Annotated in this window: 40 protein-coding genes and 2 pseudogenes (2 of these 42 only partly in view); 16 read left to right on the plus strand and 26 right to left on the minus strand. The window is 58.6% G+C overall.

The features are described from left to right. The 3 genes in view from AB4N44_RS00970 to AB4N44_RS00980 are tightly spaced (at most 28 nt apart) and all read right to left on the minus strand, a layout consistent with a single transcriptional unit that may run on beyond the window. A protein-coding gene (locus AB4N44_RS00970; protein ID WP_460110675.1) for a LysM peptidoglycan-binding domain-containing protein crosses the window boundary here: on the minus strand, positions 1 to 2,444 show its 5' portion. Its footprint begins 1,111 nt before the window's first position; only the first 2,444 of its 3,555 coding nucleotides appear in the window; it begins with the start codon at positions 2,442 to 2,444; its stop codon lies off the left edge, out of view. A 28-nt stretch (positions 2,445 to 2,472) separates the two neighbouring features. After that, on the minus strand, positions 2,473 to 3,330 hold the full coding sequence (locus AB4N44_RS00975) for a DUF4123 domain-containing protein (protein WP_316918260.1): 858 nt from the start codon (positions 3,328 to 3,330) through the stop codon (positions 2,473 to 2,475). After that, a complete protein-coding gene (locus tag AB4N44_RS00980; RefSeq protein WP_460110673.1) occupies positions 3,321 to 5,369 on the minus strand; it encodes a type VI secretion system Vgr family protein in 2,049 nt (682 codons plus the stop codon). Before AB4N44_RS00980 ends, AB4N44_RS00975 begins: the two co-directional genes overlap by 10 nt. A gap of 374 nt (positions 5,370 to 5,743) precedes the next feature. Here AB4N44_RS00980 and AB4N44_RS00985 point away from each other — a divergent pair, with 374 nt between their 5' ends. After that, the gene (locus tag AB4N44_RS00985; RefSeq protein WP_460110672.1) at positions 5,744 to 7,045 is read left to right on the plus strand and encodes an OprD family porin; all 1,302 of its coding nucleotides are present in this window, start codon (positions 5,744 to 5,746) and stop codon (positions 7,043 to 7,045) included. Between the two features lie 131 nt (positions 7,046 to 7,176). Here AB4N44_RS00985 and AB4N44_RS00990 read toward each other — a convergent pair whose 3' ends face one another. The 13 genes from AB4N44_RS00990 to AB4N44_RS01050 form a co-directional block, all read right to left on the minus strand. Next, positions 7,177 to 7,797: a transglycosylase SLT domain-containing protein gene (locus AB4N44_RS00990; RefSeq protein ID WP_007912129.1), complete on the minus strand. Its 621-nt coding sequence runs from the start codon at positions 7,795 to 7,797 to the stop codon at positions 7,177 to 7,179. A 45-nt stretch (positions 7,798 to 7,842) separates the two neighbouring features. Further along, positions 7,843 to 8,781, minus strand: coding sequence for a carbohydrate kinase family protein (locus AB4N44_RS00995; protein ID WP_316918263.1), 939 nt, complete (start codon positions 8,779 to 8,781; stop codon positions 7,843 to 7,845). Positions 8,782 to 8,794: 13 nt separating this feature from the next. Beyond that, the gene (gene xylB, locus AB4N44_RS01000) at positions 8,795 to 10,291 is read right to left on the minus strand and encodes a xylulokinase (protein WP_460110670.1); all 1,497 of its coding nucleotides are present in this window, start codon (positions 10,289 to 10,291) and stop codon (positions 8,795 to 8,797) included. A gap of 292 nt (positions 10,292 to 10,583) precedes the next feature. Next, positions 10,584 to 12,056, minus strand: coding sequence for a mannitol dehydrogenase family protein (locus AB4N44_RS01005; protein WP_160039810.1), 1,473 nt, complete (start codon positions 12,054 to 12,056; stop codon positions 10,584 to 10,586). Positions 12,057 to 12,071: 15 nt separating this feature from the next. After that, a complete protein-coding gene (locus AB4N44_RS01010) occupies positions 12,072 to 13,175 on the minus strand; it encodes an ABC transporter ATP-binding protein (protein WP_460110668.1) in 1,104 nt (367 codons plus the stop codon). Between the two features lie 126 nt (positions 13,176 to 13,301). Then, on the minus strand, positions 13,302 to 14,132 hold the full coding sequence (locus AB4N44_RS01015) for a carbohydrate ABC transporter permease (protein ID WP_460110666.1): 831 nt from the start codon (positions 14,130 to 14,132) through the stop codon (positions 13,302 to 13,304). An 8-nt stretch (positions 14,133 to 14,140) separates the two neighbouring features. Continuing rightward, positions 14,141 to 15,067, minus strand: a complete 927-nt coding sequence (locus AB4N44_RS01020) for a carbohydrate ABC transporter permease (protein WP_038367588.1) — start codon at positions 15,065 to 15,067, stop codon at positions 14,141 to 14,143. A gap of 154 nt (positions 15,068 to 15,221) precedes the next feature. Beyond that, a complete protein-coding gene (locus tag AB4N44_RS01025; protein WP_460110664.1) occupies positions 15,222 to 16,532 on the minus strand; it encodes an ABC transporter substrate-binding protein in 1,311 nt (436 codons plus the stop codon). A gap of 346 nt (positions 16,533 to 16,878) precedes the next feature. Next, on the minus strand, positions 16,879 to 17,784 hold the full coding sequence (locus AB4N44_RS01030; RefSeq protein ID WP_127927280.1) for an AraC family transcriptional regulator: 906 nt from the start codon (positions 17,782 to 17,784) through the stop codon (positions 16,879 to 16,881). Between the two features lie 67 nt (positions 17,785 to 17,851). Next, the gene (locus AB4N44_RS01035) at positions 17,852 to 18,742 is read right to left on the minus strand and encodes a phospholipase (protein WP_460110662.1); all 891 of its coding nucleotides are present in this window, start codon (positions 18,740 to 18,742) and stop codon (positions 17,852 to 17,854) included. 119 nt (positions 18,743 to 18,861) lie between these two features. Continuing rightward, the gene (locus tag AB4N44_RS01040) at positions 18,862 to 20,172 is read right to left on the minus strand and encodes a glycosyltransferase (protein WP_460110660.1); all 1,311 of its coding nucleotides are present in this window, start codon (positions 20,170 to 20,172) and stop codon (positions 18,862 to 18,864) included. Positions 20,173 to 20,299: 127 nt separating this feature from the next. Beyond that, complete coding sequence (locus tag AB4N44_RS01045) at positions 20,300 to 24,124, minus strand: hypothetical protein (protein ID WP_460158156.1); 3,825 nt, start codon at positions 24,122 to 24,124, stop codon at positions 20,300 to 20,302. Positions 24,125 to 24,299: 175 nt separating this feature from the next. Beyond that, on the minus strand, positions 24,300 to 24,662 hold the full coding sequence (locus tag AB4N44_RS01050; RefSeq protein WP_460110657.1) for a response regulator: 363 nt from the start codon (positions 24,660 to 24,662) through the stop codon (positions 24,300 to 24,302). Between the two features lie 263 nt (positions 24,663 to 24,925). Here AB4N44_RS01050 and AB4N44_RS01055 point away from each other — a divergent pair, with 263 nt between their 5' ends. Genes AB4N44_RS01055 through AB4N44_RS01075 form a run of 5 tightly spaced genes read left to right on the plus strand, consistent with a single transcriptional unit; the run spans position 24,926 to position 31,470 of the window. After that, on the plus strand, positions 24,926 to 28,417 hold the full coding sequence (locus tag AB4N44_RS01055) for a response regulator (protein WP_316918271.1): 3,492 nt from the start codon (positions 24,926 to 24,928) through the stop codon (positions 28,415 to 28,417). Beyond that, the gene (locus AB4N44_RS01060) at positions 28,417 to 29,250 is read left to right on the plus strand and encodes a CheR family methyltransferase (protein ID WP_127927288.1); all 834 of its coding nucleotides are present in this window, start codon (positions 28,417 to 28,419) and stop codon (positions 29,248 to 29,250) included. The genes AB4N44_RS01055 and AB4N44_RS01060 overlap by 1 nt, the downstream gene beginning before the upstream one ends. Further along, complete coding sequence (locus AB4N44_RS01065; RefSeq protein ID WP_127927289.1) at positions 29,247 to 29,840, plus strand: chemotaxis protein CheB; 594 nt, start codon at positions 29,247 to 29,249, stop codon at positions 29,838 to 29,840. The genes AB4N44_RS01060 and AB4N44_RS01065 overlap by 4 nt, the downstream gene beginning before the upstream one ends. Next, positions 29,834 to 31,048 (plus strand): hybrid sensor histidine kinase/response regulator, encoded by a 1,215-nt coding sequence (locus tag AB4N44_RS01070; protein ID WP_127927291.1) that lies wholly within the window; start codon positions 29,834 to 29,836, stop codon positions 31,046 to 31,048. Before AB4N44_RS01065 ends, AB4N44_RS01070 begins: the two co-directional genes overlap by 7 nt. Before the next feature lie 44 nt (positions 31,049 to 31,092). Beyond that, on the plus strand, positions 31,093 to 31,470 hold the full coding sequence (locus AB4N44_RS01075) for a response regulator (protein ID WP_003225116.1): 378 nt from the start codon (positions 31,093 to 31,095) through the stop codon (positions 31,468 to 31,470). 102 nt (positions 31,471 to 31,572) lie between these two features. Here the strand turns inward: AB4N44_RS01075 and AB4N44_RS01080 are convergent, their stop codons facing one another. The 3 genes from AB4N44_RS01080 to AB4N44_RS01090 form a co-directional block, all read right to left on the minus strand. Continuing rightward, positions 31,573 to 33,243 (minus strand): ATP-binding protein, encoded by a 1,671-nt coding sequence (locus AB4N44_RS01080; RefSeq protein ID WP_127927293.1) that lies wholly within the window; start codon positions 33,241 to 33,243, stop codon positions 31,573 to 31,575. After that, a complete protein-coding gene (locus tag AB4N44_RS01085; RefSeq protein WP_038367629.1) occupies positions 33,240 to 34,742 on the minus strand; it encodes an ATPase domain-containing protein in 1,503 nt (500 codons plus the stop codon). The genes AB4N44_RS01080 and AB4N44_RS01085 overlap by 4 nt, the downstream gene beginning before the upstream one ends. Positions 34,743 to 34,874: 132 nt before the next feature. Further along, positions 34,875 to 35,930 (minus strand): tetratricopeptide repeat protein, encoded by a 1,056-nt coding sequence (locus AB4N44_RS01090; protein ID WP_127927298.1) that lies wholly within the window; start codon positions 35,928 to 35,930, stop codon positions 34,875 to 34,877. Between the two features lie 171 nt (positions 35,931 to 36,101). Between AB4N44_RS01090 and AB4N44_RS01095 the strand changes: the two genes are divergently transcribed. The 3 genes from AB4N44_RS01095 to AB4N44_RS01105 are packed head-to-tail and all read left to right on the plus strand — an operon-like array spanning position 36,102 to position 39,414. Continuing rightward, entirely contained in the window at positions 36,102 to 38,237 is a 2,136-nt protein-coding gene (locus AB4N44_RS01095) for an FUSC family protein (RefSeq protein ID WP_460110654.1), read from the plus strand. Next, complete coding sequence (locus AB4N44_RS01100) at positions 38,227 to 38,427, plus strand: DUF1656 domain-containing protein (protein WP_016987298.1); 201 nt, start codon at positions 38,227 to 38,229, stop codon at positions 38,425 to 38,427. Before AB4N44_RS01095 ends, AB4N44_RS01100 begins: the two co-directional genes overlap by 11 nt. 3 nt (positions 38,428 to 38,430) lie before the next feature. Further along, positions 38,431 to 39,414 (plus strand): HlyD family efflux transporter periplasmic adaptor subunit, encoded by a 984-nt coding sequence (locus AB4N44_RS01105; RefSeq protein WP_460110653.1) that lies wholly within the window; start codon positions 38,431 to 38,433, stop codon positions 39,412 to 39,414. A gap of 59 nt (positions 39,415 to 39,473) precedes the next feature. On the opposite strand, the gene AB4N44_RS01110 is transcribed toward AB4N44_RS01105, so the two are convergent. From AB4N44_RS01110 to AB4N44_RS01130, 5 genes are all read right to left on the minus strand, one after another. Next, the gene (locus AB4N44_RS01110; protein WP_150751519.1) at positions 39,474 to 40,895 is read right to left on the minus strand and encodes an efflux transporter outer membrane subunit; all 1,422 of its coding nucleotides are present in this window, start codon (positions 40,893 to 40,895) and stop codon (positions 39,474 to 39,476) included. Beyond that, entirely contained in the window at positions 40,892 to 44,071 is a 3,180-nt protein-coding gene (locus AB4N44_RS01115) for an efflux RND transporter permease subunit (RefSeq protein ID WP_150652736.1), read from the minus strand. The genes AB4N44_RS01110 and AB4N44_RS01115 overlap by 4 nt, the downstream gene beginning before the upstream one ends. Before the next feature lie 15 nt (positions 44,072 to 44,086). Then, complete coding sequence (gene mexE, locus AB4N44_RS01120) at positions 44,087 to 45,340, minus strand: multidrug efflux RND transporter periplasmic adaptor subunit MexE (protein ID WP_127927306.1); 1,254 nt, start codon at positions 45,338 to 45,340, stop codon at positions 44,087 to 44,089. Between the two features lie 272 nt (positions 45,341 to 45,612). Further along, positions 45,613 to 47,352, minus strand: coding sequence for a dipeptidase (locus AB4N44_RS01125; protein WP_460110651.1), 1,740 nt, complete (start codon positions 47,350 to 47,352; stop codon positions 45,613 to 45,615). A gap of 244 nt (positions 47,353 to 47,596) precedes the next feature. Beyond that, the gene (locus AB4N44_RS01130) at positions 47,597 to 48,112 is read right to left on the minus strand and encodes a hypothetical protein (protein WP_460110649.1); all 516 of its coding nucleotides are present in this window, start codon (positions 48,110 to 48,112) and stop codon (positions 47,597 to 47,599) included. Positions 48,113 to 48,339: 227 nt separating this feature from the next. Between AB4N44_RS01130 and gcvA the strand changes: the two genes are divergently transcribed. The 3 genes from gcvA to AB4N44_RS01145 all read left to right on the plus strand — a co-directional run bounded on the left by gcvA (position 48,340) and on the right by AB4N44_RS01145 (position 50,938). After that, complete coding sequence (gcvA, locus tag AB4N44_RS01135; protein WP_460158221.1) at positions 48,340 to 49,251, plus strand: transcriptional regulator GcvA; 912 nt, start codon at positions 48,340 to 48,342, stop codon at positions 49,249 to 49,251. A gap of 67 nt (positions 49,252 to 49,318) precedes the next feature. Next, complete coding sequence (locus AB4N44_RS01140) at positions 49,319 to 50,146, plus strand: EamA family transporter (protein WP_460110648.1); 828 nt, start codon at positions 49,319 to 49,321, stop codon at positions 50,144 to 50,146. 30 nt (positions 50,147 to 50,176) lie between these two features. Then, the gene (locus tag AB4N44_RS01145; RefSeq protein WP_127927320.1) at positions 50,177 to 50,938 is read left to right on the plus strand and encodes an SDR family oxidoreductase; all 762 of its coding nucleotides are present in this window, start codon (positions 50,177 to 50,179) and stop codon (positions 50,936 to 50,938) included. A gap of 21 nt (positions 50,939 to 50,959) precedes the next feature. On the opposite strand, the gene AB4N44_RS01150 is transcribed toward AB4N44_RS01145, so the two are convergent. Further along, entirely contained in the window at positions 50,960 to 51,928 is a 969-nt protein-coding gene (locus AB4N44_RS01150; RefSeq protein ID WP_127927322.1) for an AraC family transcriptional regulator, read from the minus strand. Between the two features lie 103 nt (positions 51,929 to 52,031). Between AB4N44_RS01150 and AB4N44_RS01155 the strand changes: the two genes are divergently transcribed. The 3 genes and pseudogenes from AB4N44_RS01155 to AB4N44_RS01165 all read left to right on the plus strand — a co-directional run. Further along, the gene (locus tag AB4N44_RS01155; protein WP_127927324.1) at positions 52,032 to 53,282 is read left to right on the plus strand and encodes an MFS transporter; all 1,251 of its coding nucleotides are present in this window, start codon (positions 52,032 to 52,034) and stop codon (positions 53,280 to 53,282) included. A gap of 573 nt (positions 53,283 to 53,855) precedes the next feature. Then, positions 53,856 to 54,731: pseudogene (locus AB4N44_RS01160) on the plus strand (cache domain-containing protein); the annotation flags it as partial. A 375-nt stretch (positions 54,732 to 55,106) separates the two neighbouring features. Further along, positions 55,107 to 55,643, plus strand: a pseudogene (locus AB4N44_RS01165) (methyl-accepting chemotaxis protein); the annotation flags it as partial. 126 nt (positions 55,644 to 55,769) lie between these two features. On the opposite strand, the gene AB4N44_RS01170 reads toward AB4N44_RS01165, so the two are convergent. Then, positions 55,770 to 56,684 carry a LysR family transcriptional regulator gene (locus AB4N44_RS01170; protein ID WP_007914920.1) on the minus strand — a complete coding sequence of 305 codons (915 nt, stop codon included), beginning with the start codon at positions 56,682 to 56,684 and terminating at the stop codon, positions 55,770 to 55,772. A gap of 269 nt (positions 56,685 to 56,953) precedes the next feature. Here AB4N44_RS01170 and AB4N44_RS01175 point away from each other — a divergent pair, with 269 nt between their 5' ends. Continuing rightward, on the plus strand, positions 56,954 to 57,671 hold the 5' portion of the coding sequence (locus AB4N44_RS01175; RefSeq protein WP_127927357.1) for a zinc-dependent alcohol dehydrogenase family protein. It continues 305 nt past the right edge of the window; the window shows 718 of its 1,023 coding nt (coding positions 1–718); its start codon is at positions 56,954 to 56,956; the stop codon falls past the right edge of the window.

Consider the following 57,671-nt stretch of genomic DNA (forward strand, 5'->3'; position numbering starts at 1 on the left):
ACTTTGGCGAAGCGGCCGCCTCGCAGTTGGTCTGTGCTCTTGGAATCGGCGTAGGTGCCGGATTTCGATTTGTGTTCAAGATCGGGAGTAGGGCTGTCGTCACCGCTGTCGGCCTTGGCTTGCTTGGCGGCGGCGTGATCGGAGCGTTCTTCTTTTGCCGAAGCATCTTCACGCTGTGCGCGTTTTACCGGGCTCAGTGACGCCCCATACTTGACGTTGCCGAAGATCGGGCTCAACTCGACGCTGCCGGCTAGCAGCAACGATGCTCCGGCGTAGCCCCATGCCTTCACACCAAAGTGGAAGGAGAAGCGGCCGAAATTCATTTTTTGCGGGCTGCCGTCCAGGAGGTAATCAAGCGTGATTTCTTGAGCACTGGCTTTGGCAGGCATGTCGACTTTCATCAACTGAACTTCGCCACGGGCCAGGTCCAGGCTCAAGCCCATCTCGCCAGATATCTGGAAACCCTCGGCGGCGGACATTTTCGGGCCTTCGAGCTTTACTTCACCGTGAATGTTTGGCTGTGGAGGTGTCAGGCAACGGACCAATTGCGCCTGAGGGCTAGCATCAAAAAGTCTTACTTTGCCGCGCACACTTTTCTTGAACACCAGTTGCTGAAGGTGTTCGCCCCAGTTGGTCAGGGTCGCGTCGTCTTCCAGTTCAGTGACCTCATAGCCTTGCTTTTTCAAGTAAGCATAAAAGTCTTTGGCTTTGAACCAGCCTTTTTCATCGAAACAGTCGCCGACCTGATCGCTGAACTTGATGGCGCCCTGATCTAGAAGCCATTGGCGGAACGAATTGATTTCACTATTTTTATCGGAGCCTTCGGTTGCGTCCGCGGGCAAACTTTGAGCGACCTTTTTTATTGAACCGGCTGCTTTTTTTGAATCCTCTTTCAGGATCTTTTTTGCGTCTTTCAGGTTCGCCATGCTGAACCAGCCCAGGGGCGTACCCTTGGCATCTGAAAGACTGACTTCACGCAGCGGAAAGCCCGGTTTCACCATGCGGTCGACCGGTTTTGGCTGGAACTCTTCCGGGTCCCAAATTAGATAACGCGCAGGCTTGCTGTTGCTGACATTGCTTTGGGCTTTTGCTTGAAGGTCGTCTTTGGTCTTTTGCAGGCTATCCCATTTGGTCCGTTCCACATCAACCAGGCCCGCCGGCGCTTGGGCGTTCTGGCCTGTTGCCTCGATCCAGCGTTTGTATTTCTCTTGAAGCTGCGCTGTAACTTCCGCCTGCTCTTTCTCGGTATCCAGATACAGTTTGAACTGCTCGATGCCGGAAGGAAGGCCGTCACTGATCAAAGCGAATTCTGGAAGTGCGATGCCGTACTCAGACGCTTTGATAATGGATTCAGTGTAAGCATGATAATCAAGCGCATCGGCGTTTTTGTAGAGCGTCAAGACATACCCGACCAGATCGGCGGTGCAGTCATTCATGCCGCTGCAGATGTTTTCGTAGCTTTTTTTCTTTTCCGCCAGGGCTTTCGCAACGTCTTCCAGCGGGACCTGCTTGAAGTCTTTGTTGCCGAGAAGTTTCTTGCGAGCCTCCAGATAAGCCTGCACCCGTGCGCGCGCCTCAATCGCCTCTTTGGAATAGAGCGAGCCACTTTCGTAGGTGTAGCCTTCCAGCTTCGCGGCCGCTACCGCTTCTTTTTTCAGCGCATGCCACTCAGCCCTCCGCTTGTAAAAATCGGCATAGGCTTTGTGGACGTCCTGGTCAGTAGCCAGGTCTGCCGTTAGACGGTCCATGCGCGATTGCGCGGTGTCCTCTTGAGGAGATTGTGCAGGAGCCGCTGCCGGTTTGTTTCCGTTAACTTCGTTTTGCCTCTTTTTGGCGGTGGCGGGATCGATTTCGATCTCATCCCCCATCGCTTCAAACTCTTCCATCCGCGTACGCTTCTCGCCCGTGAGGAAGTTGCTCAATTTGGGCTCAAGGAAGTATTCCAGCAAACCAGATTCCTGCAGCCCGTTCAGGCGTGCATCACGTGGTTTGCTGGGGGCAATCATTTTATCCAGCGCGAACATCGATTCTTTGATGGCAGACTTTGCCCGCTCAGGGAGCAGCCAGAACTCTTGCTCCTCAGTGGCATAAATCGCGCTGGCAAACTTTTTAGAACACGGAGGTGCGTGGGGTTTGAAGGTCTTTGAACTCTGATCAGGAGCGTCCTTGACCGGATCCAGTTCAACCAGATCCTCAGCGGAGCACTGAGTGGGCGCTTCCGGGGCTGCCTGCGCAGGCGCTTGCGACGCGGCGGGCGGCTGAGCGGTAGGCGTGGCGGCCGCTTGAGCGCTTTTGGGGACGCTCAGGTTCCAGCCGACTTTGACGTTGTCCGGATTGGTGATGAAGGGGTTGAGCTGGCGAAGTTGCGCCACGGTGCTGTTGTAGCGCGAAGCGATCTGGCCCAGGGTTTCGCCGGGCATGACGGCGTGATTCGTGATTTCCATGGTGATTCCGTTCTGTTGTCGCGTCGCCCTAACGTTGGGCGACGGCGGCTGATTCCAGGAGCCGATCTACTTTGATAAACGACTCGTCCTTAGATTGCAGGATCGCCATGATCTCAGGCTGTGTTTCGAATAGCGGGCCGTTCACGGCGTGGCCAAGCTTGAGCAGGTGATCACCGTCATAAATATTGCTTTTGAGCAGCAGGTCGAGGTTGTCAGCGATATCGTTCAGGCGCTCATCGTCTGGTTCTTCAAACGCTGCGTATTCCTCATCAATCCAATAAACCCATCCCAGGCGCGCTTGAACTTGCGCGGCTGCCTCGGGAAGGTTGAACGCCGCTTTGTCACCAAGCCACGTCGATTCCTCGTTGGCTTTCCAGGCCAACCATGGACCGCGCTGCTGACCGAAATGTATCGGCGCAGGGCAGTAGATGGCGTTCCAGCAACCCAGCAACTGATCGAAGGTTTTCCCAGCTGTATAAGTCAGCGCTGCCCACAGACTCGGTTTGTGAAAGCTCAACAAGCTCTGCCCACCGGAACCGTCATTGGCTCTGAGCAACCAGCGCGCATGAGCCAATGCTTGTTCAGGATCAGGTGTTGAGATCGCTATTCCCGAAAAGCGTTCCTCACAAAGTTTTGCCGCTACGTTTGCCACTTTGCTGCCCCGAGGAGCCACCAGCCACAACGGGCCATCAGGAATCTCTGCGAAGTCAGTGCCGAAAAACAGCCCTTGGGAAACCACCGGTTCGCCTACTCGGTAGAGTTGACTCAATGCTTCTGGCTGGAGTCCCTGGTCGATGATGAAACAGAGCGACTCGCTCGCGGCCGGCAGGTCAGAAAAGTTGTAGCGAGGCTCTGCGAGCAGAGCGCTCAGCGCTTTTACATGCATGTGCAATCCTTACGGCTGCAAGCGCCGTTACTCTGTTTTCCGCACAACGGTGTGATGCCAGACTCATTCAGACGGGCGGGGAGTGGTGCTTTACCAGCCTTGTCCGCATCCGCTACTTTCATCGGTCCCGGCAGCAATGGTGCCGCAGGCGTCCCAACCCCAGGCGAGCCGCCGGTATTGATCTTTACCTCCGCGCCGCTGATGGTCACACCACCTGCATCCACCTTCACAAAACTCCCACCAGCCTTGGCCGTGAGCTCCATTGCGCCTTCGACCACAACCTTCTGGCCGGCGTAGTAATGGATTTCTGACCCGGCCTCAACAAACTGCGCAGTCCCCACCTTCAGATGCTGCGTCACACCCACCGTCAAGTGATCATCCGCACGCATCTCGCTGATGCGATCCAGATGCGTAATCCGGTGCTCTTCAACCTTGAACTCACTGAGCGTGTTGGCTTCAACGGTGTCATGCCGCTCATTGCCGACGCGAATCTTCTGGTCGTGCTCGATGTTTTCGTCCCAGTCGCGTTGGGCGTGGATGTAGATCTGCTCGGCGCCTTTCTTGTCTTCGATGCGGAACTCGTTGTAGCCCTTGCCGCCCGGTGAGCTCAGGGTTTTGAAGGTGCTGCGGGTTTTGTTTGCCGGCAGGTCGTAGGGGACGACGTTTTCCTTGTGGTACAGGCAACCGGTGACCAGCGGCTGGTCGGGATCGCCTTCGAGGAAGGTGACGAGGACTTCCATGCCGATGCGCGGGATGGCGATGCCGCCGTACGCTGCGCCGGCCCAGCCGCTGGCGACGCGCATCCAGCAGGTGGTTTTGTCGTTGGATTGCCCGTCGCGGTCCCAGTGGAATTGCACTTTGATGCGGCCGTACTGGTCGCAGTGGATTTCTTCGCCTGCGGGGCCGGTGACGACGGCGGTCTGGCTGCCGAGGACTTGCGGTTTCGGGTGTTCAAGGGCAGGGCGGTAGTGTGCGTCCCACGGGGTGGCGAGGAAGCTGTTGCGGTAGCCCTGGTGGAAATCGCTTTTGTTGTCGGTGACGTCGCTTGTGACGTTTTCGCCGAGCACTTGCGGCTGTTTGCCTTCGTGGAAGACTTCCAGCAGCAGCCACAGGTCGTTCCACTCGGCGCGCGGGTGTTCGGCGAGTGTGAGGAAATGGCCGCTGGTGAGGGTTGGTTCGTCACCTTTGCCTTCGGCGAGTTTGTAGTCGCTGCGATGGCGTTCGAGGGCGCGGGTGGAGAGGAACTTGCCGCGCTCTCGAGTGGTGAAGCGGCCGGGGTAGTCGTAGTCCTCGAGGTCCGGGGCGAACTCGGTTTTGACCGCGCCTTCGGGGAGGATCTTCGGTTTTTCGAAGTCGTAGTCGCGGCGGCTGACGCGGGTGGTGCGGGTTTCCAGGCGCAGGTTGAAGCGCTTGATCACCGGTTTGTCGGCGGCCATGCCGGAGTCTTGCTGGTAGCTCACCGGTTTCAGCTTGCGGAACACGGTCTGGTCGTCGCCAAACACCAGTTTGTGGCCGCTGCTGCTGTGCTGGAAGTGGAAGTGAATGCCTTCTTCTTCGCACAGGCGCTGGATGAAATGCAGATCGGATTCGTCGTACTGCACGCAGTATTCGCGTTCCGGGTACTCGGCGCCGAGCTGGAAGCTGTAGGCGTCGGCGAGGATGCCGCGATCCTCCAGCACCTGGGCGATGATCTTCGGCACGGTCAGTTGCTGGAAAATCTGCTGATCGTGGTTGTGCCGCAGGTAGGCCAGTTGTGGCACCAGGCTGAGGCTGTAACGGGTCAGGGTTTTGCCGGAGTCGCCTTGCTCGATGCGATAGACCAGACCGTGGATCTTGCCTTCGCCGGTCGGGCCGAAAGTCAGGACGCCGGGCTTGTGCAGCAGCTCTTCGAGTTTGAGGTCGGGGCGGGCGCTGACGAGTTCGAGGTCGAAACGGAACGGTTCGTTGAGGGCTTCGCGACCAGTGAAGCTGAGGACTTGCAGGTCGGCGTTGGCGCCTTCAAGCGTGAGGGTGATGTGGGTTGCGTTGGCGTCCAGCATGCCTTGAATTCCGTCCGTTGAATAAGCAGGTGACGGATGATGGAGGATTAAGCGGCCTCGTTCAAGGCACAAAAGCCGTAGGTCTGGCAGGTTTGCGGTATAGGGAAAACCCTTAGATGGGGTGTTTGGCCTAATGAAACCGGGTGTTTAGTGCGAATTGGCGTTGATCGCCGGCAACTTTTCCCACGATCCAGGGTTGAAGAATCCTCAGTCAGATTCAGACTAAAGTCGCCTGTAGCACGTCAAAGCCATCTGCCATCATTGCCGCTCACCCCTGCGTGTTCACTTTCTCCTGGTTCAATCTGACCCGGGACGGGAGCTATTTTTCTGGCTTGTTGCGCGCTTGCGCAAACGCTGCATTGTTGGAGTTTTTCATGCGTCCCCCATTTTCCCTCATCACCCCGCGCCAGTTGTTTGGCTTCGGAGCCGTTGTGCTGTGCGCAGGTTTTACCGCACAGGTTCAGGCCAGCGGATTTTTTGAAGACACCACGGCGAGAATCGAGTCGCGCACGGTGTACTTCAACCGCGATTTCCGTGATGGGAGCACCTCGAACGCTCAGGGCGCCTCCAAGCGTGAAGAGTCGGCGCAGGGCTTTATTCTCAATCTGCAATCGGGCTACACCGAAGGTACGGTGGGTTTTGGTATCGATGCGCTGGGCATGCTTGGTTTTCAACTCGATTCCAGCCCGGACCGCAGCAACAGCGGCTTGCTGCCTTCCAGCGGCAACGATCCGCGCGGCTCGAAAGGCCAGTACGCGAAAATGGGCCTGACCGCCAAAGTGAAGGTTTCGGACACCGTGCTGAAGTACGGTGCGCTGCTGCCGGATCTGCCGCTGCTGAAATACAACGACGGTCGTTTGCTGCCGACCATGTTCAACGGCGCGATGCTCACTTCTAAAGAGCTGAAAGACCTGACCTTCATGGCCGCGCGCCTGGACAAGTACACCGCGCGCGATTCCACTGATTCGCAAGACATCCGCGTGCACTGCAAGAACAAGCGCTACGCCTGCAACACCACCGCCGACCATTTCGACATGTACGGCTTAGATTACAAGATCAATGATCGCCTGACTGCGCAGTATCACTACGCCGAACTGGAAGACATTTATCGTCAGCACTTTGTCGGGCTGCTGGGTAATCAACCGTTAGCTGGCGGCGTGCTCAAAGCGGATCTGCGCGTGCTGAAAAGTGCCGACAGTGGTGATGCCAAGGCCGGTTCCATCGATAACCGTGCGTTGAGCGGCATGTTGTCGTATGCGCACAGCGGCCACACGTTCAGTGCCGGTTGGCAGCGTATGAACGGCGACAACTCGATGCCGTACCTCGATGGCAGCAATCCGTATCTGGTCAACTATGTGCAAGTCAATGATTTCGCCGCTGCGCAGGAACGCTCGTGGCAGTTGCGTTATGACTATGACTTCAAGGCCATTGGCATTAATGGTTTGAGCTTCCTGACCCGTTATGTGAACGGTGATCACATCAAGGTGTTGGGCAGTGATCAGGAAGGCAAGGAATGGGAACGCGACAGCGAGTTGAAGTATGTGATTCAGACGGGCACGTTCAAGGATGTGAGTCTGCGATTGAGGAATGCTACGTATCGCACCAATTATGAGAAGTTTGCCCGGGATGTGGATGAGACCCGGTTGATTGTGAGTTATAGCTTTTCGGTGTTGTAAGGCGTGGAGTTGTAGCGTCTGATCGACTGCTTTCGCGAGCAGGCTCGCTCCCACATGGGTTCAATGCCGGACACAACATCTGTGTTCACTGAAGATCTATTGTGGGAGCGAGCCTGCTCGCGAAGGCGTCCTTACAACCAATGCCAGAACCGGCTCCAGAACCCCCGATTCAAATCCTCTTTGCACCCGGCATATTGCCGCGCATATACATCCGAACGGTTCTGCACTTTGCGCGCCGTTGGCATCAGCCAGGCTTTGCTCGCGTAAGTCTTGTTGCGGAACCCGCCCCAGCCTTCGTGGTAGTTGAGGTACTGGTTATAGGCGTCGTACTTGTAGACGCCGTTGATGGAATAGGTCTTGTCCATGTACCAGCCGACAAAGTCGATGGCGTCGTCGAAGTCTTCGCGATCGGCGCCGCTGCGGCCGGTGCTTTTCTGGTAATCGGCCCAGACTTCATCCTTGGCTTGCGCATAACCCGAGGCGGTCGAGACGCGGCCCCACGGGATCACCCACAGCAGGTATTTGCGCGGGGTCTTGGCGTCGTAGCGGTAGCCGGATTCCTGATACATGATCGCGAAGGGCACCTGAATCGGTACGCCCCAGCGTTTTTGCGTGACTTGCGCAGCGTCGTACCAGTCGCTTTTTTCGCGGAAGATTTCGCAGATGTCTTCCGGCGAACGGGGCGGCGAGGTGCCGCACCCGCTCAGTAGCGTTGCCAGTGTCAGTAGTCCAAGCGTCTGCCTGTAATTCAAAAGCCGTTATCCCGTCGTGCGCAAAAAGGCCAACAGTCTACGCGCTCAGCTCAATTGATGACGATAGGGCAGATCCGGACCGGTCTTGCTGCAGGTCAGCGCGGCGGCTTGCACAGCGAACTTGAGCATGGCGTCGATCTGCTCGCGAGCGAGTTGCTGCACGCCTTCGACCGAATCCAGACCGTGCTCGGTCAGCCAGGTGATCAGCGCGGCCTGGAAGGTGTCACCGGCGCCAACGGTATCGGCGATCTTCACTGAGGCCGCCGGCACCGACCAGTTGCCATGCTGGCGGCTGAACACACTGGCGCCGTCGCCGCCACGGGTGAGGAAGACGATCTGGCAGCGATGTTCGAGCCAGCCTTCGATCACGCGTTGCGGGTCCTGTTCGGGGTAGAGCAGGCTCAGGTCTTCGTCGCTGACCTTGATCAGATCGGCCAGTGGCACCAGCGTCGCGATGCGTTCGCGCCACAGGTCGATGTTCGGCTCGGGATTAAGGCGCACGTTCGGGTCGAGGGTGATCAGGCGTTTGCCGCTTTCGCGCTGTACCAATGTCAGCAAGGTGTCGCCGATCGGCTGCACCACCAGCGAGAAGGAGCCGATGTGCAAGCCGCGCACCTCAGGGCCCAACACCGGCAGATGCGCAAGACTCAGTTGCCGATCGGCACAGCCTTCACCACGAAAGCTGTAGTGCGGCGAGCCATTGGCACCGACGGCGACCATGGCCAGCGTGGTCGGCGCGGCGAAATCCACCAGATAGTCCGGGCGCACACCTTCATCCTGCAGCACTTGCTGCAAGCGGCGGCCAAGGTAGTCGGTGGACAGTCCGCCAAACAAGGCCGAGTCCACGCCCAAACGGCGCAAACCGACGGCGACGTTGAACGGCGAGCCGCCGGCAATCGCCTTGAAATTCACTTTCGAGGCCAGTCCGCTGGCGTCGTCTTCGCTGAAGAAATCAAACAGGGCTTCGCCACACACCAAATACATAATTGTTTGCTCTTTATAGGGTTGCGACATGCTGTTGATAGCGTTCATAGGCCTGCTGAAACGCCGCGACGTTGGCGGCAATCGGCAGGGTTTCACTGCTGGAATCGAGTTTCACGCAGCGCTGGCACAGGTCGGCGAGGCTGTCTTCGTGGCCGTTCGACCAGGATTTGCACCACGCCGCTTGAATCGCTGCGCCAAGGGCGGCGGCTTCACTTTGTTCGGTGCAGATCACCGGGGTGTTCATGATGTCGGCGACGATCTGCCGCCACACCGCGCTTTTCGAACCGCCGCCGATCAGGCAAATGCTGCGGCTTTGTAAACCATTCTGGCGGAGCAAATCCAGTCCGTAGCGCAAACCGAAGGTGGTGCCTTCGACGGCGGCGCGGCACAGATTGGCCTGAGTCAGGTTGTCCAGCGTCAAGCCGTGCAGGCTGCCGGTGGCGTGGGGCAGGGCGGGCACCCGTTCACCGTTGAGGAATGGCAGCATGCTCACGCCGTCGGCGCCGATGGGTGATTGCGCGACGAGGCGGTTGAATTGCTCCAGGTCCAGATTGAACAACTCGCGAATCGCGCCAGTAGCATTGGTCAGGTTCATGGTGCAGATCAGCGGCAACCAACCGCCGCTGGACGAACAGAACGTCGCGACCGAGGCGTCCGGGCTGACTTTCGGCACCTCGGAATAGGCGTACACCGTGCCGGAGGAGCCGAGGCTCATGGTGATCGCGCCGGGCTGAATATTGCCGGTGCCGATGGCGCCCATCATGTTGTCGCCGCCACCGCTGGAGACCTGCGCATTGGGGTTGATGCCGAGGTGTTCGGCAATCGCCGGGAGGATGGTGCCGACAGATTGATGTGCATCGATCAGCTCAGGCAGGGCGGCTTGCAGGCGCCCGCTGGCGTCGATGTCGCGCAGCAGTTGCAAGTCCCACTGGCGGGTGCGCACGTTGAAATAGCCGGTGCCGGAAGCGTCGCCGTACTCACTGCACGCGCGGCCGGTGAGCCAGAAGTTCAGGTAGTCGTGGGGTAGCAGAATGCGTGCGATGCGTGAGAACACCACGGGGTGCTGTTCTTTGGTCCAGAGCAGTTTCGACACCGTGTAGCCCGGTGCGATGACCACGCCGAGGCGTTCCAGTGAGCCTTTTTCACCGCCCAGATGAGTGAGCAGACGGTCGTTCTCGGCGCTGGTTTCGGTGTCGCACCAGAGCTTGGCCGGACGCAGCACTTCACCTTGGTCGTCGAGCAGGACCAGACCGTGTTGCTGGCCCGAGACGCCGATGCCGAGGATCGACTGGCCATCGACATCCGCCGCCTGCAGTGCGCGGCGGGTGGCGAGGGTGAAGGCTTCGAGCCATTGCTGAGTGTCTTGCTCGCGACGGCCGTTGGCGCCGCTGATCATCGTGTGCGCGGCGGCGCCCTGGCCGAGCACTTGGCCGCTGGCGGCGTCGAGGATGATGGCTTTGGTGCCTTGGGTGCCGCAGTCGATGCCTAGGAACAGTTGTTGTGTTGTCATGTGTGAACCCGTTGGGTTGCGGTGAAGATCAAGAGCTTACCCCCTCACCCCAGCCCTCTCCCCCAAGGGGGCGAGGGGGAAAGGGAGCCGATCGGGGGGCTGTTCAAAAGCTGAGTTCGACTCCGGGTCTCTCAAACCGGGGTTGTTCAAAACCTGAGTTCGGCTCCGGTTCTCTCAAACCGGGGCTGTTCAAATCCTGAGTTCGACTCCGGACGTTCAGGTCGATGTAACTTGCACAAACCACTCGGTCAGTCCCCTCTACCTCCGGGAGAGGGCTAGGGTGAGGGGCTTTTCAATCCAGAATCCGCTGCAAAGTCCGCGTCACACCTTCTTCACGCAAGCTGTTGCAACACCACTCAAACGCCGCCACAAACGCCGCCGAACGCGGTATCGCCGTGCCGAAAATCTCTTCAACCGCCAACAACCGCTGCGTAATTAAAGCATCGTCCGCCACCAACGCCTGACAAAACGTCGCGCGCGGATCCGGGATCGAATAGCTATCGCCATTCTCATCCACCCCCTTCAAATACAACGCCCACGCAGCGACCACCAGAGCCGCACGCTTGGTCTCCTGCCCATCAGCAATCAAGCGATTGATCGTCGGGATGGTGAACTTGGGAAACTTCGACGAACCGTCCGAACACACCCGCTCCAGCTGATCGGCAATCGCCTGATTGGAAAACCGCGCCACCAATGTGTTTTTGTAATCCGTCAGATCAATGCCAGGCACCGGCGCCAGTTGCGGGGTCACGTCCAGGTCCATATAAGCGCGCATGTAGCGCACGAACAGCGGGTCGTTCATGGTCTCGTGCACAAACCGGTAGCCCTTCAAAAAGCCCAGATACGTCAGCGCGAGGTGGCTGCCGTTGAGCAATTTGATCTTCATTTCTTCGTAGGGCGAAACATCATTGGTGAACTGCACGCCAACCTTTTCCCAGGCCGGGCGACCGTTGCCGAATTTGTCTTCCAGTACCCACTGCACAAACGGTTCGCAGACCACCGGCCAAGCATCGTCGACGCCGTGTTTGTCGGCCAGTTGCAAACGGTGCGCGGTGCTGGTCATGGGGGTGATGCGGTCGACCATGGCGTTGGGGAAACTGACGTTGGCGTCTATCCAGCTGCACAGATTGCTGTTGCGCAGTGTGGCAAAGGCCAGCAGCGCCTTGCGCGTCACGGCGCCGTTGTGCGGCAGGTTATCGCAAGACATTACGGTAAACGCCGGAATGCCCGCTGCCCGGCGCTTTTCCAGGGCTGCACACAAGAAGCCGAACACGGTTTTCGGGTCGTCTGGGTGGGCCAGGTCGTGTTGAATCTGTGGCAGGTGCGCCATGAATTCGCCGTTGCTGTCGTCGATGCAGTAACCGCCCTCGGTGATGGTCAGCGAGACGATGCGGATTTGCGGGTCGGCGAGTTTGTCGATCAACGCCTGGGCGCCGTCCTCGGCCAGCAGCATGTCGCGAATCGCGCCGATCACGCGCACTTCGGTGTCGTCGCTGTCACCGAGTTCGAACAGGGTGAACAGGTAATCCTGCTCCTTGAGGTCGTCGCGTGCGCGGCGGTCCTCAGTGCGCAGGCCGACGCCGCAAATCGCCCAGTCGAGGGCTTCGCCGGTATTCATCAGCGCGTCGGTGTAATACGCCTGATGCGCGCGGTGAAAGCCGCCGACGCCAATGTGGGCGATGCCCTGGCGCGTGTCGCTAAGGTTGTAGGCCGGTAGTTGCACTTCGGCGGCCAGACGATGGAGGTTCTGTTGGTTGAGTTTCATCGGGAGTTCTCGAAATCAGGCCGCAGCGCGCAGCGGACGGGTCAACGCGACACCTTCGGCATCGAATAAATGGCAATGAGCAGCATCGAGGTGCAGGCTCAGTTGTTCGCCGTAACGGCTGGCCAGATCACCGCGCACGCGCATGGTCAGGGCTTCGCCGGCGTTGGTGGTGACGTGGCAGAAAGTGTCGCTGCCCAGGCGTTCGCTGACGTCGGCAGTGACTTGCAGGCTGCAGTCGCTCGGTTGCGCCAGTTCCAGATGTTCCGGGCGAATGCCGAGGGTCACGGCGCTGCCGACACTGAGGTTGGCAGCATTGAAGGGCAGGGTGATGCGCGTACCAGCGTCCAGCGAGACTTCGCAGCTCTGGCCGTCGACGCGGGCGATCTTGCCTTTGAGGAAGCCCATTTTCGGCGTGCCGAGGAACCCCGCGACGAAGAGGTTCGCCGGGTTGTGATACAGGTCCAGTGGCGAGCCGACCTGTTCGATCTTGCCGCCATTGAGTACCACGACTTTGTCGGCCATGGTCATCGCTTCGACCTGATCGTGGGTCACATAGATCATCGTCGCTTGCAGGTCTTTGTGCAGGCGCAGCAGTTCCAGGCGCATCTGCACGCGCAGCGCGGCGTCGAGGTTGGACAGCGGTTCGTCGAAGAGGAAGATTTTCGGATTGCGCACGATGGCGCGACCGATGGCGACGCGCTGGCGCTGACCACCGGAGAGCTGTTTCGGCTTGCGCTCAAGCATCGGCCCGAGTTCGAGAATACGCGCCGCTTCGCCGACTTTCTTCTCGACTTCGGCTTTCGGTACGCCGGCCAGATCGAGGGCGAAGGACATGTTTTTCTTCACGGTCATGTGCGGGTACAGCGCGTAGGTCTGGAACACCATCGCCAGATCGCGCTTGGCCGGGCTGACTTCGGTGATGTCACGGCCATCGAGTTCGATGGTGCCGTCGCTGACTTCTTCCAGACCGGCAATCAGCCGCAGCAGGGTGGATTTGCCGCAGCCCGACGGGCCGACGAAGACCACGAATTCCTTGTCGTTCACTTCAAGGTCGATGCCTTTGATGATGGAGAAGCCTTCGAAGCCTTTTTGCAGATTCTTGATTTTCAGGTTGGCCATGATGATGGGCCTCCGCATTGTTGTTTTTTTAAGATCAAAAGATCGCAGCCTGCGGCAGCTCCTACAGGGGGACGGCATGCTTTATGTAGGAGCTGCCGAAGGCTGCGATCTTTTTCTTTTCAATCTTCATTTCACGGCGCCGAAGGAGAGGCCGCGTACCAGTTGTTTCTGGCTGATCCAGCCGAAGATCAGAATCGGCGCACACGCCAGGGTCGACACCGCCGACAATTTGGCCCAGAACAACCCCTCAGGACTTGAGTACGAAGCAATCAAAGCGGTCAGTGGCGCGGCTTTCGACGAGGTCAGGTTCAGCGACCAGAACGCCTCGTTCCAGCACAGGATCAGCGACAGCAGCACGGTCGAGGCAAGGCCTCCCTTGGCGATCGGCAGCAGCACGCGGACCATTTCCTGCCACAACGTGGCGCCGTCGAGGCGGGCGGCTTCGAGGATATCTTTGGGGATGTCCTTGAAGTAGGTGTAAACCATCCAGACCACGATCGGCAGGTTGATCAGCGTGTAGATCACGATCAGCGCGATGCGCGTGTCGAGCAGGCCGAAACTCTTCGCCAGCAGGTAGATCGGCATCAGCACGCCCACCGGCGGCAGCATCTTGGTCGAGAGCATCCACAGCAGCGTGCCTTTGGTGCGCTGGGTTTCATAGAACGCCATCGAGTACGCCGCCGGTACCGCGATCAACAGGCACAGAGCCGTGGCGCTGAAGGAAATCAGCACCGAGTTCCAGGCGAAACTTAAGTAATCGCTGCGCTCATTGATGTGCAGGTAGTTCTCCAGCGTCGGCGTGAAGATGAACTGCGGCGGCGTGGCGAACGCATCGATTTCGGTTTTGAAACTGGTCATCACCATCCACAAGATCGGGAAGAAAATCACGATCGCGATGGCCCAGGCCAGGGTGCCGAGCAGCAGGCTTTGCAGCCGGCGGGATTGTTGAAGAGTCATGGCAGGCCTCAGGCTTTGTCAGTCAGGTTTTTGCCGATCATCCGCACCAGAATGATCGCGGCGATGTTGGCGATGACCACGGCAATCAAGCCGCCCGCCGAAGCCATGCCGACGTCGAACTGCACCAGCGCCTGGTTGTAGATCAGGTAGGCGAGGTTGGTCGAGGCGTAGCCGGGGCCGCCGTTGGTGGTGGTGAAAATCTCGGCGAACACCGACAGCAGGAAGATCGTTTCGATCATCACCACCACGGCAATCGGCCGCGCCAGATGCGGCAGGGTCAGGTGCCAGAAGATCGCGATCGGTCCTGCGCCGTCGAGGCGCGCGGCTTCTTTTTGCTCCTGGTCGAGGGACTGCATCGCGGTCATCAGAATCAGGATGGCGAAGGGCAGCCACTGCCACGAGACAATGATGATGATCGACAGCAGCGGGTAGTGCGCAAGCCAGTCCACCGGTTGCGCGCCGAACAGCTTCCAGATGTAGGCGAGGATCCCCGAGACCGGATGGAAAATCAGGTTCTTCCAGATCAGCGCACCGACCGTGGGCATGATGAAGAACGGCGAGATCAGCATGACCCGCACGATGCCGCGACCAAGGAATTCACTGGCCTCCAGCAATGCGCTGATCAACACGCCCAACACCACACTGATCAGCAATACGCTACCCACCAGCAGCAGTGTGTTGGTGGCGCCGGGCATGAAGCCCGAATCAGTCAGAAAATAGGTGAAGTTCTCAAGCCCGACGAATTCGTTTTCGCCGGGGTAGAGCAGGTTGTAGCGGATCATCGAGAAGTAGATGGTCATGCCCAGCGGCACGATCATCCACAGCAGCAACAGGGCCACCGAAGGGCTGACCAGAAACCAGCCGGGATTGCGTACGCGGACCTTGCGCGCAGGTTGCGACAGGTCGAGGTGGGCTTTGGCAGTTGAAGTATTCATGGCGATCACAACCGAGTCATACAGACCTATGGAGATCTAATGCAGGAGTGAGCCTGCTCGCGATGGCGGTGTGTCAGTCACCGTCTGGTTCAGATTGAAAACCGCCATCGCGAGCAGGCTCACTCCTACAAAAGGCAGGAGCGAGCTTTGCGGGTTACTTGGGATAACCGGCGCGCTTCATCTCGCGTTCAGTGGTTTGCTGCGCGGCAGCCAGGGCTTGATCCACCGTGGTCTGGCCGATCAGCGCCGCCGAGAACAGCTTGCCCACCTGGGTGCCCACGGCCTGGAATTCAGGAATGGTCACCAGTTGAATGCCGATATAAGGCACTGGTTTCAGCGTCGGTTTGCTCGGGTCAGCCGCTTTCAACGATTCCAGGGTGACCTTGGCGAACGGTGCGGCGCTCATGTAGGCATCGCTGTAGGTCGAGGCGCGAGTCCCCGGCGGTACGTTGGCGATGCCGTCGGTCTTGGCGACCAGTTCGCCGTACTCTTTGGAAGTCGCCCAGGCGCTGAATTCTTTGGCGGCGTCTTTGGCTTTGGAACTGGTCGGAATCGCCAGCGCCCATGAATACAGCCAGGCCGAGCCTTTGTCGGTCACTTGATGCGGTGCGAAGGTGAAGCCGACGTGATCGGCGACCTTGCTCTGGGTCTTGTCGGTGACGAACGAACCGGCGACGCTGGCATCGACCCACATCGCGCATTTGCCGCTGTTGAACAGTGCGAGGTTTTCGTTGAAACCGTTGCTGGAGGCGCCCGGCGGGCCGGATTCCTTCATGGTGTCGACGTAGAAATTCAGCGCGTTTTTCCACTCGGGGCCACTGAATTCCGGTTTCCACTGCTCATCGAACCAGCGTGCGCCGTAAGCATTGGCGACGGTGGTGATCAGCGCCATGTTCTCGCCCCAACCGGCCTTGCCGCGCAGGCAGATGCCGTACTGCTCTTTGTCCTTGTTGGTGAGTTTTTCGGCGAAGCCGGCGATCTGCTCCCAGGTCGGCCGCTCGGGCATGGTCAGGCCGGCATCCTTGAACAGGTCGGTGCGGTAATAAGTGATCGAGCTTTCTGCGTAGAACGGCAGGGCGTACAGCGAACCCTTGACTGACAGGCCTTCACGCACCGACGGGAATACGTCGTCGAGGGCGTAACTGGCCGGCAGATCCTTCATCGGTTCCAGCCAACCCTTTGCGCCCCACAGTGCCGCTTCGTACATGCCGATGGTCAACACGTCGAACTGACCGCCCTGAGTGGCGATGTCGGTGGTCAGGCGTTGGCGCAGAACGTTTTCTTCCAGCACCACCCAATTGAGCTTGATGTCCGGATGCTCGGTCTCGAAGGTTTTCGAGAGCTTTTGCATGCGGATCATGTCGCTGTTGTTGACGGTGGCGATGGTCAGGGTCTGGGCGCCAAGGCTGACGCTGCTGAGGGTCATGCAGGTGAGGGCAAGCAGAGCTTTTGCAGTGGGTTGCATCGTGCACTCCTTTTCTGCACCCAAAGGGTGACAGAAGGACAGTTATTGTTTTTGTGTCTTCCGACGACTGGAAGAATGTGCACTGATTACAGCCTTCAATCGCAGGGCTGACAAATCATCCCTAGCACTTTTATCGATACTTTTTTGCACTTGGCTTTTGTGGGGGCAGCGCAGGGCAGGGCTTTGCAGCGGGGAAACGCTATCGAATGCGTACAGGTTTCACGGCATTGCGACGTCCTTTGTGGGAGCGAGCCTGCTCGCGAAAGCGGTGTGTCAGCGACAGATTTGCCAACTGATCCTCCGCCTTCGCGAGCAGGCTCGCTCCCACAGGGGGAGAATCGGGTTGTCAGTGGTGGTTCTGTTCAGTCAGGCGCTGCACCGCGAGCCGGCGGTAATGCGACGGCGTCATGCCCTTGAGCTGCTGAAAGCGCCGATTGAAATTGGAAATGTTGTTGAAGCCGGATTCAAAGCAAACCTCGGTCACCGGTTTATCACCGTCGGCCAGCAGCTCGCAGGACTTGCTGATACGCAAGCGATTGACGAACTCGATGAAATTGCGCCCGGTGGCCTGTTTGAACACCCGGCTGAAATAGGTCGGCGTCATGCCCAGATGCTCGGCGACTTCCTCCAGCGAAATATCCCGGGCGTAGTGACTGAAGATGTAATCGACCGCCCGGTTGGTGCGATCGATATTGTGCTCGTCGGCCAGTTGCGGGGTGTTGGCGCCGGACAACAACTGGAAATCATCGCTGGCCGCGAGCAGTTCCATCAGGATGAAAAAGTGCCCGAGTCGAGTGATGCCTTTGCTGTCGGCGATGCGTTGCATCAGCGTCATGGCCTGGCCAATAGTGCGTTTGCAGCGAAACTCGATGCCGTACTGCGCGCGCTCCAGCAACGGCGCCAGGGTCTTCAGTTCGGCAAACACCTGGTGGCCACTTTCGAACAACTCGTCGGTGAAGTTGACCAGCATGTCGCGCTTTTCTACCACCTCGTCTTCCGCCACCTGACTGATCCAGTTGTGCGGCAGGTTGGGGCCGGTCAGGAACAAGGTCTCGGGGTGAAAGTTGCCGATATAGTCGCCGATGAATACCTTGCCGGAGCTGGCGACGATCAGGTGCAGTTCGTATTCCTTGTGAAAATGCCAGCGCACCAGCGGGCACGGAAAGCCATGCTGGCGGTAGATGATGGACAACCCGTTGTGGTCATCCATCAACTCGTATGAAGGGTCGGTCACGCGCGCGGTTCGGGTCATGGCGAGCTACTTTTTTGTTATCGCCTGCCGATCATGCCTCGTTTCTCGGGACTTGCGCCAGCTTCACTCAAGCGGTCTGCTCGCGGACGCTGTTTCTGGACTTCTCGATGGCTTTTTCCAGATTGGCCATCTGGCAAAAACGCACAATGTTCGAGTTTTTTATAAAGTCGAAATTGATGATGTTGCACTTTTTAGCCCAGTCGGATCGGGTCGGGTCAAACCAGTTGTCGAGTTCTTCCAGAATTCGCTTAGGACCGCCGCCTAGCGAAAAACTGGTCGCCGACAGCGACCACGGGCGAAGTGTGCTGATGGGCGTGCTCAATACTTTTGTGATGTACACCTGCAGCTCGAGCGGAGTGACAAACCTTTGGTCTATCCACTTGTGGTGGATTTTTCCAAGAATTCGGTGGTCCTCGGTTTCCCAGGTCATGGAGGCTGCCACCATGATTCTCTGCAACGGGCTGATCGCCTTGAGCTGGCCTAGAGTCAGGTGCAGATTGCGGGTAGGGATCATCCGTTCACCCAGATGCTCCAGCATCAATGCCTGAAATTCCGAATGATCGAAGGCGACCTTGTCTTCTCCCAGTTCATGAAAGTCCAGAATGATGAATTCATCGATGTTTCTTTCATAGAAAGCTTTTACGTCACGGACAAGATCTGCAAGCGTACGGGAAGAACGGTAACCGCCATGATGGAAACTGAACCTGGCGAGGCCTTGTGCTTTATTGTCAGACGTCAGGCGTATATCGAGTGCACGGGCGCCGCGATTCAATTGTGAATAAAAGGATACGTCCTGACAGGCAACCCAGTTTTTACCGGGTATCAGCGCATAACCCGCTTCCCAGTCGCAGCCAGCATTATGGGCACCCGGCAAGCTCAGTTCGAAAAGCGACAAGTTGTCGATTTGCGGCGAATCAGCCATCCATTGATGAGGCTGGAAGTTATCAATATTGTTCATGTTGTACATCCTGCGATTGAAGGCGAAAGTTATAGAAGTTGCGCGCGCAGGATGTTTATAACGGTTGTCGGGTGATCGGCAAAGTTGGCTTTTAATGCAAGTCGTGTAGTAACAGTTATTTATATGTCTGGCGGCTGTTGAGGCTGCCTGTTTTTAACTTCGATCCATTGCGCCATGTACTGAGTACTTTTGTGCGAGTGATGACGGAGCATGCTGCCAATGAAGTTCCTGGCCCTCAGCTTTTGTAAGTTTTGTTGGCAATAACGCAGTTTCTCTATCAGTGCCGGACCATGCACTGACTGCGGGTAGCGTTGATTCAGCAGCGTGTATCCCGCCGTGCGGGCTTCCTGCCAACGAGCCTCGTCTTTGTAAAGCGCAACGGCACTGTTGGCAAACTCGATTGCGCTGCTCGTCACAGCGCCGGGCCACGCGTGATCGCCGTGCATGGCTTCTGCTCCGATCGGTGTCGTAACGCTGGGCGTGCCACACAACATGGCGTCGACCAGTTTGCCCTTGATACCGGCACCAAAACGCAACGGCGCCAGGCAAACCCGCGCGGCGGACATGACCTGCAATGCATCTTCGGCCCAGTTCATGACATGGAAACCTTCGCCGGCGTTATGCAGCGCGGTGGCTTTGGGCGGCGTATAGGCGCCGTAGATATGCAGTTGTGCCTGCGGCAACTGTTGGCGAATCAACGGCCAGACCGTGGTTTTCATCCACAACACGGCATCCCAGTTAGGCGCGTGGCGGAAATTGCCGATACTCAAGAAGTGCGCCCGCTCTGCAAAGTTTGCAGGTGCGGCCGCAGGCGGGTCGATCATCAACGGGCACCAGTGCAGCAATTGCCGGGGCAACCCGAACTGTTCGATCAGCAATTCGATTTCCACTTCGGAGATCATCAGGTTCAGATCGCAACGATACAGCGCAGCGATTTCGCGTTTGGCCAGATCGGTCTCGGCCATCAGCCCGAATTCGTCGCGCAGGTCTGGAGCAAATACATCACTGAAATCATTCTGGTCCGGATTGACCTTGAGACGAGACTTCAGACGCTGATGACGCGCATGTCGCAGGCTTTGCAGGTCCGACGTTTCCAGCACACGCAGCGCCTGCGGGCAGTATTTTTCCACCCGCCAGCCGAACTGCTCTTCCATCATGAATTGGTCGAACAGCACGATATCCGGCGCCAGTTCACTGATGAACGCATCGAAACTGCTGTTGTTGAGTTCGATCGCTACTTCGCGGATACCAAGTGCGGCAAGATCCGCCTTGTGTTCGCCGGGGCCGGCCGGGCTGCTGAAGGTGATGTCCCAGCCTTGTTGCAGGAATGTTTCGAGGATTTGCATGACATGGCCGCTGGCCGCTGAAGAACGCGGCTCGGGCCAGACGTAGCCGATGACCAGGACTTTGGTGGCGGCGGGTTGAATCATGGACAACATTCCTTCACGGCGAACGAGGGGGAAAAAAGGGCGCAATTAAACCACAGGGGTAGGGTATGCGCCCGATTGTCAAAAATATCCCTCAATACCGAAGCTTGGCGTTATGCGTAAACCGCGTTTAGAAATTCGGGTTCGCCAGATTCAGCAGGAGCGGCCCCTTCAGAAATTCCCCTGCTTCTGTACTGTCTATGGCATGCCGGAGGGTGGCAAGGTTAAACACAAAGGTGGCCGGATGGGTCCGGTATTGATCGATGAGTGAGACCGCCACTGCGTAGGATTCGGCATTGATCAATGCAGGATGATCTCGCACGAATTCCGGCCAGCTGTTGATGGTCTCCTTGAACTCTTTGAAGCCTCTAGGTTCCACAAAACCGTAGTGAGGGTTGTACAGATTACCCGGGTCTGCCCGGTGAGCATTTCGAGCGAAGTCCATCAAGCCCACCGCATCATATTCTGCCGGGGTGACACCGGCCTGGACTGCTCCGTAGTAAAAATCAAGCGTGCCTGGCGCACCGTGAGACATTTCGTGGACGAGCACATCGCCCATCCGGGCATCGTCGTACTTGGCCACTTGGTACCATTCATCCAGTTTGTCAGGATAGATCGCAAGGAACTTTGTCAAGCTGTCGTCCAGCTGCGTACCCGCTTCGACACTGGCTTTCCAGTTTCCATAGGTTGTGGTTTTCATCGCGGCGAGTGCATTGGCGTTACGCTGACGAAAAGACATATGGCGTGGGCCCAGCAATCCGAGATCCTTGTGCATTGCCCGCAGATTCTTGCTTACGTAGTTGATGGCTACCTCCGAATCCGTGCCAAATACGTATTTGAAAACAGACCTGATGTCATCGTTTTCGAAATCCGATAGCAGTTGTATTGTGTTGTCCAGTTTATTCTGAGCAAGGGGCGTGGCTCTTTTCAAGTAGGCTTTCGTGTAACTCCAGGGCGTCTTTCGTTTGAATAACCTGAGGAATGAAAACTTCTCTCGCGGCTTGATGTTGTTCAGGGCCGGCCCCCAGGCTTCGCCCCGTAAGTTCAGCGCAAACCATTCATCATTGTGTCGTGTCGCCCAGACCTGAACGAGGTCTTCGGATGCTTGTGCCGGTCGCCAGTCGGCGAGGCGAATCGTGTCTGGATCAATGGTCGCGGCCAAGTGGCGTTGGTGGGTAGTGCCCGACCATTTGCGGGCATCGGACAGCACATTTTCCAGCTCGGCGAAACCTTTGTTGAATCCCTTGCGCAACAGTTTTCCACCCTTGAACAGCAGGTCCGGTACGCCGTCCAGTGGGTTGAATACATTATTGACCAACCCCAGACCCACTTTGGCCAGTGCACTGGCTTTGGTGGCAACGGTCATGGTTTTGGCAACGATGCTGATAACCTGAGCAACAGCACCGACAACCAGCAAAATAGTCATCGCAGCTTCCAGCGCACACGCCCCCGCTCCTTGAACTTGTCGCTCCACATCGTCCGAGCTCAAGTCTTCGATACAGGATTTGAACGGCACCACGAAATTAAGAAAGGTATCCAGATCCGCTTCACGTTTTGCGCGCACGGCCTCCAGGCGGGTCTGCCCCCAGCACTCTCTGACCAACTCATCATAGGTAGCGATCGGTCGGTGCTTGAGTACGAAATTCGCCAACGAATCGAATTCGGTTGAGTAGAAACTCTGGTAATAACCCTTGATTTCTTCAGGGGGCGAAGACGCCTGCAACTGACCGATCTTATCGATCACGCCCGAACTGATTTCAATGAGACCGGGCGGTACTCCATGGGTATAACACTCGATATTCGTCGGCAGTGGATGCACTGTTGCTGGCAGCGAGTAGCCAGTCGCGTCGCTGCGTACACTTGTACTCAGCAGGTTTTCTTTTTCAATCAGTGCGGCCAACTGTGGATTTTCGCGACAGGTGCCGTGCAGGGTGAAAAGTTCGTAACAGGTCATTCGGCCTTCGAACTCGCAACAAAGGACTACCCCATAGCGTCCCTTTGACTCTTGTATTTCCTTATGGCTTTCCGTCGGTTTGCGTGAGGTGCTACCCAGGATTGAGTAAAGGGTCGACGATAAGGGATTGGTTGACACACCGGTGGGCGTCTGGAGTTTCGCGACTGAGGGCCTGAGACTGAAAACCGTCACCTTGCCTTTCAGCAAGCGCGTTCTGTCCGCCATGGGCATTGTGCAAAACGCTTGCTTCAAGTGCGTGCCCATTGCCTTCATATGCTTGAGGTAGTCGCGATTGAACTGCCGGTGGAACTCGCCGTCAGGCGCGATCAGATTGGGCAGCATGCGGGGAAACGCGGTATAGATACTTTCTCCGTTTTTCACCTCCCATTCCCTGGTCGCCAGGTCATTGGACATGTGCAATTCCACCGGCGACAGCAAGGCCCGGTCGCCATAGGCATCTACCCACACCACATTGTTCTTCTGATACATGACGTCATGTTCCAGATAGCTGCAGCCTTTGGCGACCTGCTTGAGGATGTCCAGTGAAACACTTCTGCGGGTAGGCAAAGGACGGCCCAGTGTGTCGGCCGTCTCGGCAAGTGTCGCGGCGACCCGGGCGTAAGCCGTGGACGCTTTTTCAAGGGCTCCCGGGATCGATTTCGCTATGTCATCCGGGGTGATGATTTTGTTGAGCACCGCCCAATCAATCACCGCGTCTCCAGCTGCCAGCGCGTCGAGTGTCTTGCCGAATCCGGAAACCGGGCCCGGCTTCGACAGTTGGTGCAGCCGGGTATAAGTCATCGAACGCGTGGATCCCGGCGCGATGGTTTCCTGCACTGCAACAATTCGGCAGAATTCAACCCATTGCGGGGTCCCCAAAGCCAGGTTTGCCGGCAAATCTTTCACCAGAAATTCCGGCGCAGCCTCTGCGAGCAACAAGTGAGCGGCCAACGCTGCATTTCTTTCGGTGATCCGGTGGTGCTGGACGAGGTGCTTTTCGAATGCTGAGTGAACGTCGGCGAATGACAGCTCAAGATGTTCGACGGCGTATAAATCGAAACCTGCCACCTGATTACGCGGCTCCCCCTCACCGATTCGCGGATGAAGATCGAGCAGCAGGGAAGTCAGTATCATCTGCTTTAGCGATTCATCTGATTGCGGCTGATTTTCTTGTGCGCCATACCAGCCCAGATCCCGGACATAGGCTCTGGCCCATCGAAGGGCAATGGGACTGGACACCAGTTTTTCAAGAATCTGTTCAGCTTCCGAGCGTTTGATCGGTGTCGATGGCCTGCCAAAGATGCTGTACGAAAGTTGCTCCAGGAGCGACTGACCCTTCAAGTAACTGGTAATGAGTCTACGGAATTCGTTACGTTGATCCGCAGAAAGTGTGACCGCGTTTTCGACTCCAGACCTGATCATTTCCCAATAGTTACCAGCCAATGGTGCCACTGGAGGCGGTAGTTCCATGAATGTTGTCAGCCTGGAACATTCAGCGGCGGTTTGGGGGATCAGAAAGTCATGGAATTTCAGCCATTGTTCCAGCTCGATTTGTTCGGCCAGGGAAATACTGCCTCCGGCCAGCTCCGCCATTTCAACAAGTGTCAAAAAGTCATCTTTGAGGTTGGGGGCAAGTTTGAAAGCGTTGGCAAACTCCAGGCTTTTTCCCGAGTAACTTGCATGTATTTCACCTTTTGCCGTCACTGCAAAATGTGAGTCATCCGGAAGTTTCAACGTGGCCGTGAGTTTTTTGAAGGCCTCTTGCCCACACAGTCCCTGCAGCATTTTCCGGCCAGGTTGCAACGCGCGCTCAAGCGTTGAGCCGGATTCGAGTGTAAGGGTTGCGCCTGCCAGAGAGATAGCTTGCGAAGGACTGGTCGTGTCTTGGCGCTGTTTTAATTTTTGTATGACTTCCAGGCGTTCGGCGTGATCGAGTTGAGTGTGGCGAACAGGATTCAAAAAATCCTCGTGAGTTGCCCAGTTTATGTTCGTAATGTTCATGAGAAATCCATTTATCTGATGTGCCGGATATCCTCATTTGTTATTTGTTGCGCATCAAGTGATGCTATGTAAGTACATTATTCGACTGTTAATAAAGTTGGGTGTAATGCGGGTCGGAAACGGGCAGTGATGCCCCTTCAGTATTGTTTGAAGAGGCACGATGAAAGAATATTAATTATGTATTCAGTATGCCTTTTACTTTGTCGCGCAACTGATCAATCGAAAATGGCTTGCCGATCACATGCATGTCTGCTGGCACATCGATGGTTTCAGCGTAACCACTGGCAAACAGAATGGGCAGGGCGGGGCGCAGTTTGCGTGCTTTGGTTGCCAGTTCGTGGCCATCCATGCCCGGCAGGCCGAAGTCGGTCATCATCAGGTCAATGTGCTGACTCGAATTTCCTAGAATCTCCAGAGCCTTTTCGCCACCATCAGCCTCAAGCACCGCGAACTCCAACTCCTCCAGCACATCGACAATCAGCATGCGCACGATGTCGTCGTCTTCTACGACAAGGATGGTGGAGGCGGGGGTAGACATAATAAGGCTCTCAAAAGTCAGTTCAGGGTCGCCGGTCGATCAAAAATGCCGGGCTCTTTCATCAGTAAGTGGCGCAGTGCCACAAGTTCCCCGGCCGACACAAAAAAAGCATAGCCGCAGACGGGGCCGCAAGGATAACTGTTCGGGCCCGCAAACACGCCGGCGAGTGTAGGAATTTGCTGCCAAAAGTGTGAGAAAAATGGATCCATGCCGCCGTTTTGGGGCAAACTGCCTGTTTTTCAACAGTTCGACAAGGCTGCCCCATGTCCTCTCCGTCTACGGTTGATGAGCAACGGTTTCGTAAACTCCTGAGTCGCAACATCAGTCTGCCTTTGGGCGTCGGTGTGCTCAGTGCCGTGTTCTTCGTCTCGCTGATCACTTATCTGCTGTCGGTGATCCAGTGGGTGGAGCACACCGACCGGGTGATCAATAACGCCAATGAAGCGGTAAAGCTCACCGTGGATCTGGAAACCGGCATGCGCGGCTTCCTGCTCAGCGGCGACGAACACTTCCTCGATCCGTATGAAACCGCCAAGCCGCGCATTGCCGTGGCGCTTAACACCTTGCTCGAACTGACCGCCGACAACCCGGTGCAAACCGATCGCTTGCGCCGTCTGCAAGCCTTGCAGATTGAATGGGCCAATTACGCGCAGTCGATGATCGATCTGCAGCGTTCCAGCGGCGATTATCGGGGCGCGGTCAAGGCCGGACGCGGCAAGCGCCTGACGGACGAAATCCGCAAGCAATTCGAAGATGTCATCGAAACGGAACAGGTCCTGCGCACCACGCGCAATGAAGACGTACGCCGCACGACGATCTGGAGCATCAGCCTGTACCTGCTGTTCATCGCCGGTATCAGTGGCTTGCTCGCCTATATTGGCCGGCGCGATCTGGTCAACCTGTCGACCAACTACAGCGCCAACATGGCCGCACAGCAAGCCAGTGCCGAGCGTCTGGAGCAACAGGCGTGGTTGCGCAATGGTCAGACCGAACTGGCCGAGCAGGTACTGGGGCAACTGACGCTGAATCTGTTGGGGCGCAATATTCTGCAGTTCTGCGCGCAATACCTGGGTACCGCCGTGGCCGCGCTGTATGTGCGTGAAGAGCACGGCGGCCTCAAACGTGTTGCCACCTATGGTTTCTCCCGTGAGCAGGAAGAGCAGGAACAGTCGATCTACAGCGGCGAAGGCATCGTCGGCCAAGTGGCGCAGCAGGCGCGGTTGATTCGTCTGGATTCAGTGCCGGCTGATTACTTCAAGGTCAGTTCCGGCCTGGGTGAAGGCTTGCCGCACAGTGTGATGGTGGTGCCGACCAGTGATGACGACCGCGTCAACGGGGTGATCGAACTGGGTTTCCTGCGGCCGCTGACGGATCGTGATATCGAACTGCTGGAACTGATCGCCGGCAACATCGGCACCTCCATCGAGGCTGCGCGCTACCGTCAGCGTCTGCAGGAAGTGCTGGCCGAAACCCAGCAGCTCAACGAAGAGTTGCAGGTACAGCAGGAAGAGCTGAAAACCGCCAACGAGGAACTGGAAGAGCAGTCGCGGATTCTCAAGGAATCCCAGGCGCATCTGGAAACCCAGCAAGTCGAACTGGAGCAGACCAACGAGCAGCTCGCCGAACAGGCGCAGACCCTGGCCGAGCAACGCGATGCCATGGACCTGAAAAACACCGAACTGAATCAGGCTCAGGTACAGCTCGAAGAACGCGCCGAAGAGTTGCAGCGCTCGAGCAAGTACAAGTCCGAATTCCTCGCCAACATGTCCCACGAACTGCGCACGCCGCTGAACAGTTCGCTGATTCTGGCCAAGCTGCTGGCGGAAAACCCGCAGGAAAACCTCAGCGCCGAGCAGGTCAAGTTTGCCGAGTCGATCTACTCCGCCGGCAACGATCTGCTCAACCTGATCAACGACATTCTGGACATCTCCAAGGTCGAAGCAGGCAAGCTTGAAGTGATTGCGGAGAACACCAGTGTCGCGCGTCTGGCCGATGGTCTGCGCAATGTCTTCGAGCCCTTGGCAGCAGACAAACAGCTGACCTTCAGTGTCGATTTGCAGCCTGGCGCCCCGGGCATGCTGTACACCGACCGCCAGCGTCTGGAGCAGGTGATCAAAAACCTGTTGTCCAACGCCATCAAATTCACCGAAAAGGGCACTGTCAGCCTGACCATCGCCGGTCAGCCGGAAGACCGGATTGCGTTTATCGTGCGCGATTCGGGGATCGGTATTGCCGCCGATCAGCAGGAAAGCATTTTCGAAGCCTTCCGCCAGGCCGACGGCACCACCAACCGCAAATACGGCGGCACCGGTCTGGGCCTGTCGATTTCGCGGGATCTGGCGACCTTGCTCGGCGGTTCGATCAGTGTCAGCAGCGCGCCGGGGCAGGGCAGTGTGTTCACACTGGTGCTGCCACAGCAGTTCGACGAGTCCAGCGACGTACCATTTGCGCCGTTGACCTTTACCCCGCCAGCCACGATGGTTAGCGCGCCACTGGCACCGGTGGTTTCGCCGTTGGCGCCGGTGCACATTCCGCGCTTTGCCGATGATCGCAACAAGGCGCCATTCGCCACGCGTTGCATTCTGGTGGTGGAAGACGAGCCGAACTTTGCGCACATCCTCTACGATCTGGCGCACGAACTCGGTTATCAGTGTCTGGTGGCCCACGGCGCGGACGAGGGTTATGACCTGGCCAAGGAGTTCGTCCCGGATGCAATCCTGCTCGACATGCGCCTGCCGGACCACTCTGGCCTGACCGTATTGCAACGCCTGAAAGAACACGCCGAAACCCGGCACATTCCGGTGCATGTGATTTCCGTCGAAGACCGTGTTGAAGCGGCCATGCACATGGGCGCGATCGGTTATGCCGTCAAACCGACCACCCGCGAAGAGCTCAAGGACGTGTTTGCCCGTCTCGAAGCCAAGCTGACGCAAAAGGTCAAACGCGTGCTGCTGGTTGAAGATGACGATCTGCAGCGTGAAAGCATCGCGCGGCTGATCGGCGATGAAGACATCGAAATCACCGCCGTCGGTCTTGCGCAGGACGCTTTGGAGCTGCTGCGCACGACGATCTACGACTGCATGGTCATCGACCTGAAATTGCCGGACATGCTTGGCAATGACCTGCTCAAGCGCATGTCCACCGAGGATATTTGCTCGTTCCCGCCGGTCATTGTCTACACCGGGCGCAATCTGACTCGTGATGAAGAGGCTGAGCTGCGCAAGTATTCGCGCTCGATCATTATCAAGGGTGCACGTTCGCCAGAGCGCTTGCTGGACGAGGTCACACTCTTTCTGCACAAAGTCGAATCGCAGTTGTCCCATGAACGGCAGAAGATGCTCAAGACCGCGCGCAGCCGCGACAAGGTCTTCGAGGGTCGCAAAGTGCTGCTGGTGGACGACGATGTGCGCAACATTTTCGCCCTCACCAGCGCGCTGGAGACCAAAGGCGCAGTCGTGGTGATCGGCCGTAACGGTCGTGAGGCGATTGAGAGACTTAACGAAGTCGAGGACATCGATCTGGTGTTGATGGACGTGATGATGCCGGAAATGGACGGTTTCGAAGCCACCATTGAAATCCGCAAGGATCCGCGCTGGCGCAAGCTGCCGATCATCGCGGTGACGGCCAAGGCCATGAAGGACGATCAGGAGCGCTGCCTGCAGGCGGGCGCCAATGATTACCTGGCCAAGCCCATCGACCTGGATCGTCTGTTCTCGCTGATTCGCGTGTGGTTACCGAAGATGGAACGCATTTAGTGGAACGTAGTAGTCCAGCCGAACGAAACAGCGAAATTGAGCTGCGCTTGTTGATCGAGGCGATTTACCTCAAGTACAGCTACGATTTTCGCGATTACTCCGGCGCTTCGATCAAGCGCCGGGTGCAGCACGCACTCAGCCAGTTCGAATGCGCGACCATTTCGGCTTTGCAGGAAAAAGTCCTGCATGACCCGACAGCGTTCATGCAGTTGCTGCAATTGCTGACGATCCCGGTCAGCGAGATGTTTCGCGATCCGTCGCACTTCCTCGCCATTCGCAGGGAAGTGGTGCCGTTGCTGCGCACCTATCCGTCGATCAAGATCTGGATCGCCGGGTGCAGCACGGGCGAGGAGGTCTATTCGATGGCGATTCTGCTGCGCGAAGAAGGCCTGCTCGATCGCACGATCATCTATGCCACTGACATCAACCCGCGCTCGCTGGACAAGGCCAAGCAGGGGATTTTCTCCATGGAGAATGTTCGCGCGTACACCGCCAACTATCAGCAGGCCGGTGGTCAGCGATCGTTTGCCGACTACTACACGGCAGCGTACGGTTACGCGATTTTCGACAAGAGCCTGTGCGAAAACGTGACCTTCGCCGACCACAGTCTGGCGACCGACAGTGTGTTTTCCGAAACCCAATTGATTTCCTGCCGCAACGTGCTGATCTACTTCAACAAGAAGCTTCAGGATCGAGCGTTCGGGCTGTTCCATGAATCGCTTTGCCATCGCGGTTTTCTGGTGCTCGGCAGCAAAGAGACGCTGGATTTTTCCAGCTATGCCAACCAGTTCGAAGCGCTGGTGAAACAAGAACGGATCTACCGCAAAAAATGAACGAGGCCGTGGATTTACCTCGCGTCGAGGCGATTGTGGTCGGTGCTTCTGCCGGTGGCGTTGAGGCGCTGTTGAGCCTGCTCGTGCCGCTGCGCCGAGGCTATGCATTGCCGATCATTGTTGTTCTGCATCTGCCTGAAGAGCGTCGCAGCCAGTTGGCCGAGGTCTTCGCCCGGCGCGTGGAACTGCCGGTGCACGAGGCTGCCGACAAGCAGGACATCGTTGCCGGCAATGTGTATTTCGCCACGCCGGGTTATCACCTGTCGGTGGAGCAGGATCGCAGCCTTTCGCTGAGTCTTGAGGAACGCGTGCACTATTCCCGGCCTTCGATTGACTACCTGTTTGAATCGGCCGCGGACGCGTACGGTGCATCACTGGCCGCTGTCCTGCTGACCGGTGCCAATCACGATGGCGCGCGCGGGCTGGCCGAAGTCAAACGCTGCGGCGGCTTGACCATTGTCCAGGATCCCGAAGAGGCGCAAGTCGCCACCATGCCGCTGGCTGCACTGAAAATTCAGCAGCCGGATCATGTCCTACCCATTCACGGCATCGGCCGTCTGCTTGTCGAGCTGGAACGAATCGCATGCTGAGTAATATCCAAGCCAAACTGCTGATCGTCGACGATCTGCCGGAGAACCTGCTGGCACTCGAAGCGCTGATCAAGCGTGAAGACCGTACTGTCTACAAAGCGTTGTCGGCGGATGAAGCGCTGTCGTTGCTGCTGCAACACGAATTTGCCATGGCCATTCTCGACGTACAGATGCCGGGCATGAACGGCTTCGAGCTCGCCGAGTTGATGCGCGGTACCGAGAAAACCAAGAACATCCCGATCATTTTTGTCAGCGCCGCTGGCCGTGAACTGAACTACGCGTTCAAGGGCTACGAAAGCGGGGCGGTGGACTTTCTGCACAAACCGCTGGATATCCATGCGGTGAAGAGCAAGGTCAATGTCTTCGTCGACCTGTATCGCCAGAGCAAGGCAATGAAGCAACAGGTCGAAGCGTTGGAGCAGGCCCGTCGCGAACAGGAAGCGTTGTTGCAACAACTGCAAAGCACCCAGTTGGAGCTGGAGCAGGCGGTGCGTATGCGCGATGACTTCATGTCGATCGTTGCCCACGAAGTGCGCACGCCGCTCAATGGTCTGATTCTGGAAACCCAACTGCGCAAGATGCACCTGGCTCGGGACAACGCTGCGGCGTTCACCCTCGACAAGATGCACGCCATGGTCGACCGCGATGAGCGGCAGATCAAAAGCCTGATTCGCCTGATCGAAGACATGCTCGACGTGTCGCGCATTCGCACCGGCAAACTGTCGATCCGGCCGAGCCGTTTCGATCTGGTGCAATTGGTCAGCAACCTGCTGCAAAACTTCGCGCAACAGATTGAAGCTGCCGAAACTGAGGTGTCGTTTACCGCGCCAGCCCCGGTGGAAGGTAACTGGGACGAATTCCGTATCGAGCAGGTGGTGACCAATTTGCTCACCAACGCCCTGCGCTATGGCGGTCGCAGTCCGATTCAGGTGCGGGTTTACCGTGAGGGCGATGAAGCACGGGTCGAGGTGCAGGACCGTGGCATCGGCATCAGCCAGGAGAACCAGAAGCGTATTTTCCAACAGTTCGAACGGGTTTCCGCCAAGACGGTAGTGGCCGGGCTCGGGCTGGGTCTGTTCATTTCCGAGCAGATCGTCGCCGCCCATGGCGGCTCCATCGTCGTCGAGAGTGAAATCAACGAAGGCGCCCAGTTTCGCGTTTGTCTGCCAATCCAGGAAAACGGCACATCCGACGCAACCTCTGATTGACCGTACGGTCGTATCAGCAGCTATTGACCGAACAAAGGCTTCCCATGAGCGTAGATGCACAAGATGTAGTACTCGTCGTCGAGGACGAACCGGTTATCTTGATGGTCCTGACGGATTACCTGTCAGGGCAGGGGTATCGCGTGTTGCAGGCCGAAAACGGCGAGCAGGCGTTCGAGATACTGGCGAGCAAGCCGCATCTGGACATGTTGATCACCGACTTCCGCTTGCCGGGCGGTATCTCCGGCGTGCAGATCGCCGAACCGGCCGTCAAGCTGCGCCCGGACCTGAAGGTGATTTTCATCAGCGGTTATCCGCAGGAAATCCGCGAAACCGGCAGCCCGATCACGCGCAAGGCGCCGATCCTGGAAAAACCGTTCGATCTGGATGTGTTGCAGGAAAAGATTCAGGAATTGCTTGCTTGATATCCATGTAGGAGCTGCCGCAGGCTGCGATCTTTTGATGTTGATCGTTAAAAACGAGATCAAAAGATCGCAGCCTGCGGCAGCTCCTACAGTTTCAGCGTTTCAGCTTTTGATCATCTCGCGCACCTTGGCGGTCAGCAGATCGAACGTGAACGGTTTGGTGATCATCTGCATTCCCGAATCGAGGAAGCCGCCACGCACTGCCGCGTGCTCGGCGTATCCGGTGATGAACAAGACCTTCAAGCCAGGCCGATATTGACGGCCAACCTCGGCCAGTTGCCGGCCGTTCATGCCCGGCAGGCCGACATCACTGATCAGCAGGTCGATGCGCTGTGTCGAGTTCAGAATCGGCACGGCGCTGTCGGCATCCCAGGCTTCAACAAAGGCATAACCCAATTCACCGAGCACCGCACAGACCAGCACGCGCACGGCCGGGTCGTCCTCGACGATCAGCACGGTTTCGCCGTCCAGCGCATCCGGAGCCTGTTGAATGTCTGTGTCGGGACTTTCCAGTTCTTCACCGCGAAAACGTGGAAGGTAGAGCCTGACCGTGGTGCCCTCATCGATTTCACTGTCGATCGAGACATGGCCACGTGACTGCTTGCTGAACCCGTAGATCATCGAAAGGCCGAGGCCCGTGCCCTGGCCAATCGGTTTGGTGGTGAAAAACGGATCGAACGCACGGTTGATGACACTTTGTGGCATGCCGCTGCCGTTGTCGGTGACGCTGAGCATCACGTAATCACCGGGTTCGAGATTGCTGTAGGCCTCGGTGAATTCGCGCTTGAGCACCTGATTGCTGGTCTCGACCACCAGTTTGCCGCCGTCGGGCATGGCGTCGCGGGCATTGATGACCAGGTTGAGCAGGGCGCTTTCCAGCTGATTGGGGTCAGCCTCGGCGACCCACAGCTTGTCGTTGAGGCGCATGTCCAGTTGAATGCTTTCGTTGAGGCTGCGTTGCAGCAGTTCACCCATGGACAGCACCAGGGTGTTCATCTGCACGGCTTTTGAGTCGAGCGATTGCCGGCGCGAAAACGCCAGCAGACGGTGGGTCAGGCTCGCAGCGCGGTTGGCCGACGTCACACCCAGATCGATCAGGCTGTCGAGGTCGTCCAGACGCCCACGGGCCAGGCGCCGACGCAGCAACTCGAGGCTGCCGATGATGCCGGTCAGCATGTTGTTGAAGTCGTGGGCGATACCGCCAGTGAGCTGGCCGACCGCTTCCATTTTCTGCGACTGACGCAGGGCTTCTTCGTTGTGCCGCAGTTGTGCGGTGCGCTCTTCGACCTGCTGCTCAAGGGTTTCCAGCGTCGACTGCAAACGCCGTTCGCTTTCACTGAGATCGACCAGCCGATCGCGGGCTTCGTATTGTCGTCGTCGGCCACGCAGGGCGGCGGACACCATACTGACCAGTGTTGCGGGATGAAACGGGCGTTCAAGGAAGGTCACGTTGCCGAGCAGATCGCTCAGGCGCGAGGAGGGGCCTTGTTCCTGACCGCCGTGGTGGGTCAGCAGCACAATCGGCAGATCCGACCAGGCGGGTTGCTGTTCCAGATGCAGGAACAGCGCTTCCAGTTCCGGCCCGCGCAACGCTTCGGCGGCGACCAGCACCAGACCTGCACCCAGTTCCAGTTCGGTACACAGCGATCCCAGACCGGGGGTGACCAGCCCTTCGTAACCGGCTTCGTTGAGGATCATCAGCGCAATCTGGCTGTCGCGACCCACGGGCGCCAGAATCAGCGCCCGTTCGGCCAGCGGCACTTGAACCGTCACAAGTGCTCTTCCTGCAACAGCGGGTTACTCGCGCCGAGGTAGGTGGGCACGCCACGCAGTACGCCCTGAAAGGCTTCCAGCGGTTCACCGATGGTCATGCCTTGGGTGGAAATGCGGTATTCACGAATGGTCGATTCGTGGCTGCCGGTGCGTTTCTTGATGATCGAGATCGCGCGGCGGACTTTGCCCAGTGCTTCGAAGTAGCGCAACAGAATCACCGTATCAGCCAGATAAGTAATGTCGACCGGCGCCTGCATGTCGCCGACCAGACCATGCTGGGCGACGGTCATGAATGTCGCCGCGCCTTTGCGGTTGAGGTACAGCAGCAGCTCGTGCATGTGCAGGACCAACGCGTTTTCTTCCGGCATTGCCGCCTGATAGCCGTTGATGCTGTCGATGACCACGGTTTTGATTTGACCTTCATCGACGCAGCGCCGCACGCGATGGGAGAACTCGCCCGGCGACAGCTCCGCGGCGTCGACCTGTTCGATCAGCAGATTACCGGTAGCCTGCAACGCCTTGAGGTCGATGCCGATGTTTTTCATACGCTCGAACAGCAGGCCGAGTTCTTCATCGAAGATAAACAGCGCGGCTTTTTCCCCGCGTAGTACGGCAGCGGCGGCGAAGATCATCGAGATCAGCGATTTACCGGTACCGGCAGGGCCGAGAATCAGCGTACTTGAGCCAGTCTCGATGCCGCCGCCGAGCAGCGCGTCCATTTCCGGGATGCCGCTGGACAGCTGCAAACGCGCATAGTCGCCGCGATGTTCTGCCGCTACCAGGCGTGGGAACACATGCACGCCATCGCCCATGATGGTGAAGTCATGGAAACCGCCGCGATATTTCTGGCCACGGTACTTGACCACCCGCACGCGTCGGCGCTCGGCACCGTAGTTGGGCGTCAGCTCTTCAAGGCGAATCACCCCGTGAGCGACACTGTGCACGGTTTTATCGAGGGACTCGGTGGTGAGGTCGTCGAGCAGCAGTACCGTGGCGTTGTAACGCACGAAGTAATGCTTGATGGCCAGGATCTGCCGGCGATAGCGCAAAGAGCTTTGCGCCAGCAAACGGATTTCCGACAGGCTGTCGAGTACCACACGCGTGGGCTTGAAGCGTTCGACCGCTTCGAAAATCTGCTTGGTGGCTTCGCCCAGTTCCAGGTCAGAGGAATACAGCAGGCTCTGCTGGTGTTCAGCATTGAGCAGGCTTTCCGGGGGCGTCAGCTCGAAGATCTTGATGTTGTCATCCAGCGTCCAGCCGTGGGACAACGCCCCTTGCCTTAGTTCGCGCTCGGTTTCCGAGAGCGTGATGTACAACGAGCGTTCGCCGGCTTTCGCGCCAGCGAGGAGAAAATGCAAAGCGACCGTGGTTTTGCCGGTTCCGGGTTCACCCTCCAGCAGGAAAACATGACCGCGAGACAAGCCACCGGCCAGGATGTCGTCCAGACCTACAATGCCGGTAGCGGCTTTCGCACTGATCAACTCGTTAGAAGTAGACAAAAAATGCCCTCTCATGACTAGGGGAAGCGAGGCCGTCGACTGAATCGAGTGGCCTGATTAACTTGACCCTTTGGCGTGATGGCAGTTCCGAAATTCCTTGCGAGATGTGTCGAGAGAGCTGTCGAAAATGGGTCAGAGGCCTTGTTGCAGCGCCGGATCATCTGGATTGAGCTGCTCCAGCTGAGCCAACAGAATCTGCACATTCTGCAGTTGGCCGCTTTCTTTCCAGTAATTGATCAGCAAGACCCGCGCCTTGCGGTCGGCGGGGTGACGCTGGACGATTTCCTGCAACTGCTTCTGCGCCGCTTCCAGTTCTTCGGCGCTGTGCAGGGTGGTGGCGAGGTCGTAGCGGTAATCCTTGTTGTCGGGCTCAAGCTCGACGGCTTTGGACAAGCCGAGCAGGGCGTATTCGCGCTGATCGTGATGCAACAGCCACAAACCCAAGGCATGTTGCAGATAGGCCGAATCTGGTTGTGCCTTGAGTTGCTGGCCCAGCAATTGCCGGGCGGCATCGCTTTGGCCCTGGCGGTCGAGGACATCTATCTGCATCACCAGTGCCTGCAAATTGCCGGGTTCCAGGCGCAGGGTATTGTCGAGTGCGACCTGGGCCTCTTTGAGTTCAGCGTTGTGGATATGCAGGCGAGCCAGTTGTGCATAGTTGGCGGCGCTTTCGGGCTGTGCCTTGAGGGTCTGTTCCCAGCCATCAATCGCTTGTTGCAGCGGTGCGAAATACAGACCCAGTTCATCCGGCGTCAAGCCGAGCAGGGCGTTGATCGCGGCAAAACGCACGGTTTGATCTTCATCTTCAAGCATCGGCCCGAGCAACAGGCTGCGCTGCCCGCCCGGCACCAGTCCCACCACGCTTTTGATCGCCGCCAGCCGCACGGCGGGGGATTCGTTCTGCAGGTCGGTGTCGGCCAGCTTCAACGCCTGTGGACTCGGGTAGTTAGGCAGCTCGCCATGCAGCCACACGCGGCGCTTGACCGAGATGTCCGGCCGGCCCAGTTGTTGATACAACTGCCGCGCCGCGCCCGGCTCACCCGTGCGCGCGGCATTCAACGCTTCGCTGTAGCCGTGTTTAATCGCGTCGGGAATGACCGGGGAGGTGCTGCGCACGGACAACCAGGCCACGATGATGACAAGCACAAGGCCCAGGCTGATAAACAGGTAGCGGCGAGACTGAGGCATGCAGGTTTCCGAAACAGGCGTACTTGAGCAGAGCGGCAAGCTTCGGTCAGCTCGGCCCACGAGTCAAACCCTGTGCATGCGAATCGCCCTACACGCTGCGTCGACTCTGTTACCCGTCAGGCTTTCGATGCAGTGTCTACGCTTGCAGAAGTCGTTGCGATGAGTGTGCCCATGCAAGCCCTGGTCAATTATTTCAAGGCGGTGATCCATCCGGGTCAGGCCGTCCTGCTGTTTGCCCTGCGAACCATTGCGGCAGGGTTGCTGACATTGTATCTGGCGTTTCTGTTCGACCTCGATCAGCCCAAGTGGTCGATCATGGCGGTGGTCATTGTCAGCCAGCCGCTGGCCGGGATGGCGCTGGCGCGCAGTTTCGGTCAGGTGATCGGCACGACCCTCGGGGCGGCGGTGGCGGTGTTGATCATGGCCATCTTTCCTCAGGCTCCGCTGCCATTCATTACCACCCTGGCGCTCTGGCTGGCGCTGTGCACGGCCGGCGGCACATTGCTGCGCTACACCAGTTCGCAGGCGTTTGTACTCAGCGGATACACCGCTGTGGTGGTGGCGTTGCTGGCGATTCCGGATCAGGACGGCACATTCCTGCTGGCGGTTACCCGCGTCACCGAAACCTTGCTGGCCGTGGCGTGCGTGTGTGTGGTCAGTCTGCTGACGGCCCGCCCGCAAGCCGTGGCCAAGGGTTATTTCGCCAAGGTCGATCAGGTCATCAAACTCGCCGCCAGTCACGCTGCGGCGGTGCTTCGTACCGAAGAAAGCGAGGCTGACTTCCAGCGCCGGCAAATGCAGCTGCTCGGGGAAATCAGCGCACTTGAAGGCTTGCGGCGGCATTTGTATTTCGATGCGCCGCGTTTGCGCAGCGCCAACAATCTGGTGCTGTTGCTCGGCAATCAGTTGATGTTGCTCACCTCGCGGCTGACGGCGTTGCGGCATCAGCGGCAATTGCTTACCGAGCGCTGGGAAGGCGAGCTGCCACTGGAAGTCCAGCGGCTGCGCGCCGAAGAGCTCGCGGTTCTTGATCAATTGGCGGAGCAGGGACGTTCGGTATCGGCCGATGCGCGTCATCGTTTCATCACTCTGCAGAAGCAATTCGATGACCTGGCCTATGAGGCCGAACAATTGACCGAGGACATGAGTGCCACGCTGCGTTCCCTCGCGTGGGCGTTGCGCTGGGAGCAGGCGCGGCTGCTGCAGCAGCTCGAACAGATCCTTGAGTTGAGCGATGCCATTCAGGAGGGGCGAGAAGCCAGTTGCCTCTATCGCGGTCAGGCGAGCCCGCTGCACCTGGATTTCACGCTGGCGTCAATGAACGCCATCCGCGCCTTCACCGCGTTGCTGGTGGCCGGGTTGATCTGGATCGAAACCGCGTGGGACGGCGCGCGGGGCGGGATGATTCTGGTGGGCATCCTCTGCTCGCTGATGGCGACGTTTCCGCGACCATTGCTGGCGGCGCAGAGCTACGCACGGGGGTTGGGATTGGCGTTGCTGGTGTCGGCGCTTTATCAGTTCATGCTGGTGCCCTCGATCAGTGACTTCGAACCGTTGGCGCTGATGATCGCGCCGTTGTTGTATGTCATCGCGGTGGGACTGGCCAGCCCTGCGACGGCCGGCATCGGCATGGGGCTGGGCTTGTCGAGCTTCCTGATGATCGGTCCGCAGAATGTCGGTACCGGGCAGAACACCGCCATTCAATGGTTCGAGTTTGCCGGCGCCTATGTCAGCGCGGCGATGCTGGCGTTGATCGTCTACGCATGGGTTTTTCCGTTCCGCCCGGCGCTGCGCATTCGTCGTTTGTACAACGAAGCGCGCGAACAGGTGTATGCCTTGAGCAAGTTGCCGGCCACCGATGAACAGCAATTTGCCTTTGAAAGCCGCATGGTCGACCGCTTGACCAGCATGCTCGGTCTGCTGCCGGCGGCGAACAGCCGCGCCATGCAGCAACTGTATGAAATCAGCCTGGCATGCGTAGCACTGGGTGTAGCGATGCATCAATTGCGACAACAGGCACAGAACAACGCGCTGCTGACGGACACCTTCACTCAGCGCCTGGCTTCGGCCCTGCGCAAGACCGGGCGTTTTGTGGCCGGGCGGCAGGACGTTCAACTGGCCCCCTTGCTCGACACACTGCACGTATTGGGCGATGAACTGGACGAGTTGCACGTCGCCAGTCATGAGCATGTCTGGTCGCTGTTCCGTATGCGCGTGGCGTTGTTGATCGTCGTGTCATTTCTGCAGCGCCATGGTGAAACCCTCCAGCGTTCTGTCCCGGAAGGAGACGCAGCTCTTGCCCATTGATTTCGAGATCGGCGGCGTCTATCTGCCGCCCATTGCCCAGGCGTTATTGTTGGCCATACCGATATTCATGGTGCTGGACTGGGGGTTGCGGCGCTTGGGCGTACTGCGTCTGGTCTGGCATGAAGCGCTGTTCGAAGGCGCTTTGTATGCCTGCGTCTGTGCCACGCTGATTTTGCTGATGGGAGCCTGAGCCTTGAAAGTGTTACTCACTCGCTTGATAACGTTGTCGGTGGTGTTGCTGGCGATCGTGCTTGGCTGGTTTGCCTGGGAGCATTACACCCGCGCACCGTGGACTCGCGATGCCCGGGTGAGGGCGGATGTGGTGACGTTGTCGGCGGATGTCTCCGGGCGCATTGTCAGCCTCGCGGTGCAGGACAACCAGCATGTCGACAAGGGCCAACTGCTGATGGAGATCGACCCGGCGCGTTACCGCCTGGCAGTGGAGCACTCGCGCCGCGAGGTGGAAGTGGCCAAGGCAACGCTGGGTCAGTCGCAAGCGGCGATCGTTGCCAGCGAAGCGTTGCTCAAACAGCGGCAAAGCGAAGAGCGTCGGCGGCGTACGCTCAAGCAGGGTTTCGCGATTTCCGGGGAGGAATGGGAAAAATCCAGTACCGACGTGGCGGTGGCTCAGGCCGACCTGTTACGCAACCAGGCGAATCTCGGCCTGGCCGAGGCCAACGTACAACTGGCGATTGCCGCGTTGACCCAGGCCGAACTGGATTTGCAGCGCACTCGCGTCGAGTCACCGGTCAGTGGCTATGTCACTAACCTGCTGACTCGCGAAGGTGACTACGCAGTGAGTGGCGGCGCGTTGTTGGCGCTGGTTGACAGCGATTCGTTCTACATCAGCGGTTACTTCGAAGAAACCAAACTGCCACGGATCGAGGAGGGCGATCGGGTACGCGTGCAATTGATGAGCGGGGAGTCCTTCGACGGTACGGTGCAGAGCATTGCCTTCGCCATCGCCGACCGGGAGAACGCGCCGGGCAGCCGGTTACTGGCCAACATCAATCCGAGTTACACGTGGGTAAAACTGGCACAGCGGGTGCCGGTGCGGATCGAGATTGATGGCGGCTATGCCGGCAAGGATCGCTTGCGCGCAGGCACCACAGCCACCGTTACCGTCCTGGAAAACAACACTGGAAAAAAGGCACAAAAAAACCCCGCGACCGAATGATACGCGGGGCAAAAAAATTGGTTGGTTGCGGCCAACCAAAGGAGCTCTTTAACAATCGATTACTTGCTGGCCACTGTCTCCGGTTGCCAGCCACCGCCAAGGGCTTTGTAGATCGCGACGATGCCGCGATACAGGTCGACTTCGGCCTGGGCCTGGCTGTCTTCGGCGTTCAGGCGCTCACGCTGGGCGTCGAGCAACACAAGGAAGTCGGTCGTACCTTCGCGATAGCGGATTTCCGCCAGGTCGGCAGCCTTGCGGCTCGATTCGCTCTGACGGATCAGCGAGATCAAGCGTTGCTGACGTTTGCCGTAATCACTGAAAGCGTTTTCCGATTCTTCCAGGGCCAGCAGCACTTGTTGCTCGTAGGTCGCCAGGGCGCCTTCGGCATCGGCATCGGCGCCACGCAAACGGGCGCGCACGCTGCCAAGATCAAATGCTGCCCAAGTGATGCTCGGACCGAGAGCCCAGGCGTTGGCCGCCGAGGAACCAATCTGCGAACCACGCCCGGCCGTCCAGCCGAGGAAGCCGCTGAGGCTGACCCGTGGGAACAGATCGGCTTTCGCCACGCCGATGCGCGCCGTGGCCGAAGCCAGTTGGCGTTCAGCGCTGAGGATGTCCGGACGACGTTGCAACAGTTCACCCGGATCACCGATTGGCAGAGCCTTGGCAATCGCCGGCAAGTCTTTAGGACTCAGATCGACGGTCAGCTTGTCCGGACGCTCGCCCAAGAGGGTAGCGATACGGTTTTTCTGGCGAACCTGTTCTGCCTGCAATTGCGGCACGCTGGCTTCGACCGAGGCCAGACGCGCATCGGCGCGTTCGACATCGAGCTGATCGCCAACGCCGGCGTCACGCAGGCTGATGGTGATTTTGCGCGACTCCTGCTGGTTGTTCAGGTTGGCCACGGCGATCTTCTCGCGCAGCTGAGCGCCACGCAGTTGACCGTAAGCGTCGACCAGTTCGGCAATCATGGTGACTTGCAGTTGATACAGGTCGGCTTCCGCAGCTTGCTGATCGGCGTCGCTGGCTTCCAGGTTGCGCTGGATGCGGCCGAAAAGGTCCAGCTCCCAGGCCATGTCCAGACCGAGGTCATAGCGTTCGCTGTTGACCCGGTTGGTGGTCTGGCCGGGGATTTGCCCCTTGGCCAGATCACTGCTGGCGCGGCTGGTGATGGTCGGCATCGCGTCGTTGCTGGCGTCGTCGCGGATCGCCCGGGCGGCTTTCCAGCGGGCGAACGCCACGCGCAGTTCACGGTTGCCTTGCAGCGACTGGGTCACCAACTGGTTGAGGGTTGGATCATCGAATTGCTGCCACCAGATGCCTTCGAATTTCGAACGGTCGAAGTTCTTTTGCCCGGCGGCGCCGTCGGTGACGGCCGTGATATTGGCCGCCTCCGTGGCTGGGGTCTTGTAGTCGGGGCCGACGGCGCAGGCACTGAGGGCCAGCACCAGCAGACTCGGCAGGAAGACTTTCAGACTCATTGTTGCGCCTCCAGTTTCAGAGCTTTGGCCGCTTTGCGGGCTTCGCCGCGTTCGACAAAGTTACGGATCAGTACGTAGAACACTGGCGTCAGCAACAGACCGAAGAAGGTCACCCCGAGCATCCCGGAGAACACTGCCACACCCATGGCGTGACGCATCTCGGCACCGGCACCGCTGGAGAACACCAGTGGCACCACACCCATGATGAACGCGAAGGAGGTCATCAGGATCGGCCGCAGACGCAGACGGCAAGCTTCGAGTACCGCAGCGAGCGGGTCGAGGCCTTCTTCCTGTTTGTCCTTGGCGAATTCGACGATCAGAATCGCGTTCTTACACGCCAGTCCCACCAGTACGATCAAGCCGATCTGGGTGAAGATGTTGTTGTCGCCGCCCGAGATGATCACCCCGGTGATGGCCGACAGCAGAGTCATCGGTACGATCAGGATCACCGCCAATGGCAGGCTCCAGCTTTCGTATTGCGCGGCGAGCACGAGGAACGCCAGCAGTACGCAGAGCGGGAACACGAACAGCGCGGTGTTGCCGGACAGAATCTGCTGGTAGGTCAGGTCGGTCCACTCGTAGGTCATGCCGTTCGGCAGCTCATCTTTCAGCAGTTTCTCGATGGCTTTCTCGGCCTGGCCGGAGCTGTAGCCCGGGGCAGCCGCGCCGTTGATTTCTGCGGTGATGAAGCCGTTGTAGTGCATCACGCGATCCGGGCCCGAGGTGTCGCTGACCTTGATGAAGGTCGCCAGCGGGATCATTTCGCCTTTGTTGTTACGGACTTTCAGTTGGCCGATCTGATCGGATTCGAGGCGGAACTGCTGTTCGGCCTGAACGTTGACCTGATAGGTACGCCCGAAGCGGTTGAAGTCGTTGGCATACAGCGAACCCAGGTAGATCTGCAGGGTGTCGAAGATGTCGCTGACGGCCACGCCGTGGGTCTTGGCTTTTTCACGGTCGATGGCGGCATCGACCTGTGGCACGTTCACCGTGTAGCTGGTGAACAGCCCGGCCAGTTCCGGCACGCTGTGGCTCTTGTTGATGATGTTCATGGTTTCTTTGTACAGCTCGTCGTAGCCCAGGTTGCCCCGGTCTTCGATTTGCAGGCGGAAACCACCAATGGTGCCCAGACCTTGTACCGGCGGTGGCGGGAAGATCGCCATGTACGCCTCTTGAATGTTCGCGTATTGACCGTTCAAGGCCCCGGCGATTGCACCGGCGGACATGCTCGGATCTTTACGCTCATCAAACGGTTTCAGGGTCACGAAGACGATGCCGGCGTTCGGGCTGTTGGTGAAGCCGTTGATCGACAGGCCCGGGAACGCTACGGCGCTTTCCACGCCTGGCTGTTTCAGTGCCAGGTCGGACATGCGCTTGATCACGTCTTCGGTGCGATCCAGGCTCGAGGCGTCCGGCAGTTGTGCGAAAGCCACCAGGTATTGCTTGTCCTGACCAGGTACGAAACCGGTCGGCGTGCTGGAGAAACCGAAGAAGGTCAGCACCATCAAACCTGCGTACAACAGCAGGGCGATGCCGCTGCTACGGATAACCCGGCGCACGGTGCCGACGTAGCCATGGCTGGCACGGTCGAAGAAGCGGTTGAACGGACGGAACAGCCAGCCACCGAAGATCTTGTCGAGCACCTTGGAGAAGCGGTCTTTCGGTGCGTCATGGCTTTTCAGCAATACAGCGGCCAGCGCTGGCGACAGGGTCAGCGAGTTGAACGCCGAGATCACTGTCGAGATGGCGATTGTCAGTGCGAATTGCTTATAGAACTGCCCGGTGAGACCGGAAATGAAGGCCGCCGGAATGAACACCGCACACAGCACCAGCGCCGTGGCAACGATCGGGCCGGTCACTTCACGCATCGCCCGTTTGGTGGCTTCGACCGGTGTCAGTCCGAGTTCGATGTTCCGTTCGACGTTCTCCACCACCACGATGGCGTCGTCCACCACGATACCGATCGCCAGTACCAGGCCGAACAGCGACAGCGCATTGAGCGAGAAGCCGAACAGGTGCATCACCGCAAACGTACCGATCAACGATACCGGCACCGCCACCAACGGAATGATCGAGGCGCGCCAGGTTTGCAGGAACAGGATCACCACCAGTACCACGAGGATCAGTGCTTCGAAGAGGGTGTGAACCACCGCCTCGATCGAACCGCGCACGAAGATCGTCGGGTCATAGACGATGCTGTAGTCCATGCCTTGCGGGAAGTTTTTCTTCAGCTCGTCCATCTTGCCGCGAACATCGTTAGAGATGTCGATGGCATTGGAGCCTGGACGCTGAAAGATCGGGATGGCCACCGCCGGCTGGTTGTCCAGCAACGAACGCAGTGCGTATTGGCTAGAGCCCAGCTCAACGCGAGCGATGTCTTTGAGGCGAGTGATCTCACCATTGTCGCCTGCGCGAATGACGATGTTCTCGAACTCTTCCTCGCTGACCAGTCGGCCCTGAGTGTTGACCGACAACTGGAAGCTCTGGGCATTCGGGGCAGGCGGCGCACCGAGTTGGCCGGCCGCGACCTGACGGTTCTGCTCACGAATGGCGGTGACCACATCGGTCGCTGTCAGATTGCGCGAAGCGGTCTTGTTCGGATCGAGCCAGACCCGCAGCGAGTAATCGCCCATACCAAACAACTGCACATCACCAACACCGTTCAGACGAGCGAGCTCATCCTTGATGTTGAGGATCGCGTAGTTGGACAGGTAGAGCATGTCGTAGCGTTTGTCCGGTGAGGTCAAGTGCACAACCATGGTCAGGTCGGGCGAGGCCTTGTCGACGGTGATACCGATGCGCGTCACTTCCTCGGGAAGCTTCGGTTCGGTACGGGTCACCCGGTTTTGCACCTGGACCTGCGCATTGTCCAGGTCAGTGCCCAGAGCGAAGGTGATGGTCAGGGTGATCTTGCCGTCGGCGGTCGACTGCGAGGACATGTACAGCATGTTCTCGACGCCGGTGATGGCCTGCTCCAGCGGAGCGGCCACGGTTTCACCGATGACTTTAGGGTTGGCGCCCGGGAAGTTGGCACGCACCACCACGGTTGGCGGCACGACTTCCGGGTATTCGCTGATCGGTAGCTGGAACAGCGAGATCGCACCGGCGATCAGGATCAGCAGCGACAGCACCGCTGCGAAGATCGGCCGTGAAATGAAGAATTGGGAAAAATTCATCGGAGTTGTCGTCCCTTAACCGCGTGGGGTCGTAGCAGCCAGCTTCACAACCGAACCGGACGCACCTTTGGCAGGGGCGACTTTGGGCAGGTTGCTGGCTTCCAGCGCTTGACGTTGTTGAGCGAGTGCCGCGATGGTCTGTTCGCTGGCCATCGGCACCACTTCAGGGGTGACCGGGGAGCCAGGACGAACCCGTTGCAGACCCTTGACGATGATCGTGTCGTCCTTGTTCAGGCCATTACGGACGATGCGCAGGCCTTCGATTTTCGGACCGAGTTCAACGGCGCGGTATGCGGTTTTGTTGTCCGCATCCATCACCAGTACGAACTTTTTACCGAGGTCGGTGCCGACCGCTTCGTCGTTGATCAGCATGGCGTTGTAGGTGCCGCTGCCGACCAGTTTCAGGCGTGCGTAGAGGCCCGGGGTGTAGGTGCCATCGCGGTTGTCGAACACCGCGCGACCACGGATGGTGCCGGTTTTCGGGTTGACCTGGTTGTCGACGAAGTTCATCTGGCCGAGGTGCGGGTTGCCGTCTTCATTGGACAGGCCCATGTACACCGGGGTGGTCGCGCCGCGCTGACCGTTGCGCGCGAGTTGGGTGTATTTGAGGAACACACGCTCATCGGCGTCGAAGTAGGCGTAGACGCGGTCAGTGGAAACCACGCTGGTCAGTGGCGTGGTGTCGGCGGTCACCAGGTTACCGGCGGTGATTTCGGCACGGCTGACGCGGCCACTGATCGGCGCGGTTACGCGGGTGAAGCTCAGGTTCAGTTTGGCCAGATCCAGTTGCGCTTGCAGGGCACCGACGGCGGCGCGGGCTTCTTGAGCGGCGCTGGTGCGCGAGTCGGCCAGTTCGGCGGAAATGGCGTTGCTGGCACGCAGACGTTCACCACGACCGGCTTCGTTTTCGCTGCGGGTGGCGTTGGCGCGGGATTGGGCGACCAGTGCTTCGAGGCGGCGCACCTCAGCCTGGAACGGGCGCGGGTCAATCTGGAACAGCAGGTCGCCTTTCTTGACCAGTGCGCCTTCGGTGAAAGCCACCTCGTCAATCTGGCCGGAGACCCGTGGACGGATTTCAACGGTTTCTGGCGCTTCGAGGCGCCCGGTGAATTCGTCCCACTCGTTGACCGGTTGTTCCAGCACCTTGGCCACGCTGACTTTCGCAGCGGGCATAGTGGCGGCAGTCTCCGGAGTCTTGCCGCAGGCGCTCATCACCAGTACGGCCAACATGGCCAACGGGAAGCGCAAATGTTTGAGTGACTGTTCCATGGATGCATCCGCCAATGTATTGAAGATGGGCGGATGATGCTCGGCGAGGTGTGATGGCACGAATCGAATGAAGCAAAGGTAACTATCATTCGGAATGATATAAGAGCCGAACGAGCCCTCTAGCATGCACCTTTCGTTAGGTGGCTATCAATCTCTCTGAAGGCAACTCTGTGTTGCCCAGTGTGCAAAAGTCTGGGGCGAGGCTGCGCGGCGGGGATTATGCGGGGATTAAAAATGCCGAACCCGCCATGGCGGCGGGTTCGACAATGCGGTCAGAGTTTCGGCAACTGACCGATGCGGCCAATCATTTCCGTGACGATCTGCAGATCCAGCTGGAATTGCTCCACGGTCTTGAACTCGCCATCGGTGTGACCGGTGTACTTCACATCCGGCATCGCCAGACCGAACTGCACACCGTTCGGCAGTTCATGCACCGAGGTGGCGCCTGCGGAGGTGCCGAACTCGTGTTTCATACCGAGGTTTTCTGTCGAAACCGCCAACAATGCCTTGACCCATTCGCCCTCAGGATTGCGGTACATCGGCTCCGCAATCGAGTAGTCGAACGCAACCGCTACGTGGGATTTCTTGCTCCACGCCGCCAGTTTCTCAGCGATTTCAGTCTTGAGCTTCTCCGGCGACTTGCCCTTCGGCACGCGCAGGTTGACCGCGAGTTTGAAGGCCTTTTCGTCCATGCCGACGTAGGTCAGCGAAGTCGTCAGCGGCCCCATGAAGGAATCCGAGAAGCCGACACCCAGCTTGTTGCCCAGGTAATCCAGGCCCCAGTTGTCGGCGGCATAACGCGCGGCATCGGTGATGTGGTTGTGCTTGAGTGCGATTTTGCCATCAAGGCTATTGATAAAGACCAGCATGCGCGCGACCGGGTTGACCCCGGATTCGGGCTCGGAGGAGTGCGCGGACACACCGGTCACGGTCAGTTTGACGTCTTTGCCGTCAACCTTGGCGTTCACCTGGAAATCGCCGCCATTGCGCTTGGCAAACTCGTCACCGGCCTTCTGCAGGCTGGCAGCCAGCTCCGCAGGCTTGTCGGTGACCAGGGTGGCGACCGACGCCGAAGGAATCTGGTTGGTCGCCAGGCCACCGGTCATCGAGGTGATCTCCGCACCTTTGCCTTCACCTTTGCGCTTGGCAAAGTTGGCCATGACCGTGCCGTAGCCTTTCTCGGCAATCACCACCGGGTAACCACCATCCAGCGCCAGGTTGTAGTTCGGCGTCGGATTGCGTTCGAAGTAGTAAGGGATCGCGTCGCCCGTGGTTTCTTCGGTGGTGTCGACCAGCAGCTTGAAGTTGCGCACCAGCGGCAGTTTTTCTTCCTTGATGACTTTCATGGCGTAGAGCGTGACCACGATACCGTTCTTGTCATCCTCGGTGCCGCGACCATACATGCGGTCACCGATCCGGGTGATCTTGAACGGGTCGAGGCGGGTGCCATCCTTGAGCACCCAGTTTTCCGGCGTCACCGGTACCACGTCGGCGTGCGCATGAATGCCGACGACTTCATCGCCACTGCCGTCGAGGGAAATCTCGTACACACGGTTGTCGATGTTGCGGAATTTCAGATTGAACGACTCGGCAAGGCTCTTGATCTTCGCGGCGATCTTGATGAATTCCGGGTTGTCGTGCTGTTCGACGCCGTCTTTGCGATAGGTCGGGATCTCGACCAGTTCGCGCAGGGTCTCGGTGGCGGCAGCGCTGTATTTCGCTCGCGTGTAGAGACCCAACAGACGATAGATTTCGTTCTGCTGCTCGGCCGTCAGGCTCTTGTTATCGAGGTAAGCGCCAATAGCCGGGCCGATGTCGGCGGTTTTCGCCAGATCGCTCTTGCCCAGGCTGCCGAGGAACTGGCGGAAGTCTGTGGCTTTGTCGGCGCTGTAAGTCTTGAGAATTTCAGCGCTCTGCTGCGGGGTGATATTGGCTTGCGCGGGCGCCGTGAACACGGCAAGACCGGCCAGCATCAAGGTGGTGGCCGCCAGTTTTTTGAAAGGGACATTCATTACGAAGGGCATTCCTTTGCAGGGCAGTGAGTAAGGCGTGTCTCAACATTGAGACACATACACTTACAAACTAACACCGTGCCAGAGCCTTGCGGGAGTCCTGAAAGGGGATCTGTCGCACAAAAATGCAAAAGAGGCGCACAAATGAAAAAGCCCGGGGACGGTTTCCGGGCTTTTTTATGGGGGCAATCAACTGACGATCAGAGCTTCGCCAATTCCCTGCGCCAGGCTCAGCAAAGGGCGGTTATCTGAAGATCTGCTCAATCATGATCCTGGCCGGGATGAATAGCGTGTTCGTGTAATAGGCCTCATACCCATAGGCAGTTATGCGAACTTTGCACGGGATTGAAGCTTGCGACGCCAGCAACGGTTTGATGGCGTCGTAGTCATTCAAGTCGCGTTGGGTGCCATCCGCATTGGTGTAGTAAAAGATCAGATCGGAGGAAAACTTGTAATTGGGCCTGGCTTGACTGCTTGCGTTCACTCGCCCTTCGGCTTTTACCGCGATTGGATGCTTGGATGAGAACTCCATGTCTCGGTTCAGAGAGCAGATCAGGGTAGGGCTGAGCTGGTTGGCACTTTCGTAATCATTGAAAGCGTTCTGCAAATCCACAGTGGAGTTGAAGTGTGCCGTGAACAGGTTGGCGGGGCCGAGTTGAAACGACGATAACGTGAGGCCGGCGGGTGGAATACTGGCCGTTTTTACGCAGCCAGTGCAGAGAATAACGCCCAGGTAAATGACCGCGCGGAAGCTGTTCATTGGCCAAAGATACCGTTGATTGAATCAAAAATCAGATCGCAGGCGGACTTCGTTCCTTGCACAGGTTCGAAAAACAACCAGTCAGCAGAAGCACGGTGCTTATCAATGGTTTTATTGATGGTCGGACCTGCCTCGATATTCCAAGTGACGTTTCGAGTGAGTTTGGTTCTATCATGAGCTGGCGTTCATGTAAGCACTTTTCTGATAACTCGCTGGATGCTGCCCTAATGAGAGACCTGCCGCCCACCGCGACCTTGCGCGCATTTGAAGCTGTCACCCGGCACTCGACCTTTACGTCGGCCGCACAAGAGTTACATGTGACTCAAAGCGCGGTCAGTCATCAGCTCAAGCATCTCGAGGCCCTTTGGGGGGTGCAGTTGTTTGAACGTGGCAAGGCGTTACGCCTCACAGCAGCGGGGGCTGCGCTGGCGCCCATCGTGCGCGAATTTTTCATCAGCCTGGAGGCGACTTTGGGGGATTTGCGCGAGCAAAAAGACAGAGTTCGACTCAGCGTCAGCACCACTTATTCTTTCGCTCTCAAATGGCTGCTGCCACGCTTGCCGCGTCTCTCTCGTCAGCACCCCGAGCTGCTGGTCTCGCTGGACACCACGGACGAAATAATCCACTTCTCTCACGGCCAGGCTGATGTTGCGATCAGGCTAGGCAAGGGCAATTACCCCGGTCTGCATTCGGAGTTCCTTTTTGGGGAGCAGGTATTTCCTGTGGCCAGCCCCGAACTGCTGCGGCGCGATGGGACACCACAGAGCCCCGCAGAGTTGTTGCATTTCCCGCTGCTGACGCGGGATGGTGCCGAACTGGTGCCAAAATGGGAGGTATGGTTTCAAGCCGTCGGGCTGGCCTATTTGCCGCTCAAGGAGAGCGTCAGATTTGGCGACACCAACATGACGGTCGAGGCAGCCTTGCTCGGCCATGGCGTTGCATTGGTGCGCAGCGGGCATGTCGAGAACGAAATCAGCGATGGCCGTTTGGTGCGGTTGTTTGATGTGCCATTCCCATCACCGCTGGCGTACTATTTCGTCTGCCCCAAGGGCATCGAAGCGCAACCGCATATCGCCAGCTTTCGCCAATGGTTGGTCAGTGAGGCGCTGAAGTCCAACGACCGGATGGGTGAGTCATGAGTATACGTTCATGCTGCGATGAGGAGGCTTCGCTTTAGTCCCGTTGCCGCATTGCCTAAAGTGGCGCATGCCTATTCATATCATCTTCCTCGTGCTTTTCGCCGCGCTCCTGCATGCCAGCTGGAATGCGCTGCTGCGTAGCGGCGCCGATCGGTTGTGGTCGATGACGTTGATGTGCATTGCCATCGCCATCACCAGTGTTGTCGCCGCAGTGTTCATGGATCCCCCCGCGATTGAGAGCTGGGGCTATGCGGTGCTGTCGGGGTTGCTGCATGTCGGCTACAACCTGTTTCTGGTGCGCAGTTACCGGGTCGGCGACCTGGGGCAGACCTATCCGATCTCACGTGGATCGTCGCCGGTGCTGATTACCTTGGGGGCCGCCGTATTTGCTGGAGAAAGCATCACGCCTGACGTGTTACTCGGTATTGCGCTGGTGTCAGGCGGGATTATGTCGCTGGCTTTCAGAGGGCGCAGTCTGTCGGTTCCCAGCCTGCCTTATGCGCTGGGAACGGGCGGCTTTATCGCAGCCTACAGCGTGGTCGACGGCATCGGCGCCAGGCTCTCCGGCGCGCCGCTTGCCTACACGGTGTGGATGTGTGCGCTGTGGGGCGTACTGATGCCAGTGATCTACATCGGCCTACGCGACACCCGCAGCTTGTTCTCCGTCCGGCCCGGAACAGTGACCGCGTTGGTCGGCGGGCTGGTCTCTTTGCTCGCCTATGGAATGGTCATCTACGCCATGAACGAAGCGCCCTTGGGCGCGGTATCGGCATTGCGCGAAACCAGCGTGCTGTTTGCGGCGTTGATCGGCTATGTGTTTCTCGGCGAGACGCTCACCGCGCGCCGGATACTGGCATGCGTAGTGATCGCCAGCGGCACCCTCATCATTGGCTGATACAGCCCAACGGCTCAGGAGTCATGTTTCATGGTCAACGTCTCGCAGGCACCGCTGATTCTAATCACGGGTGGAAGTCGTGGAGTGGGGGCAGCCACCGCGCGGCTGGCCGCCGCAAGAGGTTATGACGTGGCGATCAGCTACGTTGCCAACGAGTCCGCGGCGCTGGCCGTGGCTGCGGATGTAGAAGCATTGGGGCGCCGGGCGTTGACGATGCGGGCCGACAGTGCGGACCCCCAGCAGGTGGCCGATTTGTTCGCGGCCATCGATCGCACGTTCGGACGTATTGACGTCCTGGTCAATAACGCCGGGATGCTGGCGCCTCAGTCACGTCTGGAAGACCTCGGTTTCGAGCGGATGCAGCGCATCTTTGCGGTCAATGCCATTGGGCCAGTTCTCTGTGCCCAACAGGCGGTGAAGCGTATGTCTTACCGCCACAACGGCCCGGGCGGCGTGGTGATCAATGTGTCTTCGGCCTCGGCGCGCCTCGGCAGCCCCAATGAATATGTCGACTATGCGGCGTCAAAGGGCGCGTTGGAGACGTTCACCATTGGCTTTGCAAAAGAGGTGGCTCGGGAAGGCATACGCGTCAACTGTATTCGCCCCGGACATATCTATACCGACATGCATGCCAGTGGCGGTGAGCCGGGGCGGGTGGATCGTGTCAAGGATTCGATCCCGATGGGGCGGGGCGGACAGCCTGAGGAAGTAGCTCGCGCGATTCTATGGTTGGCGAGCGCGGAGGCATCCTTCGTTACCGGTACATTCCTCGATGTAACGGGGGGCAAATGAGTCAGTGGCACGGATCATCCACTACCTGCGTTCGGCTTGCCTAACCTTGCGACTCAAACCCGGTGTCTTGCCCGTGATGCGCTTGAATGCACGACTGAAAGCGGCCTGGGATGTATAGCCCAAACGCTGCGCTACCTCTTCAATCGGTAGCCTTTCGAGGGTCAGCCACTGGCTTGCAAGCCGCATTCGCAGTTCGGTGACATAGCGCAGCGGGGCCATGCCAATCGTCGCCTGGAAGCGGTCCGCGAAGGCCGAGCGTGAGGAATTGCAGTGCTCTGCCAACTGCGCAACAGTCCAGTCGCGGCCCGGTTGTTGATGGAGCGCAAGCAGTGCACCGGCCAAGCGGGGATCGCGCAAGGCGGCGACCAGGCCAGAAGCATTGCCGCAGGCGCACTCGACCCAGCCGCGAACGACCATGGCCGCCACCACGTCGGCCAAACGCGCGAGGATGCCAGCGAAGCCGACGCGTGCGGCGCTTACCTCGCGTTCCATGGTGGTCAGGATCGGCACCAGCCCGGGGTAACGCTGGCCGCCGGCATCAATCAGCATCAGTCCCGGCATCAGCCGGCCAAGGCCATGGATACTGCCCAGCTCAAACTCCATACAACCACTGAACAGAATAGTGCTCGGAGTGGCGCCGGCATCGGTTCCGGTATCCACCGCGCTGACGGTGTCACCCAAGGGCGCGCCGTCTAGACGGTCGATGTCTTGAACAGGCGCGTCCGGATGGGAAAACAGTTGATGGGCCGCGCCATGGGAAATAAACACGGCGTTGCCGGCAGACAGCGCGTACGTAGTTCCGTCCTCCATCCGCAACACCGCATTGCCGACGGCCATGAAGTGGAACCAGGCGTGCCCAGTTTTTTCCGCGAAGCCCAAACCAAAGGCAGGGCCCGCCTGGATGCGCCGGTATTCAACGCCACGCAGACGCATGCCGCGCAACAGTTCGTTGATGAGGTCCGAGGAAAGAGCAAACTGATCTGCAGGCATAGTTCAGGTGTTTTGGTCAAAAAGTAGAGATTATGGATCATAGATCATCCAAGTTTCGGCGCCTAGACTCCGGGCTCGCCATGAATATCGGGAGATCCGTGCAATGACTGACTGTGTATGTAACACCGTAGCCGACCGCCATTGCGGCGTCGGCGCGGACGTAGAGCCTGCAACCCCCGCGTGGATGGCCGTATTTTCGTTGGCAATGGGTGTGTTCGGGTTACTGACCGCTGAGTACCTTCCGGCCAGTTTGTTGACGCTGATGGCTACCGACCTGGGAGTGTCTGAAGCGCTGGCTGGCCAGGCGGTAACGGTAACCGCCGTGGTGGCGTTGTTCGCTGGCTTGTTGGTGCCAGGCCTGACCCGCGGCATCGACCGACGCTGGGTGTTGTTGGGTTTTTCGACGTTGATGGTCGCCTCCAATCTGTTGGTCGCCGTTTCCTCCAGCTTCGCGGTGCTGTTAGTGATGCGCATCTTGCTGGGCATTGCCCTTGGCGGGTTCTGGAGCATGGCGGCGGCGGTAGCGATGCGCTTGGTGCCGAGTGCCTTGTTGCCCCGGGCGCTGTCGATCATTTTCAGCGGCATCGCCATCGGCACGGTAGTGGCAGTGCCGCTGGGCAGCTATCTGGGTGGGCTGTATGGCTGGCGCAGCGCGTTCTTCGCCGCGGCGGCGGTAGGCATGGTGACCTTGGCTTTCCAGGCGTTCACTCTGCCGCGTCTTGCGCCGCGCCGGCCGGCACGCCTGCGCACTGTGCTCGAGGTGTTGCGGCGCCCAGGCATCGCTATGGGGATGTTCGGTTGTGTGCTGGTGCACAGCGGCCATTTCGCGATGTTTACGTATGTTCGGCCATTCCTTGAAGGGACTACCGGCATCGGCGCGCAAGGGTTGTCACTGATGCTGCTGGGGTTCGGTGTGGCGAACTTCGTCGGCACGCTATTGGCCGGCAGGCTGCTGGAGCACCACCCGCTGGCCACTCTGGTGCTGATGCCCGCGCTGGTCGGCGTTGCAGCACTGGCGTTGGTGCTGTTGCCGGCCTCGGTACTGGGGCAAGCGGTACTGCTGGCAGTCTGGGGCATGGCCTTTGGTGGTGTGCCGGTGGCGTGGTCGAACTGGGTCGCCAGCGCGGTACCTGATCAGGCGGAAAGCGCCGGAGGCATGGTAGTGGCCTCTGTGCAGTCAGCCATCGCCACGGGCGCCGCCGCTGGCGGTGCAATGTTCAGTCTCGGTGGCAGCGCAGGCGTATTCGTAGCGGCAGCCGTGCTGATGCTGCTGGCGGCGTTGCTGATTGCCCTGCGTGTCCGCGTCCCTTCTGCCCATGGCGTTCACCAGGCCAAGTCCGTGCTGCACCTTTGATCCGGCTTGCCAAACCGCCTCGATCCGTCCGTAACCAGGGACGCAGCCGTGTTATCGAGCTGCAAGTGGGGCGAACCGATCCTGTTCCGTTACTGAACTCCCACGCCGCTAATGGGCCAGTTGGATCGGGTCCAACTGGCGCAGAAGCCGGATCCCGAAATCTGGCAGGGTTGGGTCAGTGAAGCGGCGGCCAGGAAAATCGATGCGACGTTTTGGAAGATTTTCCAAGGCAGGGAAGCCTTTCTTTAATCGCAGATAGATTGCGCTGAGTTTGCCGATGTTCGCCGTTCTAAAGTGCGCACCGTCGCGGTCGATAACTCAGAGTACGCATGGGCTCTATCTCCTCATAACAACACATGCGACGTTCACTGCTAGCGTTTCCCCTTGCCAAAACTATAAATATCCGCAGGTGAAGTCATGAATATCAAGCAGAAGCTGACCTGGGCGTTCGCAGCTATCGCGTGCGTCCCGGTCATCTTGGTCGCCGTTTTGGTAGTGCTGAATTTGCGAGAGGGGGCTCAGGCCAATTTTCTCGACAGCAGCGGTCGTGAGATCCGCCAGATCGACAATGGCATGAAGCAGTTTTTCGACGGCATAAGCCAAAACGTCGACTATATAGCCAAGGACCCGCGCGTTGTCGCGGCCAAAGAACTCAAGAGCTACGCGGGTGCCGAAGCCGCGCAAATTCCACTTACTCAGGCCAACAAAGAGCTGCTGGCGATATTTGAGCAGTTCGCCAAAAGTCATCCGAGTACTGCTTACCTGTCCCTGGGTCTGAGCGACGGCGGATACGCCAGTTGGCCGGACGACACCAAGCTGAACAACTACGATCCGCGCGTCCGTCCCTGGTATAAGGCGGCCATCGCCACGCCAGGCGCCACTGTGCGCACGGGTGCCTACTATTGGGCGCCGGACGATGTGACGCTGATCGGCACCGTGCGTACTGTCGCCGACGCCGCCGGGAATATCCTGGGAGTGGTTGGCCTTGATGTATCGCTTAAACAGCTCACTGAACTGGTGCGCAACATCAAGCTGGGCGATAGCGGCTACCTGATGCTGGTGGAAGACAACGGTAACGTGCTGGTAGACGCCAGCGACGCGAAGCACAACTTCAAACCTCTGGCCGACCTGGGTCCCAACTACGCCGAACTAGCCAAGGGAGGCGACGGCGTGACCCAAATCCAGATTGATGGCGTGGCCTACATGGCCAACGTGGTCAGTTCCAAAGACCTGGGCTGGCGCTTTATCGGCCTGATCAAGCGTGATGAAGTGATGGCCGACGTCAGCCGGCTGACCTGGTTGATCGCCGCCATTGCAGCGGCATTGGCGTTGGTGTTCGCGATAGTAGGCGCCAGCTTTGCCAGCGTCATCGTGCGTCCGATTCGCGGCGTGGCCGACGGCCTGCAAGAAATCGCGGAAGGAGAAGGCGACCTGACGCGCCAACTCCAGGTGCAGGGCAAGGACGAAACCGCCAGCCTGGCGGGCTGGTTCAACCAGTTCCTGAGCATGATTGCACAATTGGTGCAACGCATAGGCAGCGCCTCATCTGACCTGCAGACCGCGGCCGCCGAGACTAGCGAAGTGGCCAACAACATGAACCAGGCTGCAGGTCGCCAGCGTGAGGCCGTGGAGTTGGTGAGCACCGCGTTCAACGAAATGGTCGCTACTGCCAACGAAGTTGCACGTTCGTGCAGTGCTGCCGCGTCGAGTGCCGACGAAGGCTACCGCGACGTACATGACGGCCAGCAGCACATCGGCGAAGCCACCGGCAGCGTGCTCAAGCTCAGCGAAGACCTGCAAAAGTCGACCCAGACCATGCAGTTGCTGGAGCAGGACAGCCAGAACATCAACACCATTCTCGATACCATCCGCTCGATTGCCGAGCAGACCAACTTGCTAGCGCTTAATGCGGCGATTGAAGCGGCGCGCGCAGGTGACCAAGGCCGAGGTTTCGCCGTAGTCGCCGACGAAGTCCGCGCCCTGGCTCGCAGGACAGCCGACTCCACCGGCGAGATCGACAGCTTGCTGGGCAATCTCGCCCGCCGCACCCAAGAGGTCACGCAGCAGATGCAAGGCAGCCTGCAAGTGTCCCACGCCAGTGTGGAACGCATTCAGCAGGCGCGTGACAGCTTCGACAAGATCCGTGGCTCGGTGGACTCGATCCGCGACCAGAATACCCAGATCGCCACAGCCGCTGAGGAGCAGCACCAGGTGGCCGAAGAGATCAATCGCCACATCGCGCAGATCCATGCCGATGCCCAACTGGTCGAAGGCTTTGCTCAGTCGTCACAGGCAGGCTCGGGTCGATTGATAGACATTTCCGGTCAGCTGAAAGGCCTGGTGGGTCGTTTCAAATATTAGTATCCCGACCCGAATGAAAACGGTGAGCGTTCACCGTTTTCATTCGGCCGACATACGCAGTTTTATTGCTTCCACTGTTCCGTTGAAACCTCAGGCCGGTCTATCGAATAGCGGAGAGTCCTAGCTCTAGAGACTATCCGGATCCCCAAAAAACATCTGAATCCGCGACCGCAACCAACGCTCCCCCGGATCATTATCCTGCGACCCCCGCCAAGCCATGTGCAGCTCAAACGTGCGCGTCGGCAACGGCGGATCTTCCGCGCGAACGCCGCCAGCCGCCGTCAACGCCTCCGCCGTGTAATCCGGCACTGTCGCCACGATGTCAGTGCCCGCCAGCAACGTACTCAAACCATTGAACTGTGGCACGGCCAGCACCACATGCCGTTTGCGCCCCAGTTTCTCCAGCTCTTCATCAATAAAGCCACTGAGGTCGCCGGCAAACGACACCAGCGCATGCGGACGTGCGCAGTAATCGTCCAGGCTCAGCGGCCCCGGCACGGTATCGGCGCGCAGCAATTTTGGTGCGCTGCGACGCAGGACCTTGCGTTTGGCGTTGGCCGGCAGGTCCGTGGTGTAGCTGACGCCAATGGAGATCTCGCCGGAGGCCAACAGGCCCGGCATCAATATGTAGTTGACGCGACGGATCACCAGCACGATGCCCGGCGATTCGGCGCGCAGGCGTTTGAGCAGCATCGGCAGCAGGGCGAATTCGACGTCGTCGGACAAACCGATCCGAAATACCGAAGTGCTGGTGGCCGGGTCGAATTCGGCCGCGCGGCTGACGGCGGTCGAAATCGAATCGAGGGCAGGCGAGAGCAGGGCGAAGATTTCCACCGCGCGGGCGGACGGTTCCATGCTGCGCCCGGTGCGTACAAACAGCGGATCATCGAACAGGCTGCGCAGGCGCGAGAGCGCCGCACTGATCGCCGGCTGACCGAGGAACAGCTTTTCTGCCGCCCGGGTCACACTGCGTTCGTGCATCAATGTTTCGAATACGATCAACAGGTTCAGGTCGACACGACGCAGGTCATTACGATTCATCTGGAGTCCTGGCAGAGTCATCAAGCTTGACGAGAGCGGCCATATGAGAACAATGGCCGGCATGAATCTTACGGGGAAAGGCTGGTACTCTGCACCGGAAAATTCAGCTTTACTGAGACGGTGGCAGCAGTTTTTCATGGATTTTGCCAATGCCGCCCCTGCTGCGGAATCAATGACAGGCATGTCGACTATTAATAGCCACTGATAGTCTTGGGTCAAAAGCCCAGATAGAGTTCATGGCATTAGAGGTTACTTTGACGAGGTTTGCGATGTCCCGCACGATCCGTTTTCACAAGTTTGGTCCGGCCGAGGTGCTCAAATGCGAAGAGCATGCGGCCGCTCAGCCAGGTCCTGGCGAAGTGCAGGTGCGCGTCGAGGCGATCGGCATCAGCTGGTATGACACCCTCTGGCGTCAGAATCTGGCCTCGTCTCAGGCGCGACTGCCTGCGGGTCTTGGTCACGAGATGGCCGGTGTGATCACCGCTGTCGGCGACGGTGTCGATGATCTGGCAGTGGGTGACAAGGTCGCCAGCTTTCCGGCCGAGAGTGCGAACGACTACCCGGTCTACGGCGAGTCGATCGTACTGCCGCGTACCGCGCTGACCCGTTATCCGGATGTGCTCACCCCGATCGAAGCCAGCGTGCATTACACGCCATTGCTGATCGCCTACTTTGCCTACGCCGATCTGGCGCGGGTCAAACCGGGGCAGTTTGCTCTGGTCACGGACGCCAGCCATTGCGCCGGTCCTTCGTTTGTCCAGTTGGGCAAGGCGATGGGCGTACGCGTGATCGCTGCGACCAAAGAAGCAGAGGAACGCGAGTACCTGCTGTCCCTTGGCGCTGAAAAGGTCATCGTCACCGAAGAGGAAGATCTGTTGATGCGAATCAACAAGATCACTGACAACCGCGGTGTCGACGTGGTGTTCGACGGCCTCGGCGGTCCACAGATGTCGCTGCTTGGCGATGTACTGGCGCCGCGTGGCAGCC

This window comes from Pseudomonas sp. S3_C06, from assembly GCF_054667675.1.

What these genes read in the sequence shown, in the direction of transcription:
- AB4N44_RS00975 (WP_316918260.1), bottom strand. Translation starts at nt 3,330, where the DNA reads ATGCATGTAAAAGCGCTGAGCGCTCTGCTCGCAGAGCCTCGCTACAAC.
- AB4N44_RS00980 (WP_460110673.1), bottom strand. Translation starts at nt 5,369, where the DNA reads ATGCTGGACGCCAACGCAACCCACATCACCCTCACGCTTGAAGGCGCC.
- AB4N44_RS00985 (WP_460110672.1), top strand. Translation starts at nt 5,744, where the DNA reads ATGCGTCCCCCATTTTCCCTCATCACCCCGCGCCAGTTGTTTGGCTTC.
- AB4N44_RS00995 (WP_316918263.1), bottom strand. Translation starts at nt 8,781, where the DNA reads ATGTATTTGGTGTGTGGCGAAGCCCTGTTTGATTTCTTCAGCGAAGAC.
- xylB (WP_460110670.1), bottom strand. Translation starts at nt 10,291, where the DNA reads ATGACAACACAACAACTGTTCCTAGGCATCGACTGCGGCACCCAAGGC.
- AB4N44_RS01005 (WP_160039810.1), bottom strand. Translation starts at nt 12,056, where the DNA reads ATGAAACTCAACCAACAGAACCTCCATCGTCTGGCCGCCGAAGTGCAA.
- AB4N44_RS01010 (WP_460110668.1), bottom strand. Translation starts at nt 13,175, where the DNA reads ATGGCCAACCTGAAAATCAAGAATCTGCAAAAAGGCTTCGAAGGCTTC.
- AB4N44_RS01015 (WP_460110666.1), bottom strand. Translation starts at nt 14,132, where the DNA reads ATGACTCTTCAACAATCCCGCCGGCTGCAAAGCCTGCTGCTCGGCACC.
- AB4N44_RS01020 (WP_038367588.1), bottom strand. Translation starts at nt 15,067, where the DNA reads ATGAATACTTCAACTGCCAAAGCCCACCTCGACCTGTCGCAACCTGCG.
- AB4N44_RS01025 (WP_460110664.1), bottom strand. Translation starts at nt 16,532, where the DNA reads ATGCAACCCACTGCAAAAGCTCTGCTTGCCCTCACCTGCATGACCCTC.
- AB4N44_RS01030 (WP_127927280.1), bottom strand. Translation starts at nt 17,784, where the DNA reads ATGACCCGAACCGCGCGCGTGACCGACCCTTCATACGAGTTGATGGAT.
- AB4N44_RS01035 (WP_460110662.1), bottom strand. Translation starts at nt 18,742, where the DNA reads ATGAACAATATTGATAACTTCCAGCCTCATCAATGGATGGCTGATTCG.
- AB4N44_RS01040 (WP_460110660.1), bottom strand. Translation starts at nt 20,172, where the DNA reads ATGATTCAACCCGCCGCCACCAAAGTCCTGGTCATCGGCTACGTCTGG.
- AB4N44_RS01045 (WP_460158156.1), bottom strand. Translation starts at nt 24,124, where the DNA reads ATGAACATTACGAACATAAACTGGGCAACTCACGAGGATTTTTTGAAT.
- AB4N44_RS01050 (WP_460110657.1), bottom strand. Translation starts at nt 24,662, where the DNA reads ATGTCTACCCCCGCCTCCACCATCCTTGTCGTAGAAGACGACGACATC.
- AB4N44_RS01055 (WP_316918271.1), top strand. Translation starts at nt 24,926, where the DNA reads ATGTCCTCTCCGTCTACGGTTGATGAGCAACGGTTTCGTAAACTCCTG.
- AB4N44_RS01065 (WP_127927289.1), top strand. Translation starts at nt 29,247, where the DNA reads ATGAACGAGGCCGTGGATTTACCTCGCGTCGAGGCGATTGTGGTCGGT.
- AB4N44_RS01070 (WP_127927291.1), top strand. Translation starts at nt 29,834, where the DNA reads ATGCTGAGTAATATCCAAGCCAAACTGCTGATCGTCGACGATCTGCCG.
- AB4N44_RS01075 (WP_003225116.1), top strand. Translation starts at nt 31,093, where the DNA reads ATGAGCGTAGATGCACAAGATGTAGTACTCGTCGTCGAGGACGAACCG.
- AB4N44_RS01090 (WP_127927298.1), bottom strand. Translation starts at nt 35,930, where the DNA reads ATGCCTCAGTCTCGCCGCTACCTGTTTATCAGCCTGGGCCTTGTGCTT.
- AB4N44_RS01095 (WP_460110654.1), top strand. Translation starts at nt 36,102, where the DNA reads ATGCAAGCCCTGGTCAATTATTTCAAGGCGGTGATCCATCCGGGTCAG.
- AB4N44_RS01110 (WP_150751519.1), bottom strand. Translation starts at nt 40,895, where the DNA reads ATGAGTCTGAAAGTCTTCCTGCCGAGTCTGCTGGTGCTGGCCCTCAGT.
- AB4N44_RS01115 (WP_150652736.1), bottom strand. Translation starts at nt 44,071, where the DNA reads ATGAATTTTTCCCAATTCTTCATTTCACGGCCGATCTTCGCAGCGGTG.
- mexE (WP_127927306.1), bottom strand. Translation starts at nt 45,340, where the DNA reads ATGGAACAGTCACTCAAACATTTGCGCTTCCCGTTGGCCATGTTGGCC.
- AB4N44_RS01125 (WP_460110651.1), bottom strand. Translation starts at nt 47,352, where the DNA reads ATGAATGTCCCTTTCAAAAAACTGGCGGCCACCACCTTGATGCTGGCC.
- AB4N44_RS01130 (WP_460110649.1), bottom strand. Translation starts at nt 48,112, where the DNA reads ATGAACAGCTTCCGCGCGGTCATTTACCTGGGCGTTATTCTCTGCACT.
- gcvA (WP_460158221.1), top strand. Translation starts at nt 48,340, where the DNA reads ATGAGAGACCTGCCGCCCACCGCGACCTTGCGCGCATTTGAAGCTGTC.
- AB4N44_RS01140 (WP_460110648.1), top strand. Translation starts at nt 49,319, where the DNA reads ATGCCTATTCATATCATCTTCCTCGTGCTTTTCGCCGCGCTCCTGCAT.
- AB4N44_RS01145 (WP_127927320.1), top strand. Translation starts at nt 50,177, where the DNA reads ATGGTCAACGTCTCGCAGGCACCGCTGATTCTAATCACGGGTGGAAGT.
- AB4N44_RS01150 (WP_127927322.1), bottom strand. Translation starts at nt 51,928, where the DNA reads ATGCCTGCAGATCAGTTTGCTCTTTCCTCGGACCTCATCAACGAACTG.
- AB4N44_RS01155 (WP_127927324.1), top strand. Translation starts at nt 52,032, where the DNA reads ATGACTGACTGTGTATGTAACACCGTAGCCGACCGCCATTGCGGCGTC.
- AB4N44_RS01170 (WP_007914920.1), bottom strand. Translation starts at nt 56,684, where the DNA reads ATGAATCGTAATGACCTGCGTCGTGTCGACCTGAACCTGTTGATCGTA.